Source organism: Mycobacterium sp. 1165196.3 (assembly GCF_001673415.1).
GTDB lineage: Bacteria > Actinomycetota > Actinomycetes > Mycobacteriales > Mycobacteriaceae > Mycobacterium > Mycobacterium europaeum_A.
In genome coordinates, this window is the sequence record NZ_LZLU01000014.1 from 1 (window position 1) to 56,629 (window position 56,629).

At 69.5% G+C, this 56,629-nt stretch carries 53 protein-coding genes, 1 other RNA gene and 1 pseudogene (1 of these 55 cut by a window edge); 25 read left to right on the forward strand and 30 right to left on the reverse strand.

Going from position 1 to position 56,629, the window contains the following annotated elements:
* The 3 genes and pseudogenes from A5659_RS01285 to A5659_RS01295 all read right to left on the reverse strand — a co-directional run.
* Positions 1-346: pseudogene (locus tag A5659_RS01285) on the reverse strand (hypothetical protein); the annotation flags it as partial.
* 188 nt (positions 347-534) lie between these two features.
* Positions 535-954 (reverse strand): cytochrome c oxidase subunit 4, encoded by a 420-nt coding sequence (locus A5659_RS01290; protein WP_066861481.1) that lies wholly within the window; start codon positions 952-954, stop codon positions 535-537.
* Between the two features lie 13 nt (positions 955-967).
* Entirely contained in the window at positions 968-2,035 is a 1,068-nt protein-coding gene (locus tag A5659_RS01295) for a cytochrome c oxidase subunit II (protein WP_066861478.1), read from the reverse strand.
* A 156-nt stretch (positions 2,036-2,191) separates the two neighbouring features.
* Here A5659_RS01295 and asnB point away from each other — a divergent pair, with 156 nt between their 5' ends.
* The gene (gene asnB / locus A5659_RS01300; protein ID WP_067178921.1) at positions 2,192-4,159 is read left to right on the forward strand and encodes an asparagine synthase (glutamine-hydrolyzing); all 1,968 of its coding nucleotides are present in this window, start codon (positions 2,192-2,194) and stop codon (positions 4,157-4,159) included.
* A gap of 153 nt (positions 4,160-4,312) precedes the next feature.
* Here the strand turns inward: asnB and A5659_RS01305 are convergent, their stop codons facing one another.
* Positions 4,313-5,287, reverse strand: coding sequence for a carbohydrate kinase family protein (locus A5659_RS01305; protein WP_066861472.1), 975 nt, complete (start codon positions 5,285-5,287; stop codon positions 4,313-4,315).
* Positions 5,288-5,469: 182 nt separating this feature from the next.
* Here A5659_RS01305 and A5659_RS01310 point away from each other — a divergent pair, with 182 nt between their 5' ends.
* On the forward strand, positions 5,470-6,147 hold the full coding sequence (locus tag A5659_RS01310) for a hypothetical protein (protein ID WP_067178923.1): 678 nt from the start codon (positions 5,470-5,472) through the stop codon (positions 6,145-6,147).
* A gap of 57 nt (positions 6,148-6,204) precedes the next feature.
* Here A5659_RS01310 and A5659_RS01315 read toward each other — a convergent pair whose 3' ends face one another.
* Positions 6,205-6,564 (reverse strand): iron-sulfur cluster assembly accessory protein, encoded by a 360-nt coding sequence (locus tag A5659_RS01315; protein WP_066871643.1) that lies wholly within the window; start codon positions 6,562-6,564, stop codon positions 6,205-6,207.
* A gap of 96 nt (positions 6,565-6,660) precedes the next feature.
* The gene (locus A5659_RS01320; RefSeq protein ID WP_066871677.1) at positions 6,661-7,737 is read right to left on the reverse strand and encodes a glycerate kinase; all 1,077 of its coding nucleotides are present in this window, start codon (positions 7,735-7,737) and stop codon (positions 6,661-6,663) included.
* Positions 7,738-7,928: 191 nt separating this feature from the next.
* Here A5659_RS01320 and A5659_RS01325 point away from each other — a divergent pair, with 191 nt between their 5' ends.
* From A5659_RS01325 to A5659_RS01340, 4 genes are read left to right on the forward strand one after another with little or no spacing between them, the layout of a single operon-like run.
* On the forward strand, positions 7,929-8,621 hold the full coding sequence (locus A5659_RS01325) for a DUF3043 domain-containing protein (RefSeq protein ID WP_067021235.1): 693 nt from the start codon (positions 7,929-7,931) through the stop codon (positions 8,619-8,621).
* Positions 8,622-8,648: 27 nt separating this feature from the next.
* A complete protein-coding gene (locus tag A5659_RS01330) occupies positions 8,649-9,185 on the forward strand; it encodes a bifunctional adenosylcobinamide kinase/adenosylcobinamide-phosphate guanylyltransferase (RefSeq protein ID WP_067178924.1) in 537 nt (178 codons plus the stop codon).
* Positions 9,182-10,255 carry a nicotinate-nucleotide--dimethylbenzimidazole phosphoribosyltransferase gene (cobT, locus tag A5659_RS01335; RefSeq protein WP_369806921.1) on the forward strand — a complete coding sequence of 358 codons (1,074 nt, stop codon included), beginning with the start codon at positions 9,182-9,184 and terminating at the stop codon, positions 10,253-10,255. The genes A5659_RS01330 and cobT overlap by 4 nt, the downstream gene beginning before the upstream one ends.
* Positions 10,252-11,016: an adenosylcobinamide-GDP ribazoletransferase gene (locus A5659_RS01340; protein WP_067178925.1), complete on the forward strand. Its 765-nt coding sequence runs from the start codon at positions 10,252-10,254 to the stop codon at positions 11,014-11,016. Before cobT ends, A5659_RS01340 begins: the two co-directional genes overlap by 4 nt.
* Positions 11,017-11,083: 67 nt before the next feature.
* On the opposite strand, the gene A5659_RS01345 is transcribed toward A5659_RS01340, so the two are convergent.
* Together A5659_RS01345 and gcvT are read right to left on the reverse strand one after the other, a co-directional pair.
* Entirely contained in the window at positions 11,084-12,193 is a 1,110-nt protein-coding gene (locus tag A5659_RS01345) for a branched-chain amino acid aminotransferase (RefSeq protein WP_066871658.1), read from the reverse strand.
* A gap of 55 nt (positions 12,194-12,248) precedes the next feature.
* On the reverse strand, positions 12,249-13,352 hold the full coding sequence (gene gcvT / locus A5659_RS01350; RefSeq protein WP_067178926.1) for a glycine cleavage system aminomethyltransferase GcvT: 1,104 nt from the start codon (positions 13,350-13,352) through the stop codon (positions 12,249-12,251).
* Between the two features lie 50 nt (positions 13,353-13,402).
* On the opposite strand from gcvT, the gene A5659_RS01355 reads away from it, so the two are divergent.
* Positions 13,403-14,962 (forward strand): leucyl aminopeptidase, encoded by a 1,560-nt coding sequence (locus A5659_RS01355; protein WP_067178928.1) that lies wholly within the window; start codon positions 13,403-13,405, stop codon positions 14,960-14,962.
* Here A5659_RS01355 and A5659_RS01360 read toward each other — a convergent pair.
* Together A5659_RS01360 and A5659_RS01365 are read right to left on the reverse strand one after the other, a co-directional pair.
* Positions 14,959-16,554, reverse strand: coding sequence for an NAD(P)/FAD-dependent oxidoreductase (locus tag A5659_RS01360; protein WP_067143042.1), 1,596 nt, complete (start codon positions 16,552-16,554; stop codon positions 14,959-14,961). The genes A5659_RS01355 and A5659_RS01360 overlap by 4 nt on opposite strands.
* Positions 16,551-17,000 carry a hypothetical protein gene (locus tag A5659_RS01365; RefSeq protein ID WP_067021241.1) on the reverse strand — a complete coding sequence of 150 codons (450 nt, stop codon included), beginning with the start codon at positions 16,998-17,000 and terminating at the stop codon, positions 16,551-16,553. The genes A5659_RS01360 and A5659_RS01365 overlap by 4 nt, the downstream gene beginning before the upstream one ends.
* A 143-nt stretch (positions 17,001-17,143) precedes the next feature.
* On the opposite strand from A5659_RS01365, the gene A5659_RS01370 reads away from it, so the two are divergent.
* Complete coding sequence (locus A5659_RS01370; protein WP_066877703.1) at positions 17,144-17,485, forward strand: aminopeptidase; 342 nt, start codon at positions 17,144-17,146, stop codon at positions 17,483-17,485.
* Between the two features lie 6 nt (positions 17,486-17,491).
* Here the strand turns inward: A5659_RS01370 and A5659_RS01375 are convergent, their stop codons facing one another.
* A complete protein-coding gene (locus tag A5659_RS01375) occupies positions 17,492-19,270 on the reverse strand; it encodes an SDR family oxidoreductase (RefSeq protein ID WP_067178930.1) in 1,779 nt (592 codons plus the stop codon).
* A 198-nt stretch (positions 19,271-19,468) separates the two neighbouring features.
* On the opposite strand from A5659_RS01375, the gene sucB reads away from it, so the two are divergent.
* Genes sucB through A5659_RS01400 form a run of 5 tightly spaced genes read left to right on the forward strand, consistent with a single transcriptional unit; the run spans position 19,469 to position 24,668 of the window.
* Positions 19,469-21,247, forward strand: coding sequence for a 2-oxoglutarate dehydrogenase, E2 component, dihydrolipoamide succinyltransferase (gene sucB, locus A5659_RS01380; protein WP_067178932.1), 1,779 nt, complete (start codon positions 19,469-19,471; stop codon positions 21,245-21,247).
* Between the two features lie 16 nt (positions 21,248-21,263).
* Positions 21,264-22,187, forward strand: a complete 924-nt coding sequence (locus A5659_RS01385; RefSeq protein ID WP_066877697.1) for a TIGR01777 family oxidoreductase — start codon at positions 21,264-21,266, stop codon at positions 22,185-22,187.
* 48 nt (positions 22,188-22,235) lie between these two features.
* The gene (gene lipB, locus A5659_RS01390; RefSeq protein WP_066862658.1) at positions 22,236-22,937 is read left to right on the forward strand and encodes a lipoyl(octanoyl) transferase LipB; all 702 of its coding nucleotides are present in this window, start codon (positions 22,236-22,238) and stop codon (positions 22,935-22,937) included.
* Positions 22,934-23,857, forward strand: coding sequence for a lipoyl synthase (lipA, locus tag A5659_RS01395; RefSeq protein WP_066862653.1), 924 nt, complete (start codon positions 22,934-22,936; stop codon positions 23,855-23,857). The genes lipB and lipA overlap by 4 nt, the downstream gene beginning before the upstream one ends.
* 58 nt (positions 23,858-23,915) lie before the next feature.
* Positions 23,916-24,668 carry a DUF4191 domain-containing protein gene (locus A5659_RS01400; RefSeq protein WP_066877696.1) on the forward strand — a complete coding sequence of 251 codons (753 nt, stop codon included), beginning with the start codon at positions 23,916-23,918 and terminating at the stop codon, positions 24,666-24,668.
* Positions 24,669-24,804: 136 nt separating this feature from the next.
* Here the strand turns inward: A5659_RS01400 and A5659_RS01405 are convergent, their stop codons facing one another.
* Positions 24,805-25,227: an RDD family protein gene (locus A5659_RS01405; protein WP_066877695.1), complete on the reverse strand. Its 423-nt coding sequence runs from the start codon at positions 25,225-25,227 to the stop codon at positions 24,805-24,807.
* A gap of 244 nt (positions 25,228-25,471) precedes the next feature.
* Here A5659_RS01405 and glnA (A5659_RS01410) point away from each other — a divergent pair, with 244 nt between their 5' ends.
* Positions 25,472-26,908, forward strand: coding sequence for a type I glutamate--ammonia ligase (gene glnA / locus A5659_RS01410; protein WP_066877693.1), 1,437 nt, complete (start codon positions 25,472-25,474; stop codon positions 26,906-26,908).
* Between the two features lie 65 nt (positions 26,909-26,973).
* On the opposite strand, the gene A5659_RS01415 is transcribed toward glnA (A5659_RS01410), so the two are convergent.
* The 11 genes from A5659_RS01415 to A5659_RS01465 form a co-directional block, all read right to left on the reverse strand.
* Complete coding sequence (locus A5659_RS01415) at positions 26,974-27,585, reverse strand: TetR/AcrR family transcriptional regulator (RefSeq protein WP_067178934.1); 612 nt, start codon at positions 27,583-27,585, stop codon at positions 26,974-26,976.
* 62 nt (positions 27,586-27,647) lie between these two features.
* Positions 27,648-29,054, reverse strand: a complete 1,407-nt coding sequence (locus A5659_RS01420) for an FAD-binding oxidoreductase (RefSeq protein WP_197497873.1) — start codon at positions 29,052-29,054, stop codon at positions 27,648-27,650.
* A gap of 615 nt (positions 29,055-29,669) precedes the next feature.
* Positions 29,670-30,149, reverse strand: coding sequence for a hypothetical protein (locus A5659_RS01425; RefSeq protein ID WP_067178938.1), 480 nt, complete (start codon positions 30,147-30,149; stop codon positions 29,670-29,672).
* Between the two features lie 110 nt (positions 30,150-30,259).
* Positions 30,260-31,120: a TIGR03619 family F420-dependent LLM class oxidoreductase gene (locus A5659_RS01430; protein WP_067178940.1), complete on the reverse strand. Its 861-nt coding sequence runs from the start codon at positions 31,118-31,120 to the stop codon at positions 30,260-30,262.
* Positions 31,117-31,761, reverse strand: a complete 645-nt coding sequence (locus A5659_RS01435; RefSeq protein WP_067178942.1) for a PaaI family thioesterase — start codon at positions 31,759-31,761, stop codon at positions 31,117-31,119. The genes A5659_RS01430 and A5659_RS01435 overlap by 4 nt, the downstream gene beginning before the upstream one ends.
* On the reverse strand, positions 31,758-34,742 hold the full coding sequence (locus tag A5659_RS01440) for a bifunctional [glutamine synthetase] adenylyltransferase/[glutamine synthetase]-adenylyl-L-tyrosine phosphorylase (protein ID WP_067178944.1): 2,985 nt from the start codon (positions 34,740-34,742) through the stop codon (positions 31,758-31,760). The genes A5659_RS01435 and A5659_RS01440 overlap by 4 nt, the downstream gene beginning before the upstream one ends.
* 72 nt (positions 34,743-34,814) lie before the next feature.
* On the reverse strand, positions 34,815-36,155 hold the full coding sequence (gene glnA, locus A5659_RS01445) for a type I glutamate--ammonia ligase (RefSeq protein WP_066862795.1): 1,341 nt from the start codon (positions 36,153-36,155) through the stop codon (positions 34,815-34,817).
* Between the two features lie 123 nt (positions 36,156-36,278).
* Complete coding sequence (locus A5659_RS01450; RefSeq protein WP_066862792.1) at positions 36,279-36,650, reverse strand: DUF732 domain-containing protein; 372 nt, start codon at positions 36,648-36,650, stop codon at positions 36,279-36,281.
* A 618-nt stretch (positions 36,651-37,268) separates the two neighbouring features.
* The gene (locus A5659_RS01455; RefSeq protein WP_156748750.1) at positions 37,269-38,837 is read right to left on the reverse strand and encodes an alpha/beta hydrolase; all 1,569 of its coding nucleotides are present in this window, start codon (positions 38,835-38,837) and stop codon (positions 37,269-37,271) included.
* Between the two features lie 154 nt (positions 38,838-38,991).
* Positions 38,992-40,554 carry an alpha/beta hydrolase gene (locus A5659_RS01460; protein WP_156748752.1) on the reverse strand — a complete coding sequence of 521 codons (1,563 nt, stop codon included), beginning with the start codon at positions 40,552-40,554 and terminating at the stop codon, positions 38,992-38,994.
* Between the two features lie 52 nt (positions 40,555-40,606).
* Positions 40,607-41,998: a wax ester/triacylglycerol synthase family O-acyltransferase gene (locus tag A5659_RS01465; RefSeq protein ID WP_067178973.1), complete on the reverse strand. Its 1,392-nt coding sequence runs from the start codon at positions 41,996-41,998 to the stop codon at positions 40,607-40,609.
* Positions 41,999-42,143: 145 nt separating this feature from the next.
* Between A5659_RS01465 and panB the strand changes: the two genes are divergently transcribed.
* Together panB and A5659_RS01475 are read left to right on the forward strand one after the other, a co-directional pair.
* Entirely contained in the window at positions 42,144-42,992 is an 849-nt protein-coding gene (panB, locus tag A5659_RS01470) for a 3-methyl-2-oxobutanoate hydroxymethyltransferase (RefSeq protein ID WP_066862859.1), read from the forward strand.
* 177 nt (positions 42,993-43,169) lie between these two features.
* Positions 43,170-44,360 carry a 1,4-beta-xylanase gene (locus A5659_RS01475; protein ID WP_082972530.1) on the forward strand — a complete coding sequence of 397 codons (1,191 nt, stop codon included), beginning with the start codon at positions 43,170-43,172 and terminating at the stop codon, positions 44,358-44,360.
* A gap of 10 nt (positions 44,361-44,370) precedes the next feature.
* Here A5659_RS01475 and A5659_RS01480 read toward each other — a convergent pair whose 3' ends face one another.
* A complete protein-coding gene (locus tag A5659_RS01480; RefSeq protein WP_067178949.1) occupies positions 44,371-44,751 on the reverse strand; it encodes a heme-binding protein in 381 nt (126 codons plus the stop codon).
* 185 nt (positions 44,752-44,936) lie between these two features.
* On the opposite strand from A5659_RS01480, the gene A5659_RS01485 reads away from it, so the two are divergent.
* Both A5659_RS01485 and A5659_RS01490 read left to right on the forward strand, forming a co-directional pair.
* Complete coding sequence (locus A5659_RS01485) at positions 44,937-45,185, forward strand: hypothetical protein (RefSeq protein ID WP_066881426.1); 249 nt, start codon at positions 44,937-44,939, stop codon at positions 45,183-45,185.
* A 99-nt stretch (positions 45,186-45,284) separates the two neighbouring features.
* Positions 45,285-46,829 carry a CYTH and CHAD domain-containing protein gene (locus A5659_RS01490; protein WP_067178951.1) on the forward strand — a complete coding sequence of 515 codons (1,545 nt, stop codon included), beginning with the start codon at positions 45,285-45,287 and terminating at the stop codon, positions 46,827-46,829.
* 74 nt (positions 46,830-46,903) lie between these two features.
* Here A5659_RS01490 and rnpB read toward each other — a convergent pair.
* Positions 46,904-47,304, reverse strand: an RNA gene (gene rnpB / locus A5659_RS01495) — RNase P RNA component class A.
* A 78-nt stretch (positions 47,305-47,382) separates the two neighbouring features.
* Here rnpB and A5659_RS01500 point away from each other — a divergent pair.
* Positions 47,383-48,093, forward strand: a complete 711-nt coding sequence (locus A5659_RS01500) for a 2OG-Fe(II) oxygenase (protein ID WP_067178975.1) — start codon at positions 47,383-47,385, stop codon at positions 48,091-48,093.
* Positions 48,094-48,098: 5 nt separating this feature from the next.
* Here A5659_RS01500 and A5659_RS01505 read toward each other — a convergent pair whose 3' ends face one another.
* Positions 48,099-48,731: a bifunctional 2-polyprenyl-6-hydroxyphenol methylase/3-demethylubiquinol 3-O-methyltransferase UbiG gene (locus tag A5659_RS01505; protein ID WP_067178953.1), complete on the reverse strand. Its 633-nt coding sequence runs from the start codon at positions 48,729-48,731 to the stop codon at positions 48,099-48,101.
* 47 nt (positions 48,732-48,778) lie between these two features.
* Here A5659_RS01505 and A5659_RS01510 point away from each other — a divergent pair, with 47 nt between their 5' ends.
* The 3 genes from A5659_RS01510 (at position 48,779) to A5659_RS01520 (ending at position 50,674) form a co-directional block, all read left to right on the forward strand.
* Positions 48,779-49,354 (forward strand): helix-turn-helix domain-containing protein, encoded by a 576-nt coding sequence (locus A5659_RS01510; protein ID WP_066862771.1) that lies wholly within the window; start codon positions 48,779-48,781, stop codon positions 49,352-49,354.
* Positions 49,355-49,476: 122 nt separating this feature from the next.
* The gene (locus tag A5659_RS01515) at positions 49,477-50,319 is read left to right on the forward strand and encodes an AraC family transcriptional regulator (RefSeq protein ID WP_067178977.1); all 843 of its coding nucleotides are present in this window, start codon (positions 49,477-49,479) and stop codon (positions 50,317-50,319) included.
* Positions 50,273-50,674, forward strand: coding sequence for a VOC family protein (locus A5659_RS01520; RefSeq protein ID WP_067142872.1), 402 nt, complete (start codon positions 50,273-50,275; stop codon positions 50,672-50,674). The genes A5659_RS01515 and A5659_RS01520 overlap by 47 nt, the downstream gene beginning before the upstream one ends.
* 3 nt (positions 50,675-50,677) lie before the next feature.
* On the opposite strand, the gene A5659_RS01525 is transcribed toward A5659_RS01520, so the two are convergent.
* Genes A5659_RS01525 through cobC form a run of 4 tightly spaced genes read right to left on the reverse strand, consistent with a single transcriptional unit; the run spans position 50,678 to position 54,697 of the window.
* The gene (locus tag A5659_RS01525; protein WP_067178955.1) at positions 50,678-51,808 is read right to left on the reverse strand and encodes a bifunctional RNase H/acid phosphatase; all 1,131 of its coding nucleotides are present in this window, start codon (positions 51,806-51,808) and stop codon (positions 50,678-50,680) included.
* The gene (locus A5659_RS01530; RefSeq protein WP_067178957.1) at positions 51,805-52,542 is read right to left on the reverse strand and encodes a zinc ribbon domain-containing protein; all 738 of its coding nucleotides are present in this window, start codon (positions 52,540-52,542) and stop codon (positions 51,805-51,807) included. Before A5659_RS01530 ends, A5659_RS01525 begins: the two co-directional genes overlap by 4 nt.
* Positions 52,539-53,672: a Nif3-like dinuclear metal center hexameric protein gene (locus tag A5659_RS01535; protein WP_067178959.1), complete on the reverse strand. Its 1,134-nt coding sequence runs from the start codon at positions 53,670-53,672 to the stop codon at positions 52,539-52,541. Before A5659_RS01535 ends, A5659_RS01530 begins: the two co-directional genes overlap by 4 nt.
* Positions 53,669-54,697, reverse strand: coding sequence for an Rv2231c family pyridoxal phosphate-dependent protein CobC (cobC, locus tag A5659_RS01540; protein ID WP_067178961.1), 1,029 nt, complete (start codon positions 54,695-54,697; stop codon positions 53,669-53,671). Before cobC ends, A5659_RS01535 begins: the two co-directional genes overlap by 4 nt.
* 90 nt (positions 54,698-54,787) lie before the next feature.
* Here cobC and A5659_RS01545 point away from each other — a divergent pair, with 90 nt between their 5' ends.
* The 3 genes in view from A5659_RS01545 to A5659_RS01555 are tightly spaced (each overlapping or abutting the next) and all read left to right on the forward strand, a layout consistent with a single transcriptional unit that may run on beyond the window.
* Positions 54,788-55,468 carry an HAD-IA family hydrolase gene (locus tag A5659_RS01545; RefSeq protein ID WP_197497874.1) on the forward strand — a complete coding sequence of 227 codons (681 nt, stop codon included), beginning with the start codon at positions 54,788-54,790 and terminating at the stop codon, positions 55,466-55,468.
* Entirely contained in the window at positions 55,461-55,958 is a 498-nt protein-coding gene (locus A5659_RS01550; RefSeq protein WP_067142860.1) for a low molecular weight protein-tyrosine-phosphatase, read from the forward strand. Before A5659_RS01545 ends, A5659_RS01550 begins: the two co-directional genes overlap by 8 nt.
* Positions 55,958-56,629: the 5' portion of an SURF1 family protein gene (locus A5659_RS01555; protein ID WP_067178963.1), read on the forward strand. The gene runs 168 nt beyond the window's last position; only the first 672 of its 840 coding nucleotides appear in the window; the start codon lies at positions 55,958-55,960; the stop codon falls past the right edge of the window. Before A5659_RS01550 ends, A5659_RS01555 begins: the two co-directional genes overlap by 1 nt.

A 56,629-nucleotide genomic window follows, 5' to 3' on the forward strand; every position in this document is an offset into this window, starting at 1 on the left:
CGACCACCCACGGCCAGCGCGCGGTGCTGCGTTCGTCGTCGGCGGCGGCCTCGTCGAACTCGTCGTAGTCGTAGAGCCGCAGATCCGCCGGCAGGTAGGGGCCGCTGGTGAAATGCTCGGACTCCGGAGCCGAATAGGCCCGTGAGTAGGCATCCGTCTCGTCGTTGTGGTCCGCCGCGGCCAGTTCGGCGCTGTCCTCGAAGGGTTCCGGCTCGTCCCCGACGTCGCCGTGCGACACGGATTCGAGATCGTCGGCCGGCTCGTCGCCGAGCTCCGGTTCGTGGCTGATCTCCTCGGCAGGGTCGGGTGCGTCAGGATCCCATTCCGGGGGTCTTGACCCGCTCATCTCTGCCTTTGCCTACCCTGTTCGACTGCCTCACCTGCGCACCAGACTCCGCGATCACAATCGATGCGGGCGCGCTGGGAAACTCCTCGTTTGCCTGGGCAGAACACTACCGAACCCCCAAGGGGCAAAGCCGTCGTGGCGAACGGCCCACCAATCACGTGATCGGATTGTGACCTTTATGCCGCGAATCAGTGCTTCTCGGGACCGATGTAGTACTCGAAGACCAAGCCGGCCACCGACGTCAGGATGAACATCACCCCGGCGGTGATCAGCCACGGCAGCCACAGCGCGATGCCGACCGCGGTCACCGAGCCCGACAGCGCGATCAGAATCGGCCACCAGCTGTGCGGGCTGAAGAAGCCCAATTCGCCTGCTCCATCGCTGATCTCAGCACCCTCGTAGTCCTCGGGCCGGGTGTCCAGCCGCCGCGCAACGAACCGGAAGAACGTCGCCGTGATCAACGCCAGGCCGCCGGTCAGCACCAGCGCGGTGGTGCCCGCCCACTCCACGCCCCCGGTGGCGAAGATCGCGGTCAGCACCCCGTAGAGCACCGCAACCACAATGAAAAACCCGGCGATGAACTCGAATAGCCTGGCTTCGATATGCATTTGGTGTCCTAACCTACTGGCTTCCGGCCAATTGACCGCGCTTGGTGTCGAACGGATGGGTGGTCACCGCGAGCGGCGGCTGCCCGATCGCCTGCAACGCCTCGGCGTTGCTCTTTCCGTCCATCCGCTGCTGCAGGTAGGCCTTGAAGTCGTTGGGCGCCACCACCCGAACCTCGAAGTTCATCATCGAGTGATACGTGCCACAGAACTCCGCGCAGTGGCCGACGAACGCGCCCGGCTTCTGGATCTCCTCGGTCTGGAACACGTGCACCGAGTTGTTCGCGTCGGCGTTGGGAATCACGTCGCGCTTGAACAGGAACTCCGGCACCCAGAACGTGTGCACCACGTCCGCGGACGCCAGGTCGAACTCGATGCGCTTGCCGGTGGGCAACACCAGCACCGGGATCTCCTCGCTGGATCCCAGCGTCTCAACCTTGTCGAAGTTCAGGTACTGCCGGTCGGAGGTGTTGAAGCCGCGGACGGCGCCGACGCGCTCCTCGCCGTGGGCGTCCTTGCCCTCCGGCTTGGACAGCATCGCCTTCTTGCGTTCCTGGTCCGTGCCGTCGTAGTTCAGCGTGCCGTCCTTGAAGGCCACGCGCTGATAGCCGAACTTCCAGTTCCATTGAAAGGCCGTGACATCGACCACTACCTCGGGGTCCTTGGCCAGGTGCAGCATCTTCTCCTGCACCACGACGGTGAAGTAGAACAGCACCGAGATGATGAGGAACGGGGTCACCGTGAGCACCAGCTCCAGCGGCATGTTGTAGCCGAACTGCCGGGGCAGGTCGGTGTCGGTGGCCTTCTTGCGGTGGAAGGCCGACGCCCAGAAGATGAGCCCGAACACGATGCCGCCGACCACCAGCGAGGCGATCACGGCGCCGATCCACAGTTCCCGGTTCAGGTGGGCCTCCGGGGTGATGCCCCGCGGCCAGCCCAGGGCCAGCGCGTCCGCCCAGCCGCTGCACCCGCTCAGGACCAGCGCCAGCACGCCCAGCGTAATCGCCAGCGCGAACGGCCGAAGACGGCGCCGAAACCTGCCCTGCGACAAACGTTGCGAACGGTCCTGCTCGCGAGGGGTCACGTTAGCGCCTCCTGCTCGGATATCGAATACTACGCAGCGTAGACCACGCGCCTGAGGCGGGCGACGAAACCCCGGCCCACCGGCTTGTCCGGCCATGGACGACGTGCCGGGTGCGACGGCCACGCACGCCCGCCAAGTGCGGCATACTGGGGCGCCGTGTGTGGTCTGCTGGCGTTCGTCGCCGCCCCGGGGAGCGCGGGCAAGGACTTGGACAAGGAGGCCGCCGCCCGAGCCGACGGCGCGGTCGCCCGCGCGTCGCACTCGATGCGCCACCGCGGGCCCGACGAGCCGGGCACCTGGGTGGACCCGGACACCGACGGCTCCGTCGTATTCGGCTTCAACCGGCTCTCGATCATCGACATCGCGCATTCACATCAGCCGCTGCGCTGGGGGCCGCCCGAGGAGCCCGGCCGCTACGTGCTGGTGTTCAACGGCGAGATCTACAACTACCTCGAGCTGCGCGACGAACTGGCCAGCCGGCACGGCGTCGCCTTCGCCACCGACGGAGACGGCGAGCCCATCGTCGCGGGCTACCACTACTGGGGCACCGACGTCTTGACCCGGCTGCGCGGCATGTTCGCGTTCGCGCTGTGGGACACCGCGACCCGCGAATTGCTCTGCGCCCGAGACCCTTTCGGCATCAAGCCACTGTTCATGGCGACCGGTACGGGCGGCACCGCGGTGGCCAGCGAAAAGAAGTGCCTGCTGGATCTGGCCGAGCTGGTGGGGTTCGACACCGCGATCGACGAGCGGGCCGTGCAGCACTACACCGTCCTGCAGTACGTGCCCGAGCCCGAGACGCTGCACCGCGGGGTGCGCCGGCTGGAATCGGGCTGCTACGCCCGCATCCGTCCGGACCGCCTGCAGCCGGAGGTCACCCGGTACTTCGTGCCGCGGTTCGCCGCGGTGCCGATCACCCGGGACACCGAACAGGCCCGCTACGACGAGATCACCGCGGTGCTCGAGGACTCGGTGGCCAAGCACATGCGCGCCGACGTCACTGTCGGGGCGTTCCTGTCCGGGGGAATCGACTCCACCGCCATCGCGGCGCTGGCCATCCGGCACAACCCGCGGCTGATCACGTTCACCACCGGCTTCGAGCGCGAGGGATTCTCCGAGATCGACGTCGCAGTGGCCTCGGCGGAGGCGATCGGTGCCCGGCACATCGCCAAGGTGGTCACGCCCGACGAGTTCGTCGCCGCCCTGCCCGAGATCGTCTGGTACCTCGACGAGCCGGTGGCCGACCCGGCGCTGGTGCCGCTGTTCTTCGTCGCGCGGGAGGCCCGCAAGCACGTGAAGGTGGTGCTGTCCGGCGAAGGCGCAGACGAGTTGTTCGGCGGTTACACGATTTACCGGGAACCCTTGTCGCTGAAGCCTTTTGACTATCTGCCGAGGCCGCTGCGGCGGTCGATGGGCAAGGTGTCCAAACCCCTGCCGGAGGGGATGCGGGGCAAGAGCCTGCTGCACCGCGGCTCCCTGACCCTCGAGGAGCGCTACTACGGCAACGCCCGCAGCTTCTCCGACGCGCAGCTGCGCGACGTGTTGCCCGGCTTCCGCGCGGAATGGACCCACACCGACGTCACCGCGGCGGTGTACGCCGAATCGGCGGGCTGGGATCCGGTGGCTCGCATGCAGCACATCGACCTGTTCACCTGGCTGCGCGGCGACATCCTGGTCAAGGCCGACAAGATGACCATGGCCAACTCGCTGGAGCTGCGGGTGCCGTTCCTGGATCCCGAGGTGTTCGCCGTCGCCTCCCGGCTGCCCGTCGAGGCCAAGATCACCCGCACGACGACGAAGTATGCGCTGCGGCGTGCGCTGGAGCCGATCGTGCCGGCGCATGTGCTGCACCGGCCCAAGCTGGGTTTCCCGGTGCCCATCCGGCACTGGCTGCGCGCCGGCGAACTGCTGGAGTGGGCGTACGCGATGGTGGACTCGTCGCAGGCCGGCCACCTGGTCGACCTAGCCGCCGTGCGACGGATGCTCGACGAGCACCGCAACGGCGTCAGCGATCACAGCCGCCGGCTCTGGACGCTGTTGATCTTCATGCTTTGGCACGCGATCTTCGTCGAGCGCACGGTGGTGCCCCAGATCAGCGAGCCGGTGTACCCGGTGCAGCTCTAGTACCGGCCCGTCTAGTACCGGCCCGCGCATCCGCGGTTGGGTGTGAAGCCAGGGCGTTGCGGGTGAATCCCTGGCGTTGATTGTCGGCGTGTCGCCGCCCTCAGCTCACGCTGGACGCCGTGGGTTCACACCCGAGGCGCCAGCGCGCCAGCTCTACGCGAGCACCGCGGCGATCTCGGTGGCCGCCTCGTCGCCGTAAGCGTCGGCCAGCCGGGTCTTGGCGACGGCCGGGTCCCACGTCCACTCCTGGGTGCCGGTCGACTCCAGCACCAGCACGGCGACCAGCGAGCCCAGCTGGGCCGAACGCTCGAGGTTGAGCCCGGCGGTGCGACCGGTGAGGAAACCGGCCCGGAACGCGTCGCCCACGCCGGTGGGATCGGTCTGGCTGGTCTCGGGCACCACACCGACGTGGGTGGTGGTCCCGTCGCGCTCGACGATGTCGACGCCCTTGGCGCCCAGCGTGGTCACCCGCAGGTCGACCTTCTTCTGCACGTCGGCCTCGGACCAGCCGGTCTTGGAGAGCAGCAGCTCCCACTCGTAGTCGTTGGTGAACAGGTAGGCGGCCCCGTCGACGAGCTTGTCGATCTCCGCGCCGGACAGCCGGGGCAGCTGCTGGGAGGGGTCGGCGGCGAACGGCAGGCCGAGCTTGCGGCACTCCTCGGTGTGCACCACCATCGCGTCGGGGTCGTTGGCGCCGACGATGACCAAGTCCGGCTGACCCACCGACGACACGACGTCGGCGAGCTTGATGTTGCGGGCCTCCGACATGGCGCCCGGGTAGAACGACGCGATCTGGGCCATGTCCTCGTCGGTGGTGCAGGTGAACCGGGCGGTCTTGGCGGTCTGCGAGATCAGCACGTTGTCGCAGTTGACGCCGTGGGACTGCAGCCACTGGCGGTAGTCGTCGAAGTCGTCGCCGGCCGCGCCGACCAGCGCCACGTCGCCGCCCAGCACGCCGATGGCGAACGCGATGTTGCCGGCCACGCCGCCGCGGTGAATCACCAGGTCGTCAACCAGAAAACTCAGGGAAACCTTCTGCAGGTGCTCGGCAAGCAGGTGCTCGGAAAACTTGCCGGGGAAACGCATCAGGTTGTCGGTCGCAATCGAACCTGTCACCGCGATCGTCACGAAAACTCCATCCTTCGTTAGTAAGGTTATCTAGCTTACTCACGGGCCTCGACCGTCGCTGGGTGCGCGGTCGGCGTGAGGTCGTGCGCTAGCCTCCCTAGGGAACTCACTCAAGTCGCCGGGATCACATGCTCGGGCCGCAACCCGATTGCAGTCCCGTCTACCACCGTAGGAGAACCACGATGGCAGGTCCGCACTCGCCGAACCACACCGGCGGCAGCGGCGGACCGAGCGGACCTGAGCCCCCACGCGAATCCGAGCCCCTCGAGTTCCCCGACGACCCCAACACCGACCCGGGTTTCGGCGCAGCCCCGCAGGCGGGAGCCGCTCCCGCCAATTATGCCGGGCAGCCCGGCGCGCCGGTGCCCTACCCGCGGTCCAAGCGGCGGCTCGTCGTCGCCATCGCGCTGGCCATCGCACTCGTCGCGGTGTTGACGGTGGCCATCGTGTACGGGGTCCGCACCAACGGGGCCAACACCGGCACCACCTTCTCCGAGGGCGCGGCGAAGACGGCCATCCAGGGCTACCTAGATGCGCTAGAACACCGCGACATCGACGAGATCGCCCGCAACGCGCTGTGCGGCCTGTACGACGGGGTCCAGGACAAGCGGTCCGACCAGGCGCTGGCCAAGCTCAGCAGCGACGCGTTTCGCAAGCAGTTCTCCGAGGTCGAGCTGACCTCGATCGACAAGATCGTCTACCTGTCGCAGTACCAGGCTCAGGCGTTGTTCACCATGAAGGTGTCGCCGGTGAGCGGGGCCCCGATGCACGGGCAGGTGCAGGGCATCGCGCAGCTGCTGTTCCAGCGCGGCCAGATCATGGTCTGCTCGTACGTGCTGCGCACCGGCGGCTCGTACTGAGTGCGAAACCGTCAGCCGGGCTACAACCCGGTTGACGGATTTGGCGGGATCAACCGATCAGTTGAACGAGTCGCCGCAGGCGCACGAGCCGGTGGCGTTGGGGTTGTCGATGGTGAAGCCCTGCTTCTCGATGGTGTCCACGAAGTCGATGGACGCGCCTTCGACGTAGGGCGCGCTCATCCGGTCCACGGTCAGCGTCACGCCCCCGAACTCCGCGGTCAGGTCGCCGTCCAGCGTCCGGTCGTCGAAGAAGAGGTTGTAGCGCAGGCCGGCGCACCCGCCCGGCTGCACGGCGATGCGCAGCGCGAGGTCGTCGCGGCCCTCCTGGTCCAACAGGGACTTTGCCTTGGTGGCGGCGGCCTCGGTCAGGATCACGCCGTGGGTTGTCGTGGCGTTCGACTCGTTTTGCACCGTCATTGCTTCTCCTACATGCCTCATCGTTGGGTGGGTCCGATCAAGCCCGATACCGCCGGCTTGCGCCGGGCGATCCGGATCGCGCGAAAGTCCACTGCTTCAACGGTACCTTGACGGACCGCTATTCCCGAGTCGCGCCGCCACAACGGAGGCCAGGCCCATGAGCTGGTTGGCGGCGTCGGCCTGCGCCAACCGCACCGATCCGGCGTGCTCGGCGATGGACAACGCGGCCATGATGCCCGACGAACGCACCGTCGCGTTGTCGAGGTCGACCTGGCCGGCCAGCACGACCACCGGAATCCCCCGCGGCCGGGCCGCGTCGGCGAGAAATCCCACCACCTTGCCGTGCAGGGATTGCTCGTCGAACCGGCCCTCGCCGGTGACGATCAGCTCCGCGGTGTCCAGGTCGTCGGACAGCCGGGTGTGTTCGGCGATGATGGCCGCCCCGGACTGACAGCGGCCGCCGAGCGCCAGCAGCCCGGCACCGATCCCGCCGGCGGCCCCCGCGCCGGGCTCGGCGCTCACGTCGCGCCCCGCCACCGCTTCCAGGATCAGCGCCCACGCCTGCAGGCGAACCTCCAGCGCGGCGACGGTGGCCGTGTCCGCGCCCTTCTGCGGCCCGAACACCCGGGCCGCCCCCCACGGGCCCAGCAGCGGGTATTCGGTGTCGGAGGCCGCGATCAGCTCCACGTTGCCCAGCTGCCGGCGGGCGGTGTCCAGGCCGCCGAGCTCGGCGATCATGCCCTGCCCCCCGTCGGTGCAGGCGCTGCCGCCCAAACCCACCACGATGCGCGTCGCCCCGACCCGCAGCGCCTCGGCGATCAGCTGGCCCACGCCTTTGCTGTGCGCCGCCATGGCGGTCTCCGGGGTGGGTGGTCCACCGATCAGCGCCAGGCCGCACGCTTGGGCGCACTCCAGGTAGGCGGTGGCCGACCCGGGGTCGAACACCCAATCGGCTTCGACCATGGCTTTCAGCGGTCCCGAGACCCTTAGCCGACGCGTCTCCCCCAGCCGGCTGGCCAGCACCTCGACGAAGCCGGGGCCGCCGTCGGATTGCGGGGCGACGATGAACCGGTCGCCGGGACGCGACCGGGTCCAGCCGGTCGCGATGGCGGCGGAAGCCTCCAGCGCCGACATGCTGTCGGCGTAGCAGTCCGGGGCGACCAGAACTTGCATGGCGGGCAATTGCAGGCGGCCGGGGGCCAGGCCGGGACCATCATCATCCGAGGCCATCGACCCGTCGTCCATCAAAGGCAGCCGTTCATCACGTGTAAGAGTAGGGCCAAGGGAGGCACTAACGCAGGTCTAATAGCAAGGCATTCCAGGCGAATTCCGGCCCGGGTCGCGCGCGAAGTAACCTGGCCACTGTGAAGCTGTTGGGCCGTAAGAAAGGCCAGGACCCCGACCTCGACGAAAACGCGGCCACCGCGGCCGTCGCCGGCGTTGCTGGCGCCTCGGGCGACGCAACCCGCGAGGCGCAGCGGACGGGCCCCAAGGGCCGCCCCACGCCCAAGCGCAACGAGGCGCGGCGCAACGCGCGCAAGGGACCGGTCGCGCCGGCCCCCATGACCGCCGCCGAGGCGCGGGCGCGGCGCAAATCGCTGGCCGGCCCCAAGCTCAGCCGCGAGGAGCGCCGCGCCGCCAAGGCCGCCGGCCGCGCCGGCATGTCGGAACGCCGGGCGAAGATGATGGCCGGCGAAGAGGGTTACCTGTTGCCGCGCGACCAGGGGCCCATCCGCCGCTACGTGCGCGACGTGGTGGATTCGCGGCGCAACCTGCTGGGCCTGTTCATGCCGTCGACCCTGTTTTTGATGTTCGTCATGTTCGGCGTCCCGCAGCTGCAGCTGTGGGTATCGCCGGCGATGCTGGTGCTGATGGCCGTGATGAGCGTCGACGGGTTGATCCTGGGCCGCAAGGTCAGCAGGTTGGTCGACGCGAAGTTCCCGGACAACACCGAAAGCCGTTGGAAGCTTGGCCTTTACGCCGCCGGCCGGGCGTCCCAGATGCGCCGGCTGCGGGCGCCGCGGCCCCAGGTCAAGCACGGCAGCCGTGTCGAGTAGAGCTCGCCGGAAGGCCGGCTGACATCGGTGCGCACCCTGGTGCTCGGCGGGATCAGGTCGGGCAAGTCGCAGTGGGCGGAGCAAGCCATCGCCGACGGATTGCCGGCGGGGCAGGCGGTTCAATACCTGGCGCCCGGGCCGGCCGGCAACGACGATGCGGCCTGGGCGCAGCGGATCGCCCGCCACCGCGCCCGCCGGCCCGCGCACTGGTCGACGATCGAAACCGACGACTTCGCAACGCAATTGCGCCAATGCCCGGACACCCCGACGCTCGTCGACGATCTCGGCACCTGGCTGACCGCCGCGCTGGACCGCAACGGCGCCTGGGACGGCGGCTCGGTGGCGGCCGCCGTCGATGACGTGCTGGCCGCGGTCGGCGACTTCGCTTCCCCGCTGGTGCTGGTCAGCCCGGAGGTCGGCTTGACGGTGGTGCCCGCCACCGCCTCCGGACGCCGGTTCGCCGACGAGCTGGGCGGCCTCAACCAGCGCCTCGCCGGGTTGTGCGACCGGGTGGTGCTGGTGGTGGCCGGCCAGCCGGTCCCAATCAAACCGTCGGGGGCCTGATGCAGTTCGCCGCCATCTCACCGCCCGATGTGGACGTCGCCGCCGCCGCGCGCGCCCGCCAGGACGCCCTGACCAAGCCCCGCGGCGCGCTGGGCCGGCTCGAGGATCTGTCGGTGTGGGTCGCGTCGTGTCAGGGGCATTGCCCGCCAAGGCAATTCGAGCGTGCCCGGGTGGTGGTGTTCGCCGGTGATCACGGCGTCGCCCGCTCGGGTGTGTCGGCCTACCCGCCGGAGGTGACGGCGCAGATGGTCGCCAACTTCGACGCCGGCGGGGCCGCGATCAACGCCCTGGCCGACATCGCCGGCGCGACGGTGCGGGTCGCCGACCTGGCCGTCGACGCCGAGGCGCTGACCGAACGGATCGGCGCCCACAAGGTGCGCCGCTCCAGCGGCGACATCCGGGTGCAGGACGCGTTGAGCGACGACGAGACCGCGCAAGCGCTCGCGGCCGGTGCGGCAATCGCCGACGAGGAGGTCGACGCGGGCGCCGACCTGCTGATCGCCGGGGACATGGGCATCGGAAACACCACGCCCGCAACCGTGTTGGTGGCGGCCCTGACGAACGCCGAGCCGGTCGCGGCGGTGGGCTTCGGCACCGGGATCGACGACGCCGGGTGGGCGCGCAAGACGGCCGCGGTGCGCGACGCCCTGTTTCGCGCGCGGCAGGTGCTGCCCGATCCGGTCGCGCTGCTGCGCTGCGCCGGTGGCGCCGACCTGGCCGCGCTGGCGGGCTTCTGCGCGCAGGCCGCGGTCCGGCGCACGCCGTTGCTGCTCGACGGCATGGCGGTGACGGCGGCCGCGCTGGTCGCCGAGCACCTGGCGCCGGGCGCCCGGCTGTGGTGGCAGGCCGGTCACCGGTCCACCGAGCCCGCGCATGCGCTCGCGCTGACGGCGCTGGATCTCGAGCCGATCCTCGACCTGCGGATGCGGCTGGGCGAGGGAACCGGCGCCGCCCTCGCGGTGCCGGTGCTGCGCGCCGCGGTGGCCGCCCTGTCGTCGATGGCGACCTTCGCCCAGGCCGGTGTGTCCGACCGCCTCGACGGCCCCGCACCAGCCGCTCCCCCGCCGTGATCCGTTCGCTGGCAACGGCTTTCGCGTTCGGTACGGTGCTGCCCGTTCCGGGCGGCGGCCATGCGCCGATGGACCGCGCCGCCATGGCCGCGCTGCCGGTGGTGGGCGCCGTGCTGGGGGCCCTGGCCGCCGCCGTGACCTGGGGCGGGGTGCACGTGTTCGGGCCGTCGGGCCCGCTGCCCGGCCTGCTGGCGGTCGCGGTGCTGCTGTTGGTGACGCGCGGCCTGCACGTCGACGGTGTCGCCGACACGGCCGACGGCCTGGGCTGCTACGGCCCGCCGCAGCGGGCGCTGGCGGTGATGCGCGAGGGATCGACCGGGCCGTTCGGCGTCGCCGCCGTCGTCGTCGTGATCATGCTGCAGGCACTGGCGTTTTCTGCGTTGGGGGCCACCGGCCGGGTGTGGCCCGGCGTGGCCGGGATCGCCGTGGCGGTGTTCGCGGGCCGGGTGGCCGCGGTGCTGGCCGGCCACCGGTCGGTGCCCGCGGCCGAGGGCAGCGCCCTGGGGGTGCGGGTCGCGGGCAGCCAGCCGACCTCGGTGGTGGCGGCCTGGGTCGCGGTGCTGCTCGCCGGCTCGCTGCTGGCCGGGCCGCGGCCGTGGCAGGGCCCGGTGGCGGTGGCGGTGGGCCTGGGCTGCAGCGCGATCCTGGTGCGGCACTGCGTGCGCCGATTCGGCGGCATCACCGGCGACGTGCTGGGCGCGGCGATCGAACTGGCCGCGACGGCGAGCGCCGTGGCGCTCGCGGGCCTGGTGCGGTTCTGAGCTCGAGCGTGAAATTAATTTCACGCTCACGCCCGAATGTGAAGCTAACTTCACACTCGAGAGCCAACTAGCCCAGCCGGGCCATCCAGCCGTGGGTGTCGGCGAAGGTGCCGCGCTGAATCCCGGTCAGCGTGTCGCGCAGCGCCATGGTCACCTCGCCGGGTTGACCGTCGGCGACAGTGAACTCGGCATCGCCGTACTTCACGTGCGAGACCGGGGTGATCACCGCGGCGGTGCCGCAGGCGAACACCTCGGTGATCTCCCCGGCGGCGGCCTTCTTCTGCCACTCGTCGATATCGATCTTGCGTTCCTCGACGGAGAATCCGGCATCAATGGCCAACTGCAGCAAGGAGTTTCGCGTTATGCCGGGCAGCAGTGAGCCCGACAGCTCGGGGGTGACCAGCCGCGCCGACCCGCCGCTGCCGAACACGAAGAAGATGTTCATCCCGCCCATCTCTTCGACGAAGCGCCGCTCGACGGCGTCCAGCCACACCACCTGGTCGCAGCCGTTGGCCGCGGCCTCGGCCTGAGCCGACAGCGAGGCCGCGTAGTTGCCGCCGAACTTGGCGGCGCCGGTGCCGCCGGGGCTGGCCCGCACGAACTCCGTCGACACCCAGACGGTGACCGGGCTGATGCCGCCCTTGAAATAGGCGCCGGCCGGCGACGCGATCAGCAGGTAGCGGTAGCGCTTGGACGGCCGCACCCCCAGCCCGGGCTCGGTGGCGATGACGAACGGGCGCAGGTACAACGCCTCCTCGCCCCCGGCCGCCGGAACCCAGGCGCGATCGACTGCGATCAGCTGGCGCAGCGATTCCATGAACAGCTCTTCGGGCAGTTCCGGGATGGCCAGCCGCCGCGCCGACGACCGCAACCGGGCGGCGTTGGCCTCGGCGCGAAACGACACGATCGAGCCGTCCGCCCACCGGTACGCCTTGAGCCCCTCGAAGATCTCCTGCGCGTAGTGCAGCACGATCGCGGATGGATCCAGCTCGATGGGGCCGTACGGGATGACGCGCGCGTTGTGCCAACCGTCGCCGGTCTCGTCGTAGTCGATGGACACCATGTGATCGGTGAAGTACTTGCCGAAACCCGGCTCGGCCAGGATGGTTTCGCGTTCGGCATCGGTTGCCGGAGTTGCCGAGCGCGAAACCGTGAACTCGAGGGAGCCACTGGTCATCCGCCGATTGTATATCCGCCTACCGAATCGGATTTCGCCCGCGCACGCGGCGCCGCTAGCGCGTTTTCACCGCGACGAAGGGCGGGCGCACGACCTCGCACGCGGCGGGACGACCCCGGACGTCGACGGTGACCTGTTGACCGTCCTCGACGCCGGCGTCGGTGTCAATGAGCGCCAGCGCGATGCCGGCCTGCAGCGTCGGGGAGAACGTGCCCGACGTGGTGACCCCCACCGGGGTGTCGCCCGCGAGCACCGTCAGCCCGGCACGCAGCACGCCGCGGCCCACCATCCGCAGCCCGCGCAGCAGCCGGCGCGGGCCCGCCTCCTTCTCGGCCAGCAGGGCCTCGCGGCCGAAGAACGCGTCCTTCTTCCAGCCGATCGCCCACCCGCAGCGGGCCTGCAGCGGGGAGATGTCCAGGGCCAGTTCGTGGCCGTGCAGCGGGTAGCCCATCTCGGTGCGCAGGGTGTCGCGGGCGCCTAGACCGGCCGGCTCACCGCCGTCGGCGCCGACCGCCTCGGCCAGGGCGTCGAACACCACACCCGCGGATTCCCACGGCGGCAGCAGCTCGTAGCCGTGCTCGCCGGTGTAGCCGGTGCGGCACACCCGGACCGGCACGCCGGAGAACGACGTGTCGGCGTAGGCCATGTAATCCATGTCGGTGGGCAGGCCCAGCCGGCCGAGCACCTCGGCCGAGCGGGGCCCCTGCACGGCCAGCACCGCGAAGGACCGGTGCTCGTTGGTGATGGTCAGCCCGCTCGGTGCGGCGGCTTGGAGCGCCTCGACCACGCCGGCGGTGTTGGCGGCGTTGGGCACCAGGAAGATCTCGTCGTCGTCGACGTAGTAGGCGATCAGGTCGTCGATGACGCCGCCGGATTCGGTGCAGCACAACGTGTATTGCGCCTTGCCCGGACCGATGCGGCCCAGGTCGTTGGTCAGCGCGGAGTTGACGAACTGCGCGGCCCCCGGCCCGCGGATCAGCGCCTTGCCCAGGTGGCTGACGTCGAAGAGGCCGACCGCGTTGCGCGTCGCGTTGTGCTCGCTGACGGTGCCGGCATACGACACCGGCATCAGCCAGCCGCCGAACTCGGCGAAACTGGCGCCCAAGCTCCGGTGACGCTCTTCCAACGGTCCGTGCAAAACCTCGGCTGCATCGCTCACGACTCTTCACCCTAATCAGCGGTGACGGCCGGACCGTTAGGGTGATGCGGATGAGCACAGAACCCGGTTACGCCTCCCCCGCTATAAGTGTCGCCTCCTCGCTGCCACGGCGCGCCGCCGCGTCGACCGTGCTGATCGTGCCCGTCGTGTCGACCGGTGAGGACGACAAGCCGGGCGCGGCCGTCGCGGCCGCCGAGCCGTTCCTGTCCTCCGACGCGGTGGCCGAGATCGAATCGGGTCTGCGGGCGCTGGAGGCCACCGGCGGCGCCGAACAGGTGCACCGGTTGGTGGTGGGATCGCTGCCGGTGTCCAGCGTGCTGACCGTCGGCCTGGGCAAACCGCGGTCCGAATGGCCCGCCGACACCATCCGTCGCGCCGCGGGCGTGGCCGCGCGTTCGCTGGGCAAGACCGAGTCGGTGCTCACCACGCTGGGCGAGCTGCCCGGCGAGGGCATCGCTGCGGCCGCCGTCGAGGGCCTGATCCTGGGCAGCTACCGGTTCACCGAGTTTCGCAGCGAGAAGACCGCACCCAAAGACCAAGGGCTGCGCAAGATCACGGTGCTCGCCTCGGAAACTAAAGGGGCGAAGGACGCCAAGAACGACGCCGCGCACGGCGCCGCCGTCGCCACCGCCGTCGCCACCGCCCGCGACTTCGTCAACACCCCGCCCAGCCACCTCTTTCCCGCCGAATTCGCCAAGCGCGCAAGGGCTTTGGGTGAATCCGTCGGTCTCGAGGTGGAGGTGCTGGACGACAAGGCGCTGCAAAAGGGCGGCTACGGCGGGATCATTGGTGTCGGGCAGGGCTCGTCGCGCCCGCCGCGGCTGGTGCGCCTGATCCACCGCGGTTCGAAGCTGGCCAAGCGGTCCAAGCAAGCCAAGAAGGTGGCGCTGGTCGGCAAAGGCGTCACGTTCGACACCGGCGGCATCTCGATCAAGCCCGCGGCGGGGATGCACCACATGACCTCGGACATGGGCGGTGCCGCCGCGGTGGTCGCGACCGTCGCGCTGGCCGCGCAGTTGCGACTGCCGATCGACGTGATCGCCACCGTGCCGATGGCCGAGAACATGCCGTCGGCCACCGCGCAGCGCCCGGGCGACGTGCTGACGCAGTACGGCGGCATCACCGTCGAGGTGCAGAACACCGACGCCGAGGGCCGGCTCATCCTGGCCGACGCCATCGTGCGGGCATGCGAGGACAACCCCGACTATCTGATCGAGACGTCGACGCTGACCGGTGCGCAGACGGTGGCGCTGGGCGCCCGGATCCCCGGGGTGATGGGCAGCGACGAGTTCCGCGACCGCGTCGCTGCGATCTCGCAGCGGGTGGGCGAGAACGGCTGGCCGATGCCGCTGCCCGACGAACTCAAGGAAGACCTGAAGTCCACCGTGGCCGACCTTTCCAACATCAGCGGGCAGCGCTTCGCCGGGATGCTGGTGGCGGGGGTGTTCCTGCGCGAGTTCGTCGCCGACGGCGTGAGTTGGGCGCACATCGATGTGGCCGGCCCGGCCTACAACACCGGCAGTCCGTGGGGCTACTCGCCGAAGGGTTCCACCGGCGTGCCGACGCGGACCATGTTCGCGGTACTGGAGGACATCGCCGAAAACGGCTAGGGAATAAGCCTTTTGAGCACGGCGCGCCCGAGTTTGCGGCGCGGCCAGCCGGTCGCGCCGTCGGCGGCCAGCGCGGCGTTGGCGGCGTTGCGCCCGCATGCCCCGTGCACCGAGCCGCCCGGTGTCGCCGACGCGCTGCCCAGATACAGCCGCTCGACCGGTGTTTCGGCCCGGCCCATGCCGGGCGCCGGCCGGAAGATCAGCATCTGCTGCAGTTGCGACGTGCCCCCATTGACCGCGCCGTGGTGCAGATTAGCGTCGTGAGCCTCCAGGTCCGACGGGCGTTGCAGAAAGCGTCCGACGACATGGTCACCGAACCCGGGCGCGTGTTCTTCGATCACGCGATCCATCGACGCGGCAACCCGCTCCGCCGAAGCATCGTCATGCACGCCGCGCGGCAGATGCGTGTAGGCCCAGACACTTTCGGTGCCATCCGGCGATCGGGTCGGGTCGGCAGTGGTGGTCTGGCCCAGCAGCATGAACGGATGTTCGGGCACTGTGCGCGTGTTCACGTCGGCCATCCAACGAATCAGGCCACGCCCGTCGGCGCCCAGATGAACGGTGCCGACGTCGCGCAGGTTCTTGGCATGCCACGGGATCGGGGCATCGAGCGCATAGTTGACCTTGACTACCGGCGGATCCCAGACGAAGTGTTTGAGATCCCGCAGCAACCCCGACGGCACCGCATCCGGCGGCAGCATGTGGCAGAACAGCCGCGGGGCGGTGACATCCGCGATCACCGCGCGACGCGCGCGAACGGTTCGCCCGTCGGTGGTGCAGACACCGGTCGCCCGCCCGCCCTGCACCTGAATGCGGGCGACGTCCTGGTTGCACTCGATCTGCGCCCCCGCCGAGTGGGCGCGCTTGACCAGCGCCGCCGTCAACTGGCCCGAACCTCCGACGGGAACCGGCCAACCGCAGTCCTGGGCGAGCATGGTCATCAGCAGCCCCATGACACCGCTACCCGGCGCATCCAGCGGGATGTCAGCGTGTAAAGCGTTGCCCAGCAACATAACTCGCGGCGCATCACCGTCGAACAACTGGTCGGCCATGGCGTTGGCGGGCTGCACCAACAGGTTGGCCAGTCGCAGCGCATCCGACGTCCCGAGTTTGCGCAACAGGGTCAGCAGCGGGCGCATCGGGGGGAACGGCGACAGGATCGCTTCGAGCAGCGGCCTTTTCACCTCGTCCCACAACGCAACGATGCGTAGCCAATTGTCGCCGTCGCCCGGCGTGCGACGCTCGAACTCCTCCGCGGTCTGGGCGGGATCGTGATACACGATGGGCGGGTCGTCGTCGGCGGCGTTGCGCGGGTGGCCAACCACCGTCGGCGCGTGCGACCACCGCAGCCCGTGGTCCTCCAGCTGCAGCGCCGCCATCGCCGGAGACGCCACCGTCATCGGGTAGTAGGAGCTGAACAAGTCGGTGATGTAGCCCGGTGTCAGCTCGGCGCTGCGCACCGCGCCGCCGGGCTCGGGCTGGGCTTCCAGCACCAGCACGTCCCAACCCGCGTCGGCCAGCATCGACGCCGCCACCAGCCCGTGGTGTCCCGCCCCGATCACGACGGCGTCGGCGGTGTCGCGCACGGTCACTTCACCTGGCTCGGCTCCAGGCGCTCGGCCAGTGCCGCCAGCCGCCACAGGCACTCCTTGTTGCGCGGGTACGCCGCGGCCAACGCGACGGAATCGGGAACGGCCGCCATTGGGCCCTGCACGGGAACCTCGATCATCTCGATCCGGCACCCGCCCGGAATCTCGTGCAGCAGCATGGTGATTCGCGCGGCGCCCAGCGGGCCCAGGCGAGCGCACAGCACCAGCTTGTGCGGGGGTTCACACTCCTCCACGATGGTGGCGTCGTTGATCACCAACGGCCAGATCCCGATCGAGTGCTTGATCGAGGAGCCGGGTTCCGGCCAATTCGGATCGACGGCGCGCATCCGGCTGTTGCCCACCACCCACTGGGTGTAGGTCCAGCCCTGGGCGAGCACCTCCCATATCCGCTCACACGACTCCGGCACCTCGCGCGTTGCAGTGATCACGTGCACACCCCTTCATGTCTTGCGTTACCGCGGCCGGATACCCGGCAATCGCCGGGTTATTCGGCGTCAACGCCGGGTTTACCGGCGCATGCCTGCGGCTAATCTCCCTAGCGGTCGAAATCCCCGCGACGAAAGGCGAGACCATGACGGTGCGACGGTTGATCATCGGCGTGGGCGCCGTGCTGTTGTTGGCCGGAATCATCGGCCTGCTGGCGCCGGTGTCGGTTTCCGACAGCAACGGCCACTCGGTCGGCTGCGGAAACGCCGTGGCGACGGACCTTTCCGCGGCCCGCAGCGCGAACAACAGCAGTGGGGCGAACATCCCGATCCTGAACCAGATCGTCCCGCACACCGACTACGTCGCGCAGTGCCAGTCGTCGGTGGGCAGCCGGCGCGCATGGGCGATACCGCTGGCCGTGCTGGGGGTCATCGCAATCGGAGCGACGTTGCTGACCGGACGCCGCGGGGCGGCGACGGGCGCTTAGCGCGGCTCAGATCACCCGGATGCGCGCGGCGTTGCGCAGCCCTTGCGGCGCGACCCGCGAAAGCCCGTACAGCGCATAGGCTTCCGGCGCCACCGGGCGAATCGGTTTCTTCTTCTGGACCGACGACAGGATCGCGTTGGCGACCTTGTCGGGGCCGTAACGCCGCAGCGCGAACATCTCGCCCAGCTGGCCGCGGCGACCGTCGACGGCGTCGGCCTGCTTGCCGGCGGGCGCGTCGAACCGCGTGGTGTTGATGATGTTGGTGTCGATGACGCCGGGGCAGATGGTGGTCAGGCCCACCCCGGCGGCGTCGAGTTCGGCGCGCAGGCAGTCGGAGAACATGAAGGTCGCCGCCTTCGACGTGCAGTAGGCGCTCAGCGACTGCAGCGGCGCGTAGGCCGCCATCGACGACACGTTGACGATGTAGCCGCCGGTGCCGCGCTCCACCATCCGCCGCGCGAACGCCCGGCACCCGTTGACCACACCGCCCAGGTTGACGTCGAGCACCCGGTCGAACTGCTCGGGCGGGGTGTCCAGGAAGCCGCCCGCCTGTCCGATGCCGGCGTTGTTGACGACGATGTCCGGGACGCCGTGCTCGCCGCTGACCCGCTCGGCGAACGACTCCACCGCCTGCGCATCGGACACGTCGAGCACGTAGGCGTGCGCGACGCCGCCGCGAGAGGCGATCTCGGCCGCGGTGGCCTTGACGGCCGCCTCGTCGATGTCGCTGATGACCAGCTCGGCGCCTTCGCGCGCGAAGGCGAACGCGGTCTCGCGGCCGATGCCGCTGCCGGCGCCGGTGACCGACACGAGGGTGTCGCCGAACGCCCCGCGGGGCCGCCCCACCTGCGCGCGCAGCAGCGCGCGGCTGGGCTGCTTGCCCTCGGCCTGGTCGGCGAACTCGTGCACCGCCGCAGCCATCACCTGCGGGTGCGACATCGGCGAGAAGTGACCGGCCTGGATGTCGCGGCGCCACAGCCGCGGCACGAAGCGCGGGGTGTGGTCGTAGCCGTAGGGCCGCACATACTTGTCTTTGGTGTTGACGATGAGCTGCACCGGCACGTCGATGACCGCGACGCCCTGCTTGCGACCGGAGAAGGAGCGAAAGTAGTTGGCGGGATAGGTTTTCACCGACCGGGCGGCATCGGCGGCCAGTTTGTCGGAATGGTGGATCCGCTCGACGGGGATGTTGTCGACGGCGTTGCGGCGCAGCGCCGGGACCGACAGGGTCAGCCGCAGGAACAACGGCGCGAGCACCGGGATCGAGAACAAGATCATGTAGCTCAGCCGCAGCGCCTGGCTGATCGCCCGGATAAAGGTGCGCGGCTTCCAGGGCGCCCGCAGCCCGCTGAAGATGTAATCGACCAGTTGGTCCTGAGCGGGTCCGGACACCGACGTGAACGTGGCAACCCGGTCACTGGCGCCGGGGCGCTTCAGGTAGTGCCAGATGCCCACCGAGCCCCAGTCGTGGGCGAGCACGTGCACGGGCCGGCCGGGGCTCAGCTCGCCGGTCACCGCGGCGAAGTCGTCGGCGAAGCGGTCCATGCTGTAGGCGGACACCGGCTTGGGCGCCGAGGACATCCCGACGCCGCGGTTGTCGTAGCGGATGATGCGGAACCGCTCGGCCAGCAGTGGGACGACCCCGTCCCACAGCACGTGCGAGTCGGGGAAGCCGTGCACCAGCACGACGGTGGGGCCCTCGGGGTTGCCCTCTTCGTAGACCGCGATGCGGGCGCCGTCGGCGCTGTCGACGAAGTGTTGGGGTAGTTGTGGTGTTGGCGGCATTTCCGACCTCCCCGCTCTGGCTGGACTGGCCACACCGTAGCAAGCGTGATCGGTGTCACCCGCCCGGCGCGGGGTATCTGCCCTGGATGTGTGCCGACAACGGCGCAGTGACAGGATAGTTTTGGATTGCGACTTCGCCTTCCGCAAGCGAGCTGATCGACCCGCCCCGACCCACGAGCGATCGAGGAGTCAGAAACGATGGCCTTCTCCGTCCAGATGCCGGCACTCGGTGAGAGCGTCACCGAGGGGACGGTCACCCGCTGGCTCAAGCAGGAGGGCGACACGGTCGAGCTCGACGAACCGCTCGTCGAGGTGTCGACGGACAAGGTCGACACCGAGATCCCCTCGCCGGCCGCGGGTGTGCTGACCAAGATCGTCGCCCAGGAGGACGACACCGTTGAGGTGGGCGGTGAGCTGGCCGTCATCGGCGACGCCGCCGAAGGCGGCGGGGCGGGCGGCGACTCGCAGGCGCCGAGCCAGCCGGAGCCCCAAGCGCAGCCTGAGCCGGAGCCCGAGCCGGAGCCCCAACCGGAGCCCCAGGCTCAGGCCCAGCCGGAGCCCGCGCCCGCCCAGCAGAGTTCCGGCGGCGGCGACGCGACCCCGGTGCTGATGCCCGAGCTCGGCGAGTCGGTGACCGAGGGCACCGTGACCCGCTGGCTCAAGCGCGTCGGCGACTCGGTCCAGGTCGACGACGCGTTGGTGGAAGTGTCCACCGACAAGGTCGACACCGAGATCCCCTCGCCGGTCGCCGGTGTCCTGATCAGCATCACCGCCGAGGAAGACGCCACGGTGCCCGTCGGTGGCGAGCTCGCCCGCGTCGGCGCCGGTGCCGAGGCCGCCGCGCCGGCGGCACCCGCCGCTCCACAGCCGCCGCCCGCGCCCAAGCCCGAGCCCGAACCGGCGCCCCAGCCCCAGGCGCAGCCCAAGCCGCAACCCAAGCCTGAACCCGCGCCGCAGCCCAAACCTCAACCGGCACAGGCCCAACCGGCAACTCAGCCAGCAAGCCCGGGTGGTGACGGCGCGCCGTATGTGACGCCGCTGGTGCGAAAGCTGGCCGCCGAGAACAACATCGACCTGAACTCGATCACCGGCACCGGGGTCGGCGGGCGCATCCGCAAGCAGGACGTGCTGGCCGCCGCCGAGGCGAAGAAGGCGCCGCCCCCGGCCGCGGCGGCTCCCGCCGCGCAGGCCCCCGCCGCCCCCGCGGCGCCCAAGGCCGCTGCGGCGCCGAGCCCGGCTCCGGCGTTGGCGCACCTGCGGGGCACCACCCAGAAGGCCAGCCGGATCCGTCAGATCACCGCGAACAAAACACGCGAATCCCTGCAGGCCACAGCGCAACTCACCCAGACCCACGAGGTCGACATGACCAAGCTGGTGGGGTTGCGGGCCAGGGCCAAGGCGGCGTTCGCCGAGCGCGAGGGCGTGAACCTGACCTTCCTGCCGTTCATCGCCCGGGCGGTGATCGACGCGCTGAAGATCCACCCCAACGTCAACGCGAGCTACAACGAGGACACCAAGGAGATCACCTACTACGACGCCGAGCACCTCGGCTTCGCGGTCGACACCGAGCAGGGTCTGCTCTCCCCCGTCGTGCACAACGCCGGCGACCTGTCGCTGGCCGGGCTGGCCCGGGCGATCGCCGACATCGCCGCGCGCGCCCGCTCGGGCAATCTCAAACCCGACGAGCTGTCCGGCGGCACCTTCACGATCACCAACATCGGCAGCCAGGGCGCGCTGTTCGACACCCCCATCCTGGTTCCGCCGCAGGCCGCCATGCTGGGCACCGGCGCCATCGTCAAGCGGCCGCGGGTGATCGTCGACGAGTTCGGCAACGAATCCATCGGTGTCCGCTCGATCTGCTATCTGCCACTGACCTATGACCACCGGCTGATCGACGGCGCAGACGCCGGCCGCTTCCTCACCACCATCAAGCACCGTCTCGAAGAGGGCGCGTTCGAGGCCGACCTCGGCCTGTAACGAAGGACAACCGAACGTGGCTCGCGCCGGCCAGCAGGCCCTCATCGCTATTGCGGGTTCGTCCGGCCTGATCGGTTCGGCCCTGGCCGCGGCCCTGCGCGCGGCCGATCACCGGGTGTTGCGCATTGTGCGCCGCGCACCGGCGAATGCCGATGAGCTGCACTGGAATCCCGAGAGCGGCGACCTGGATCCCGACACGCTGACCGGCGTCGACGCCGTCGTCAACCTGTGCGGCGTCAATATCGGCAAGCGGCGATGGTCGGGGGCCTTTAAGCAGAGCCTGCGCGACAGCCGCATCGCCCCCACCGAGGTGCTGGCCCACGCCGTCGCCGACGCGGGGGTGGCGACCCTGGTCAACGCCAGCGCGGTCGGCTTCTACGGCAACACCAAGGACCGCGTGGTCGACGAAAACGACCGTGCGGGAACGGGTTTCCTGGCGCGGCTGTGTGAGGACTGGGAGGCCGCCACGCTGCCGGCCCAGTACGGCGGCGCCCGGGTGGTGCTGGCCCGCACCGGGCTGGTGTTCTCCCCCGCGGGCGGCGTGCTGGGCCGGCTGCGGCCGTTGTTCCGCGCCGGGCTCGGCGCCCGGCTGGGCGGCGGACGGCAATACATGTCATGGATCACCCTGGAAGACGAAGTGCGCGCGCTGTTGTTCGCGATCTTCAACCCCGACCTGTCGGGCCCGGTGAACATGACCGGTCCCGCGCCGGTCACCAACGCCGAATTCACCACCGCGTTCGGGCGGGCCGTCAATCGCCCAACGCCGTTGATGGTGCCCGGTTTTGCCATCCGGGCCGCGCTGGGCGAGTTCGCCGACGAGGGGCTGCTGACCGGGCAGCGGGCCATCCCGTCCGCGCTGGAGCGCGCCGGTTTCGTCTTCCACCACAACACCGTGGGCGAGGCCCTCGCCTACGCCACCGCCAGCCGCGACCACGACTAGCGCCACCGGACTCGGTCCGTCCGGCCCGAGCCGAGTACCGTCGCGAACGTGATCGATTCCATCCGGTCCAGCCAGGCCCTGATCGACGTCCGCCCGCTCGGCATCGTCGACTACCGCGTGGCCTGGCAGCAGCAACGCGATCTGGCCGACGCCCGGGTGGCCGGCGGCAACGACACGCTGCTGCTGCTCGAGCACCCCGCGGTCTATACGGCGGGCCGGCGCACCGAACCGCACGAACGGCCGGTAGATGGCACTCCCGTCGTCGACACCGACCGCGGCGGCAAGATCACCTGGCACGGCCCGGGCCAGCTGGTCGGGTATCCGATCATCGGCCTGGCCGAACCGCTCGACGTGGTGAACTACGTGCGGCGGCTGGAAGAGGCGCTGCTCAAGGTCTGCGCCGACCTGGGCGTGGACGCGGTCCGGGTGCCGGGCCGGTCCGGGGTGTGGGTGCCGGGCACCGACGGCCGCCCTGACCGCAAGGTTGCCGCCATCGGCGTGCGGGTGTCGCGCGCGACCACCCTGCACGGGTTCGCGCTCAACTGCGACTGCGACCTGGACGCGTTCGGCGCCATCGTGCCGTGCGGCATCAGCGACGCCGGTGTGACGTCGTTGTCGGCCGAGCTGCGCCGCCCGGTGTCGGTCGAGGACGTGCAGACCGCGGTCGCCGACGCGGTGTGCGACGCCCTAGACGGGGTGCTGCCGGTGCAGGACCACGCGGCGGCCGCGCGCGTAGCATCGGCGCTGTGACTGTCGCACCGGAAGGACGCAAACTGCTGCGCCTGGAAGTGCGCAACGCCGAGACCCCGATCGAGCGCAAACCGCCGTGGATCCGGGTGCGGGCCAAGATGGGCCCGGAGTACACCCAGCTCAAGAGCCTGGTCCGGCGCGAGGGTCTGCACACGGTCTGCGAAGAGGCGGGTTGCCCCAACATCTTCGAGTGCTGGGAGGACCGCGAGGCCACCTTCCTGATCGGCGGCGACCAGTGCACCCGCCGCTGCGACTTCTGCCAGATCGACACCGGTAAGCCCGCCGCCCTGGACCGCGACGAGCCGAGGCGGGTCGCCGACAGCGTACGCACCATGGGGCTGCGCTACGCCACGGTCACCGGGGTGGCCCGCGATGACCTGCCCGACGGCGGAGCCTGGCTGTACGCCGAGACGGTGCGCGCCATCAAGGAACTCAACCCCTCGACCGGCGTGGAGCTGTTGATCCCCGACTTCAACGGCGAGCCCACCCGGCTTGCGGAGGTGTTCGAATCACGCCCGGAAGTGTTGGCGCACAACGTGGAAACGGTGCCGCGCATCTTCAAGCGGATCCGACCCGCCTTCACCTACCAGCGCAGCCTCGGCGTGCTGACCGCGGCGCGCGAGGCCGGGCTGGTCACCAAGAGCAACCTCATCCTCGGCATGGGCGAGACCCCCGACGAGGTGCGCACTGCCCTGGCCGACCTGCACGACGCGGGCTGCGACATCATCACCATCACCCAGTACCTGCGCCCGTCGGCGCGCCACCACCCCGTCGAGCGCTGGGTGAAGCCGGAGGAATTCGTCGAGTTCGCCCGGCACGCCGAGGAGCTGGGCTTCGCCGGGGTGCTGGCCGGACCGCTGGTGCGCTCGTCGTATCGCGCGGGTCGGCTCTACGAGCAGGCGGCCCGCAGCCGCGCCTGACGCCGCCGGCGCCCGGTGGCGGCGTCTGCCCCATAGCGGCCCTACGTATTCTTTGACTATGGCTAAATCCCGCAACGCCGCGCAGAACAAGGCCGCCCGAGCGCAGGCGCAGGCCGCCCGCAAGGCCGCCGCGCGGGAGCGCCGCACCCAGTTGTGGCAGGCGTTCAACCTTCAGCGCCAGGAGGACAAGCGCCTCCTGCCGTACATGATCGGCGCCTTCGTGCTGATCGTGGGCATCTCGGTGGCGGTCGGTCTGTGGGCCGGCGGGCTGACGATGATCACCCTCATCCCGCTGGGCGTGGTGCTGGGCGGGCTGGTCGCCTTCATCGTGTTCGGCCGCCGCGCCCAGAAGTCGGTCTACCGCAAGGCCGAGGGTCAAACCGGGGCCGCCGCATGGGCTTTGGACAACCTGCGCGGCAAGTGGCGGGTGACCCCCGGGGTGGCCGCGACCGGGCATTTCGACGCCGTGCACCGCGTCATCGGCCGGCCCGGCGTCATCCTGGTCGGCGAGGGGACGTCGACGCGGGTGCGACCGCTGCTGGCGCAGGAGAAGAAGCGCACCGCCCGCCTGATCGGTGACGTGCCGATCTACGACATCATCGTCGGCAACGGCGAGGACGAGGTGCCCCTGGCCAAGCTCGAGCGCCATCTCACCCGGCTACCGGCCAACATCACCGTCAAGCAGATGGACACGCTGGAGTCGCGGCTGGCCGCGTTGGGGTCGCGCGCCGGCGCGGCCGTCATGCCCAAGGGGCCGCTGCCCAACGCGGGCAAGATGCGCGGGGTGCAGCGCACCGTCCGCCGCCGGTAGCGGCGATCGCAAGCGCGGCGAAGCCGGGCGCGGCGGGTCGCCGCGTCAGCTCAGCGGCGATCGCAAGCGCGGCGAAGCCGGGCGCGGCGCGTCGCCGCCATCAGGTCAGCCCGGTCAGCCCGGTCGGCTCCTCAGGTCAGCGTCGCACCACGGCCGTCGCGGTCAGCCGATCCTGCATGCCCCGGCCGTCGAAGTCGGTGAACAGCGCCGGGACGACCGTCCCGACCAGCACTCCCCGCACCACCGCCCGGCCAAGGCCGACCAGGTCGCGTCCGTCCAACGTGACCACCTGCAGGCGAAGCGCGAGCTGGCCTGGGGTGAACCCGAACAACCGCACGAAGAGCACGCCGAGCACGAACCAGATCACCAACACCGCGGTGGCCAGCACCGGTTGGGAGAACAAGTTGAAGCGCATGGCCAGCCCGGCCAGCCCGTAGGCGATCAACCAGTCGATCATCAGCGCGCCCAGGCGGCGGCCCATCGGCGCCAGCGATCCCGGGCCACTTTCCGGCAGGCCCAGCTTTTCGCCCGGATATGCGGATCGCGATTCGGCCATCATCGGCGCGGACCGCGGTCCGAATAACCCGACGGGACGGCCTGGTAAGGAGGGCAGACGGTGCGCCCGGTCACCAGAAAAGATACGATCTTGCGATCCATGGCCCCACAATAGAACCCGCCGCCCAAGTGGCCACTTTTAGCGTGTGGCATGGTCACGTAACGTGCGCGCAACATCGGGTTGACTGACGGGCAACATCTGCTCCATAGCGTCAGGCCGCGGATCTCACCAAGTAAAGGAGCACTCTGTGACGGATAAGACGCCCGACGACGTCTTCAAACTCGCCAAGGACGAGAACGTCGAATTTGTCGACGTCCGGTTTTGTGACCTGCCCGGCATCATGCAGCACTTCACAATTCCGATTTCATTCTTCGACGAGAGCGTTTTTGAGGATGGTTTAGCCTTCGACGGTTCGTCGATTCGCGGATTCCAATCCATTCACGAATCCGACATGCTGCTCCTCCCCGACCCGGCGACCGCGCAGATCGACCTGTTCCGTGAAGCCAAGACGCTGAACCTCAACTTCTTCGTGCACGACCCCTTCACCCTCGAGCCGTACTCGCGCGACCCGCGCAACATCGCCCGCAAGGCCGAGAACTACCTGATCAGCACGGGCGTGGCCGACACCGCCTACTTCGGCGCCGAGGCGGAGTTCTACATCTTCGACTCGGTGAGCTTCGACTCGCGCACCAACGGCTCGTTCTACGAGATCGACGCGATCTCGGGCTGGTGGAACACCGGTTCGCCCAACGAGCTCGACGGCAGCCCCAACCGCGGATACAAGGTGCGCCCCAAGGGTGGCTACTTCCCCGTGGCCCCGGTCGACCACTACGTCGACCTGCGCGACAAGATGCTGACCAACCTGATCACCGCCGGCTTCAGCCTGGAGAAGGGCCACCACGAGGTGGGCACCGGCGGCCAGGCCGAGATCAACTACAAGTTCAACACGCTGCTGCACGCGGCCGACGACATGATGCTCTACAAGTACATCGTCAAGAACACGGCGTGGCAGAACGGCAAGACCGTGACGTTCATGCCCAAGCCGCTGTTCGGTGACAACGGCTCCGGCATGCACACCCACCAGTCGCTGTGGAAGGACGGCAGCCCGCTGATGTACGACGAGACCGGTTACGCCGGCCTGTCGGACACCGCCCGCCACTACATCGGCGGCCTGCTGCACCACGCACCGTCGCTGCTGGCGTTCACCAACCCCACGGTGAACTCCTACAAGCGCCTGGTACCCGGCTACGAGGCCCCGATCAACCTGGTCTACAGCCAGCGCAACCGGTCGGCGTGTGTCCGCATCCCGATCACCGGCACCAACCCGAAGGCCAAGCGTCTCGAGTTCCGCTGCCCCGACTCGTCGGGCAACCCGTACCTGGCGTTCTCGGCCATGTTGATGGCCGGCCTGGACGGCATCAAGAACAAGATCGAGCCGCAGGCCCCGGTCGACAAGGACCTCTACGAGCTGCCGCCTGAGGAGGCCGCCAACATCCCGCAGGCGCCCACCCAGCTGTCCGCGGTGATCGACCGGCTCGAAGAAGACCACGAATACCTCACCGAGGGCGGCGTGTTCACGCCCGACCTCATCGAGACGTGGATCAACTTCAAGCGCGAAAACGAGATCCTGCCGGTCCAAATCCGGCCGCACCCTTACGAATTCGCGCTGTACTACGACGTCTAAAGACGTCGACAACCAACGACGGCCACCCGGTCGGCGATCGGCTCCACGATCGCAGGCCGGGTGGCCTACTGGTATCCGGTTCTGCCCAGCATCGCGGCGAGCTGCCGAAGCAACGAGGTCCGAAAGCGATCCGCCGACGGGTTCGGAAAACGCAGCACGCGGGGAATCATTGCTCCGACGAGCGTGGCGAACAACAAATCGACGACGTCTTCGGGCGAGATCACCGGCGCGAACACACCTGCGTCGCGCCCCTCGATGACGGTGCGCACGAACGGCGCGCGGTAGCGCGACCAGCCTTCTTCGCCGTAGTCGCGCAATTCCGCGTCGCGAATGCCGGAGCGCCAGAATTCGATGAGCAGCTGATGGTTGCGCAACGGAGTGTTCAGGTTGCGATCTATCATCGCCACCAGGCGATTCCAGGGATCGGTTTCGGCGTCGGCCACCGCCTCGAACGCGGCGACCTCCATCTCCGTGGCGTGCCGCATCGCCTCGATGAGCATGTCCTCGCGTGAGCCGAAATAGTTCTGCAGCGTGCTGATGGCGACGCCACTGGCCGCCGCGACGTCGGCGAAGCGGGTATTTTCATGGCCCCGCTCCGCCAGCACTGCGGCGGCGGCTTCGACGGCCGCGACTCGGCGCGCGCCGCCGACTCGTCGGGCGCGGCGTTCAACGGGCATTGATGTATGGTACGAGAATACCAGATTTTGACAACCCCGGCGGACGTTGTCGATGCGCGGTCTCAGACAGCGACGCGCGGTGGGATGTTGTGGTTGAGGCGGAAGGTGTTGCGCGGGTCGTACTTCGCCTTGACCGTCCGCAGCTCTTCGTAGACGTCGGGCGCATAGGCCCGGCGGGTGCGGTCCTCAGGCGTGTCCGCCGGGCCGACGAAGCTCGGATTCGCCATGTCGTGCAGCCAAGGATCAAGCGCCGCAACAAGTTCGCGGCCCGAGTTACGATAGCCCGCCACTTCGTCGCCTGGGGGCACGACGGTCAGGGCGAACATGGCATAGGCGGCATCTCGCGCACCCACCGCGTTGGGGAAAGCCGCGGGTTTGCTGAAAGCCCCTTGCAGATGCCGGATGTCGACGATATTGATCGCGCTACCGGATCCGGGGCCGGCCACGTCGACGATGGCGTCAACGGTGTCTTGGCCCAGTTCCCGAAGCAGCGCGAAATGCTCAACCGCCGGCGCGGGATCGGTTGGATCGTTACTGATGGTGGCGAACTGCGCGTAGGGGATGCTGGCGACACCGTCCGCCAGCACCGGAGCCGCCCGACGCAGCGGGTCGATCAGCCGGGCACCGATGGACGGGTCGCCGACATAGGAGACCCGTACCGATACGGTCAAGCGACCCTGCATGAAGGGCGGAAGGCCGGGCAAGGGAGGTAGATTGAGCAGCGCCAATCCCGTCGTCAACTCATCGGGTGCTGATGCGGTGAGCTCGCGGAAGGCCTTCAGCACGCGCCGGCTGTGTTCGCCCGAGTAGAACAGTGCACCGGCGTACAACGATGTCACTGGGAACAGCGCGAACTTCATCGCGACCACCACGCCGAAATTGCTTTTCCCGCCCAGCAGCGCACCGAAAAGATCGGGTTCGGATACTGCTGATACGCAGCGCAATTGGGCATCCGCGGTGACCACGTCGATGTCAGTGACGTGGTCGGCCGCCCAGCCGTACTTGCGCCCCATCGTCGCGCTCGCCCCGCCGCCAAGGGTGTAGCCGACCACACCCACTCCCGGCGATGACCCCGGCAGTGGAGCCAGCCCGTACTTCGCGGCGGCGTCGACCAGCTGTCCGAACTGAACTCCGGCTTCGACCCGCGCGCAACGGTTTTCGACGTCGATGAATAGGCCCGACATTCGGCTGGTTGTGATCATCAGAGTATCCGCGTCGGCGGGCACCGTCGGTCCATGGCCGGTATTGAGGACGGCAACATACAGACCGTGCTCGACCGCGAACCTCACCGCCTCGGAGACGTCTGCCGCATCGGCGGCGCCCACCACGACCGCGGGCCGGTGTCGGACCGCCGTGTTGAACACCGCCACTTCGCTGCCGTAAGCCGTGTCATCTTCCGTGAAGACCGGCCCTCGAACAACATCCCGAAGCTTTGAAAGTTCGTCTCGCCACGATTCCACGGCCGCCATCCTCATCTCACTAGAACCAATCTGGTAGGAGAATATGGTATGGCGATACCGATAAAACTAGGTCACGGTGTGTCCGAGGTCACACAGACATGGCGAGGGACCGCTCCGTCCCCATTCTTACGGCGACCTCGAAGTGCTGATGCCGTTATTGGAGATCAACCAGTTGGGCTCTTGGCGAGGCGCCCGGCCTCGGCGGCAACCTTCGCTGGGATGGACGACCGGCTTGTCGACCGAGATACTTCTGGTCCAGCGAAGCGATGAGGGCTTCAGCCTCCCTGACATGTCGGCGCAGCGTCGTTGCTTCCATCCGCAATGCGCCTGCGCGGGCGTTACTGGCCCTTGCACTCTGCCGCTCGATCCAGGCGATTTTGCTGTTCATCTCGGCCAGCTGGGCGCGCAAAGCTCGGGTGAACTCCACGGCCTGAGCTGTCTGCCATCGATTCATCCGGTGATCTCCCCCCACGCGAGCTATCTACCCGATCGGTTCCGCCGTTAAAACCGAGCTGCTCCAGAGGGAGCCGATCGACTATCAGCTACGTCGCCTAAGTCGGCGTGACGAAACCACCCGCGTGGAGATTGCCGCGCGGGTGGTTTCGCATTTTGCCGCCTCGGCTGTTATCCGCGGCGCGCGCAGTCCTTATCGGCGGGCGCCGACGGCCACGCGCAGGCGTCGATGTCCGTCGCGCCGCCGAAACTTCCGGCGGTGAAGACCCCGAATGTGTTGCCGTTCCTGGCGGTATACGTCGTCCTGCCATCGCTCGAACTGTCGACGATCAGCGTCCAGTGCCCGTCGAGAAGCGCGGTCTTGTAGGCGCTCAGCACCTCGGCCGGGGCTCCGTTGACGAAGAAGTGCAGACGGATGCCGCCGTCATGAATGGGATCGGGGCCGTCGGTCCTCTTCGCGGTCGCCGGCGTCGGGACCAGCGACCGCAAGTAGGCGTCGGCGGCGGCCGCGCTCGCGTGCGAGACCGGGCTCGTGACCGTCGTGGCGTGGGGCCCGGACGTGACCGTCGAGAGGCCCACATACGGTGAACCACCGCACGCCGCCGTCACCACCGCGACGGCCACGGCCGCAGCGCAGACAGTGGCGCGCATCTCCGACTCCGTTCGGGGCAACTATTCCCCGGAAAGATAAGCGATGCCGAGCCGCGCGAGCCCGCCCGCGCCACCGTTTAGGTGGCCCCGGGCGCCGAATTAGGTGTGATTCAGCCGTCGAGCGCGAGGTCCTTGCGGAAGCGTTGCATGCCGTCGATCTTGTCGTCCAGGCTGGCGTCGGGCCCGGCATAGAACATCCACGGCATCGTGATGATGCCGGTGATGCCGGCATCCTCGACCCGCCGGTAGTCCGCGGTGGTGAACGCGTCGGTCAGCGGTGTCAGGATGGTGAAATCGTCCATGGTCAAACCGTTTTCGGCGCGCAATTCCCGCAGCCGCCCGACCGCCTCGATGGCCCGCTCGGTCTTGATCAAATCGCCGATCCAGCCGTCGTTGCGGGCGGCGCGGCGCAGCGCGACATCGGACAGGCCGCCGACATACACCGGGATCGGCGGCGGGGTGGGTTGCATCTCGAGGCGGGGCGCGGAAAAGAACGCGCCGTCGAACTCCGTCCAGCCCGGCGACCACAGCGCCCGCATCAGCTCGATGATCTCGTCGGTGCGCTTGCCGCGGGCCTCGAATGGCTCACCCATCAGAGCGAATTCCTCGCGGCACCAGCCCACCCCGATGCCCAGCTCCACCCGACCGGACGCCAGAACCGCCGCGGTGCCAATGGCTTTGGCCGCCGAGAAGGGGTTGCGCATGGCGGGAATGTAGACGGTGTTGACGAACCGCAACCGCGTGGTGACCTGAGCCAGCGCACCCACCAGCACCCAGGGATCGGGCCAGTCCGTGAAGGGTTGCCAGCGCCGCTGGCCGTCTTTGGTGTACGGGTACGGCGTGTCCAGCGTCTCGAGGTTGACGACGTGGTCGGGTATGCCGATCCCGTGGTAGCCGAGCTCGTCGGCCGCCTTGGCCAGCTCGATGATCTCGCGGGTGTTCAAAAACGCGCTGCTGATGTAGAACTTCACTGCAGCTCCTGCGCCCAGGCCGGCTCGATGAAGACGCCGTCGGCCTCGACGGTGACACCGGCGGCATCCGAAATGGTGCCGCGCGCAAAGACTTTACGGCCCTCTTTGCCGTCGACCCACGCGTCACAGCGCAGCGGACCGAGCGGGGTGCCGCGCAGATATTTCACGGTGATGGTTCCGGTGAACCGCGCCTTGGACAGCCCCTCGCTGGCCGCCTCGCCGAGCATGTGGTCGAGCACCAGGGCGCTGACGCCGCCGTGCACCAGTTTGGGCGGACCCTCGTAGGCCGAGCCGAGGGTGAACTCGCTCCAGCAGCGCCCCTCGCCCTCGTGGTGCACGACGATCGGCGGGGCGATGGGATTGCACACGCCGATCGCGGCGTTGCCCAACGGCAGCGGGCGACCGTTGACGCGGTAGCTCACCCCCATCGGCCGGGTGCGTTGCCGCAGCGACGCGGTGACGGCCTGGATCGTGCGCCGGGCCTCGGCGACGACGTCGTCGTCGGCCTCGGTGCGGATGGTCGCGTCGACGAGCTCACGGACCGCATCGGCCAGCGGAGCGTACAGGGCGGTCACGCGATCGGCCTCCGCCGCGCTGAGCACCTCGAATATGGCGTCCAACGCGCCGGACTCCTGACTCAACTTCCGAACACCTTGCGCACCACCGCTTTTGCCCTTCGCGTCACCCGTAGATAGTTGTCCAGGAACTCCCCGCCATCGTCGGTGGGCCAGCCCGCGGCCACGGCCACGGTGTTGAGCTGGCGTCCGGGCCCGGGCAGCTGGTCGGTGGGCTTGCCGCGGACCAGCACCAGCGCGTTGCGGGCCCGGGTGGCGGTCAGCCAGGCCTGCCGCAACAGGTCGACCTCGTCTGCGGGCACCAGCTCGGCCGCGGCGATCGCGTCCAGGCACTGCAGCGTCGACGTGTTGTGCAGCGCGGGGATCTCGTGCGCGTGCCGCAGTTGCAGCAGCTGCACGGTCCATTCGATGTCGGCCAGTCCCCCGCGGCCCAGCTTGGTGTGGGTGTTGGGGTCCGCGCCGCGCGGCAGCCGCTCGGAATCGACGCGGGCCTTGATGCGCCGGATCTCCTGCATCGCCTCGGTGGACACCCCGTTGGGCGGATAACGGGTCTTGTCGGCCATCAGCAGGAACCGCTGCCCCAGCTCCGCGTCGCCGGCGACCGCGTGCGCCCGCAGCAACGCCTGGATCTCCCACGGCTGCGCCCACTGCTCGTAGTAGGCGGCGTAGGAGGCCAGGGTGCGCACCAGCGGGCCCTGGCGGCCCTCGGGCCGCAGGTTGGCGTCGACCTCCAGCGGCGGGTCGACGCTGGGCGTGCCCAGCAACGCGCGAACCTGCTCGGCGACGCCGGTCGCCCAGCGCACCGCCGCGGAATCCTCGACTCCGGGCGTCGGCTCGCAGACGAACATCACGTCGGCGTCGGAGCCGTAACCCAACTCGGCGCCTCCGAGCCGGCCCATGCCGATGACCGCGATGGCCGCCGGCGCCCTGCCGCTCACCGGCAGGTTGGCCCGGATCATCGCCTCCAGCGCGGCCTGCAGCACCGCCACCCACACCGAGGTCAGCGCCGCGCAGACGTCGGTGACCTCGAGCATGCCGAGCAGGTCGGCCGAGGCGATGCGGGCCAGCTCGCGGCGCCGCAGGGTGCGCGCGCCGGCGATGGCCCGGACCGGGTCGGAGTAGCGACTGGCCGAGGCGACCAGCGCGCGGGCCACCGCGGCGGGCTCGGCGTCGAGCAGCCTGGGGCCCGACGGCCCGTCGCCGTAGTCCTGAATCACCCGCGGGGCGCGCATCAGCAGGTCCGGCACGTACGCGGAGGTGCCCAGCACGTGCATGAGCCGGCGGGCCACCGCGGGCTTGTCACGCAGCGTGGCCAGGTACCAGCTCTCGCCGGACAGCGCCTCGGACAGCCGCCGGTAGGCCAACAGCCCGCCGTCGGGGTCGGGCGCGTACGACATCCAGTTCAGCAGCCGGGGCAGCAGCACCGACTGCACCCGCCCGCGCCGGCCGCTGAGGTTGACCAGGGCCGACATGTGCTTCAGCGCGGTCTGCGGTCCCTCGTAGCCCAGCGCGGCCAGCTGGCGCTCGGCGGCTTCGGAGGTCATGCCGTGCGCGATCTCCAGCCCGGCCGGGCCGATGGATTCCAGCAGCGGCTGATAGAAGAGCTTGGCGTGCAGCTGGGAGACCCGCAGGTTCTGGTGTCGCAGCTCCTCGCGCAGCACCCCGGCGGCGTCGTGGCGTCCGTCCGGCCGGATGTGGGCGGCCCGCGCCAGCCAACGCACCGCTTCCTCGTCGTCGGCCTCGGGCAGCAGGTGGGTGCGCTTGAGCCGCTGCAGCTGCAACCGGTGCTCGAGCAGCCGGAGGAACTCGTAGGAGGCGGTCAGGTTGGCCGCGTCCTCGCGTCCGATGTAGCCGCCCTGACCCAGCGCGGCCAGCGCGTCCACCGTCGACGCCACGTGCAGCGAGTCGTCGCCGCGGCCGTGCACCAGCTGCAGCAGCTGCACGGCGAATTCCACATCGCGCAGCCCGCCGCTGCCCAGCTTGATCTCGCGGCCGCGGACCTCGGCGGGCACCAGCTGCTCGACCCGGCGCCGCATGGCCTGCACCTCGACCACGAAGTCCTCACGCTCGCAGGCGACCCACACCATCGGCATCAACGCGTCCAGGTAGCGCCGCCCCAGCTCCGCGTCGCCTACGGCCGCACGGGCTTTCAGCAGCGCCTGGAACTCCCAGGTCTTGGCCCAGCGCTGGTAGTAGGCGATGTGCGACTCGACGGTGCGGACCAGTTCCCCGCTGCGCCCCTCGGGCCGCAGACCGGCGTCGACCTGGAAAAACGCCTCGGAGGCCAGCCGCATCATCTCGCTGGCCACCCGGGTGGTGACGGTGTCGGCCTGCTCGCCGACGAAGATGACGTCGACGTCGCTGACGTAGTTCAGTTCGCGGGCACCGCATTTGCCCATCGCGATGACCGCCAGCCGCGGCGGCGTCCGGTCGCCGCACACGCTGTTCTCGGCCACCCGCAGCGCGGCGGCCAGCGCGGCGTCGGCCAGGTCCGAGAGGTGGGCCGCCACCACGGTGAACGGGACCACCGGCTCGTCCTCGACGGTGGCGGCCAGGTCCAGCGCGGCCAGCACCAGCAGCTGGTCGCGGTAGCGGGTGCGCAGGCGCACCATCGCCGAACCCGGCGCGGCCAGCGCCTCATCCACGCAGCCGGTGAACACCGCGCGCAGCTCGTCGCGGGTGGGCAGTTTGACGTTGCCGCGCAACAATTTCCAGGATTGCGGCTGGGCGATCAGGTGATCGCCCAGGGCCAGCGACGCGCCGAGCACGCCGAACAGCCGGCCGCGCAGCGGGCGTTCGGCGAGCAGGGCGGCGTTGAGTTCGTCCCACCCGGCGTCGGGGTTCTCCGAGAGCCGGACCAGGGCCAACAGCGCGGAGTCAGGGTCGGCCGCGCGCGACAGCGACCACAGCAGGTCGACGTGCGCCTGGTCGTCGTGCTCGTACCACCCCAGTTGCGCCATGCGTTCGGCCGCTTGCGGATCGACCAACCCGAGCCGGCCGACGCTGGGCAGCCTGGGGCGCTGCGTCGCGGGTTTGGTCACGACCACGACCGTAGCGCAAGCCGCCCGTCTTCAGGCACGAGCGGCGCTAGTGCACAACGGGATATGCCCGATCCGGACCTACAGGGACAGGTAGGTGCTCAGCTCGTATGGGGTGACGTGGCTGCGGTAGTTGGCCCACTCCGTGCGCTTATTGCGCAGGAAGAAGTCAAACACGTGCTCCCCCAAGGTTTCCGCGACCAGCTCGGAGGACTCCATGGCGCGCAGCGCGCTGTCCAGGCTCGTCGGCAGCTCGCGGTATCCCATCGCGATGCGTTCCTCGGCGGTCAGGTCCCACACGTTGTCCTCGGCCTGTGGCCCCAGCACGTAGCCCTTCTCCACCCCGCGCAGCCCGGCGGCCAGCAGCACGGCGAAGGCCAGGTACGGGTTGCAGGCCGAGTCGGGGCTGCGCACCTCGACGCGCCGCGACGACGTCTTGTGCGGCGTGTACATGGGCACCCGCACCAGCGCGGACCGGTTGGCCGCACCCCAGGACGCGGCGGTGGGCGCCTCGCCGCCGCCGACCAGTCGCTTGTAGGAGTTGACCCATTGATTGGTGACGGCGCTGATCTCCGAGGCGTGCTCGAGAATTCCGGCGATGAAGGACTTGCCCACGTCGGACAGCTGCAGCGGGTCGTCGGGGCTGTGGAACGCGTTGACGTCGCCCTCGAACAGGCTCATGTGGGTGTGCATCGCGGACCCGGGATGCTGCCCGAACGGCTTGGGCATGAAGGTCGCGCGGGCGCCGTTCTCGATCGCCACCTCCTTGATGACGTAACGGAACGTCATCACGTTGTCGGCCATCGACAGGGCGTCGGCGAAGCGCAGGTCGATCTCCTGCTGGCCGGGCGCGCCCTCGTGGTGGCTGAACTCCACCGAGATGCCCATGAATTCCAGGGCTTCGATGGCGTGGCGGCGGAAGTTCGAGGCGGAGTCGTGGACCGCCTGGTCGAAGTAGCCGGCGTTGTCGACGGGAACGGGCGGCGTCCCGTCGTCGGGGCCCGGCTTGAGCAGGAAGAACTCGATCTCGGGGTGCACGTAGCAGGAGAAGCCCAGGTCGTTGGCCTTCTGCAGCTGGCGGCGCAGCACGTGGCGGGGGTCGGCCCACGACGGCGAGCCGTCCGGCATGGTGATGTCGCAGAACATCCGCGCCGAGTGGTGGTGGCCGTTGGCCGAGGCCCACGGCAGCACCTGGAAGGTGGACGGGTCGGGGTTGGCCACGGTGTCGGATTCGGAGACCCGCGAGAAGCCCTCGATCGAGGATCCGTCGAAGCCGATGCCCTCCTCGAAGGCGCCTTCGAGCTCGGCCGGGGCGATGGCGACCGACTTGAGGAAACCGAGCACATCGGTAAACCACAGCCGAACGAAGCGGATGTCCCGTTCCTCGAGGGTGCGGAGGACGAATTCCTTCTGTCGATCCATAACCCGAACAGTATGCAACTGCTGTTAATTCTGTGTTACCGATGCCCGCTCAGAACCATTGCCCACATTGCGGCGCGACGCCACGCGCCGGGGAGCCGTGCGTGCAAAGGCACGCGGTCGCCGCTAGGGCAGCTCGCCTTGATGGCCTGGGCAGTAGACGTCCACCGACGCCGACACGAATTTGACCGCGGTGCGGGTAACGCGGTCGGCGACTATCCGCAGGGACGGGTTTTCCCGGTACGCCGTGTTCACCTCCTCGTCCACGGCGGCCTGGACCGAGGAGCCGTGATCGAGTTCTCCGCAGATCTCACGGGCCCGGTACACCAGGCCCGGCACGTTGTCGGTGGCCGGGATCTGCTTTTGTGCAAGCAACGCCACGAACTGCGCGTCCTGATCCGGGTCGGCCGCCGCGCCGCCCGCGCAGATGACCGCGGCGGCAAGCAGCGCCGAGGTGTTGACCAGAGTCTCGGCGGATCGGGCGATTCGGATGCGCACGGCAGAATCTTCGCTTCTTTGTGTCACCTGCCCGGCCGCTCTCACCTAATGGATACCGAGTGGTAACAGTGGAGGCGGCCGGCACCTGGAATGATCGACATCGTAACCGGTTGTCATCGTGAATCACCACAGCGCTTTCGCGCGAACCCGCAGTTGAGCGGCGCGGCGCGACGGCGGCGTCGGCGCATGACCGCGCTCGCTGCGTATGCGGCGATCGCCGCCTTGATAAGCGCGGCCCCGATGGTGGCCGGGGCTGCGCAGCTGCCGGCGCCTCGGGCATCCGGCGCCCAGGACAGCGGGCCCGCCGCGCTGATCGAGCCCGCTCCGGTAGGAGAGCTCACACCCGATCCGCCCCAGATCCCGCCACCGCCAACGGTCGCGCCGCTCGAGCCACCCGTTGTGGCGCCGCCGCCACCTCGTGCGCAACAACCGCTCTCCCCGCCGCGGCAACAAGGACCCACCCCACAACAGGACGGGCCGCCGCCGGCACCGCCGCCTCCGCCCGAGCCTCCACCGCCGCCTCCGCCGCGGGGCCATGTCCAGCTCTCGCCGTGAGCCAAAAGCCGTGCGGAAGAACCTCTGACATGCGGACCGGACGGCGGGCGGGTGACCCCGCAGTCAGGACTGGCAGTGGTACGAGGCCGGCGGCGGCGTACCGGCGACGAGATACCGGACGACGGCGGTGTCCACGCACTGGTGGCCGTTGAACACCGCGGTGTGCTGGGTCCCGTCGTAGGTGATCAGCGGGCCGCCGAGCTGGCGGGCCAGGTTCACCCCCGCCTGGTACGGCGTGGCCGGGTCGTGCGTGGTGGAGACGACGACGACCTTGCCCGGCGCCATGGGCGGCGCGGCGTGCGGCGCCGACGTCGCCGGCACCGGCCACAGCGCGCACAAATCACGCGGAGCATTTCCGGTGAACTGCCCGTAGCTCAGGAACGGCGCGGCCTGCCGGATCCGCTGATCGGCGCTCACCCAGCTGGCTTGATCCGTCGGGTTGGGCGCGTCGACGCAGCGGATCGCGTTGAACGCGTCCTGGTCGTTGGCATAGTGCCCGTTCTTGTCGCGCCCGTCGTAGTCGTCGGCGAGCAACAACAGGTCGCCGGCGTCGGTGCCGCGGGCCAGGCCGAGCAGCCCGCTGGTCAGGTATTTCCAGTGCGCCGGGGTGTAGAGCGCGTTGATGGTGCCGGTGGTCGCGTCGGCGTAGCTCAGGCCGCGCGGGTCCGCGGTTTTGCCGGGCCTGGTGGCCAGCGGGTTGACCAGCGCGTGGTAGCGGTTGACGAATTGGCTCGGGTCGGTGCCCAGCGGACAGCCCGGTGAGCGCGCGCAGTCGGTGGCGTAGTCGTTGAAAGCCGTTTGGAATCCGGCCATTTGGTTGACGTTCTCGTCGATCGGCCCGACGGTCGGGTCGATGGCGCCGTCGAGCACCATCGCGCGCACGTGGTTGCTGAACTTCTCCAGGTAGGCGGTGCCCAACTCGGTGCCGTAGCTGTAGCCCAGGTAGTTGATCTGGTCGTCGCCCAGCGTCTGGCGCACCAGGTCCATGTCGCGCGCGACCGAGGCGGTGCCGGTGTTGGCCAGAAACGCCGCGCCCATCCGGTTGACGCACTGCTGGGCCAGTTGCCGGTAGAGCTGCTCGATATGCGCGACCCCGCCGGGGCTGTAGTCGACCATCGGCTCGCGCCGGTAGGCGTCGAACTCGGCGTCGGTGCGGCAGCGCAGCGCGGGCGTCGAGTGGCCGACACCCCTGGGGTCGAAGCCGACCAGATCGAAGTTGCGCCTGATCGGAGAGTTCGCCAAATCCGGGGCCATCGCGGCCACCATGTCGACCGCCGAGCCGCCGGGACCGCCGGGGTTGACCAGCAGCGAGCCGACCCGCTGCCCCGACGCCGGGACCCGGATCACCGCCAGCTTGGCCTGCGCCCCCGCGGGATTGTTGTAGTCGATCGGCACCGACACGGTGGTGCACTGCGCGGTCGGGATTTCGCTTGTGTCACTGACGAATTGGCCACAGCTCCCCCACCCCTGCGGCACCGCGGCCGAGGGCGGGTTCGGGCCCGGCGTCTGCCCGGCACCGGGTTCGGGGGTGGCCGCGGCCACCGGCAGCGCGACGACGAAGGGGCCACCGAGCAGCAGCCCGAATGAAAACAGCGCCGAGCTCAAGGATCTCAGGCGCGACATGGCTGTCATCGTTGCAGCCGCGGGTACCCGTCACAGCGCGAAACGATTACGCCTTGGTCTCGGCTCTCAGGTGGCTCGCGCCCTCGCCGAGCGTGCACTCACGGCGCAGAATCGACGAAAACCTCGCCGTGAGTGCACGTTCGGCGGCGGCGTCGCCGGGTGGCTAGCACTTGGCGCCGCTGGGCGGGATGGAACCACCGACCAGATACGCCGTCACGTAGTTGTCGATGCAGCCGTCGCCCTGGAACACCACCGTGTGCTGGGTGCCGTCGTAGGTGAGCAGCGAGCTGCGCAGCTCGTTGGCGAGGTCGACGCCGGCCTTGTACGGGGTGGCCGGGTCATGGGTTGTCGACACCACCACCGTGGGCGCCAGGCCGGGCGCGGAAATGGTGTGCGGCTTGCTGGTCGGCGGCACCGGCCAGAACGCGCAGGTGCCCAGCGGCGCGTTGCCGGTGAACTGCCCGTAGCTCATGAACGGGGCGACCTCACGGGAGCGGCGGTCTTCGTCAATCACCTTGGCGCGGTCGGTGATTGGCGGCTGGTCCACGCAGTTGACCGCCACCCGCGCGTCGGTGGCATTGCTGTAGTGGCCGTGCGAGTCGCGGCGCATGTACATGTCGGCCAGGGCGAGCAGGGTGTCGCCGTGGTGGTCGACGAGCTCGGCCAGCCCGTCGGTCAGGTGATGCCACAGGTTCGGCGAATACAGCGCCATGATCGTCCCGATGATCGCGTCGCTGTAGCTCAGGCCGCGCGGGTCGTTGGTCAGGACGGGGCGGCCCACCATCGGGTTGTTCGGATCGACCATCGGGTCGACCAGGCTGTGGTAGACGTCAACGGCTTTGGCCGGATCGGTGCCCAGCGGGCAGGTCGGCTGCTTGGCGCATTCGGCGGCGTAGTCGTTGAACGCGTCCTGGAATCCCTTGGCCTGGCGCAGGTCCGCCTCGATCTGGTCGGCGTTGGGGTCGACGGCACCGTCGAGGATCATCGCCCGCACGTTGTGCGGGAAGGCCTCGGCGTACGCCGAGCCGATCCGGGTGCCGTAGGAGTAGCCGAGATAGGTCAGCTTCTCGTCACCGAGCGCCGCGCGGATGGCATCGAGATCGCGTGCGACGTTGACGGTCCCGATGTTGGCCAGGAAACCCTTGCCCATCTTGTCGATGCAGCGGCCGACGAACTGCTTGGTCTCGTCTTCCATGTGGGCCACACCCGCCGGGCTGTAGTCGACGTTGGGCTCGGTGCGCAGCCGGTCGTTGTCGGCGTCGGAGTTGCACCAGACCGCCGGGCGCGACGCCCCCACCCCGCGGGGGTCGAAGCCGACCAGGTCGAAGCGTTCGCGAACCTTCTTGGGCAACGACTGCACGACACCCAGCGCCGCCTCGATACCGGACTCCCCCGGTCCGCCGGGGTTGATCACCAGCGAGCCGATCTTGTCCCCGGTCGCGGGGAAACGAATCATCGCCAGCGTCGCCACGTCGCCGTCGAGGTGGTCGTAGTCGACCGGCACGGCCAGTTTGCCGCACAGCGCGCCGGCCGGAAGTTTGACCTTCGGGTTCGCCGCCCGGCACGGCGTCCACTCCACGGCCTGACCCAGCTTCGGCCCGGACATGACGGCGCGTCCCACCACCACACGGACACAGCCGGCCAGCAGCAGCGCGACGGCAGCCATCGACGTCCAGATCAGCAGCGTGCGCGCGATCTTGGCGCGGCGAGACAGGCCCATGCCCACCTATGCTGCCAGAGGAAACCTGAGATCCGGATGAGCGGCACCGCCGCCGGAGCTACCGCGCGAGCGCAAGCAGCTCTTCGAGCCCCACCGCGAACTCGTCGGCAATCTCCCACAGGTCCGGCACCAGATCCGGGCAGGCGACCAGCCCGACGTCGAGTTTGCCCTGCAGCGACATCGCGGTGATGTTGAGTCCCGAGCCGTGAAAAATCGGCCCCAACGGATACATCGACTTGACCTCGCAGCCCAGCAGGTACAGCGGAACCTGCGGCCCGGGCACGTTGGAGACGACCAAATTGTGCACCGGCATGCTGTCGGTGAACCGGGTTCTGGCATACAACCGCATCGCAATACCGAAAACCGCCGGCGCGGCGAATTGCGACCAATCCTGCAGCAGTGACGCGCCGATAGCTGAACTGTGTTCTTTGGCAATCGAATTCGCCTCGGCGATGGCTTTCAGGCGTTCCACGGGATCGTCGATCTGGGTATGCAAACAGGAAAACATCGCCGATACCTGATTGCGGCCGGGCCGGTCGGATTTGCCGTGCACCGAAACCGGGACCGAAGCCACCAGCGACGACTTCGGCAATTCGTTTCGGTCGGTCAGGTATTGGCGCAGCACACCGGAAACCAAGGCCATCACGACGTCGTTGACTTTGACGTCGAAATGGTTCTTCACCGTTTTGATGTCGCCGAGATCCAATTCGGCATAAGCGACGTTGCGGCGGTCGCTGATTCTGGCGTTGAAGACGGTCCGCGGCGCCGCGAAGGGACGGGCCATGGTCAGACCGTCGCGCGCCCGTCGCACGGTGGCGAGCACCGACGAGACGGTGTCGGGCACCACGTTGGCCAGGTGCAGCGGCCGGGTCGCGAAGCGGACCAGCCCGCCCGCCGCGATCTGCCAACCATGGGCTCCGCCGACGCCCTCGGCCGGCTCCGGCGGCGGGGCGTCGGGCTCGGTCGCGCACAACTGCGACATCAGGCTCGCGCCGGTCACCCCGTCGACTCCGGCGTGGTGCACCTTGGTCATCACCGCCAACCGCCCGTCCCGGTGGCAGTCCGTGCCGGCCACGCCCTCGATGACCCACATCTCCCACAGCGGCCGGCCACGATCCAACGGTGTCTCGGCGATGTGGCCGCAGATCTCGGAAAGCTCGGTCCGCCCGCCCGGTGCCGGCACCGCGATGCGGTGCAGGTGACGGTTGATATCGAATTTCTCGTCGTCCACCCAGACCGGGTGGTCGAGGTTCAGCGGACTGTTGGCCAGCTTCTCGCGGAAAGCCGGGATCGCCTTGATGCGCAGCGCCAGGGCGTCGCGCAGCCGGTCAAAGGCGTAACCGCCCGGCACCGTCGACGTGTCCAGTTCGATGATCGAGCACACATGCAGGGGCTGCGACGACGTCTCGAGATACAGGAAGCTGGCGTCCAGTCCACTCAGCCGCTGCATGCGCAGCATGGTATGTCTCACACTGCCGCGGCGGTGCAACTGCGCAAAAGAAATGGCAGAATCAAGTAGTCAAACGAACCCGGGGACCAGTCAGGATTGACCCTGCAGGCCACGAGGATCGAACCGACCACCACTAGGGACAATGATGTCTGAGCACAACGTTTACGGTGCCAACTCGCCTGCGCAGCCCGAAAAGCCGCGGCCCAAGATTCGCACCCATCACCTGCAGAAGATGAAGGCCGAGGGCCACAAGTGGGCCATGTTGACGGCCTACGACTATTCGACAGCCCGCGTTTTCGACGAGGCCGGCATCCCGGTCCTGCTGGTCGGCGACTCGGCGGCCAACGTGGTGTACGGCTACGACACCACCGTGCCCGTCTCGATCGACGAATTGATTCCGCTGGTGCGCGGCGTGGTGCGGGGTGCCCCGCACGCGCTGGTCGTCGCCGACCTGCCGTTTGGGAGCTACGAGGCCGGACCGGCCGCCGCGCTGGCCGCCGCCACCCGCTTCATGAAGGAGGGCGGCGCGCACGCGGTCAAGCTCGAGGGCGGCGAGCGGGTCGCCGAGCAGATCGCCTGCCTGACCGCCGCCGGCATCCCGGTGATGGCGCACATCGGGTTCACCCCGCAAAGCGTGAACGGCCTGGGCGGATTTCGGGTGCAGGGCCGCGGTGACGCGGCGGAGCAGACCGTGCACGACGCGATCGCCGTCGCCGAGGCCGGTGCGTTCGCCGTCGTGATGGAGATGGTGCCCGCCGAGCTGGCCACCCAGATCACCGGCAAGCTGACCATCCCCACGGTCGGGATCGGGGCCGGACCGAACTGCGACGGCCAGGTCCTGGTCTGGCAGGACATGGCCGGCATGAGCAGCGGCAAGGCCGCCCGCTTCGTCAAGCGGTTCGCCGACATCGGCGGGGAATTGCGCCGGGCCGCAACGCAATATGCGCAAGAGGTGGCCGGCGGGACCTTCCCCGCCGAAGAGCACTGCTTCTAGATCCACCCCGGCGAATTCCTCACCGCACGCTGCACGCCTGGTCGGCGGCGTTACCGCTGTCACCGCCCAACCGCTGAAAAGCGTTGCGCTACAGCGCTGTACGATTGCCCGCAGAGACCAACCGAACTCTGACGAGCAGGGGTGGACCACATCGACCGGGGGAATCGCGGTGACTCCGTGCACCGTCGAGCGGTGTTGACGTTGCCGCTGCTGGTGGCAGGAGGCATGGCTTTGGCCCAGACGCCGCGCGCGTCCGCCCAACCGCCCCGCACCTCGCCGCAGGCGGCCCGGTGGTCACCCGAGCGCGCCAACCGCTGGTATCAGGCGCAGGGCTGGCCGGTCGGTGCCAACTACATCACCTCCAGCGCCATCAACCAGCTGGAGATGTTCCAGCGCGAAACCTTCGACCCGCGGCGCATCGACACCGAACTGGGCTGGGCGCGGACCAACGGGTTCAACGCGATACGGGTGTTCCTGCACGATCAGCTATGGGCGCAGGATTACCGCGGGTTTCAGGTGCGCCTCGCCCAATTCGTCGACATCGCGGCACGGCACGGCATCAAGCCGCTGTTCGTCCTGTTCGATTCGTGCTGGGATCCCTTCCCCCGGGCGGGCCCGCAGCGCGCGCCCCGGCCGGGCATCCACAACTCCGGCTGGGTGCAGAGCCCGGGGGCGGCGCGCCTCGACGATCCCGGCTACCTGCACACCATGCGCGGCTATGTCACCGGGGTGCTGACGCAGTTCCGCAGCGACGACCGCGTCCTGGGTTGGGACCTGTGGAACGAGCCGGACAACCCGGCCGATGCCTACGCCAAGGTCGAGCGGAAAGACAAGGTGGATCTGGTCGCCCGGCTACTTCCGCAGGTGTTCGAGTGGGCGCGGCTGGTCGATCCCTGCCAGCCGTTGACCAGCGGCGTCTGGCACGGCGAGTGGGCCGACCCGGGTCGCCGCAGCGTCATCAGCGGCATCCAGCTCGACAACTCCGACGTCATCACCTTTCACTCCTACGCCGCGCCGGCGGAGTTCGAGAGCCGCATCGCCGAACTCGTACCGCAGGGCCGGCCCATCCTGTGCACCGAGTACATGGCCCGGCCGTTGGGCAGCACGGTCCAAGACATCCTGCCCATCGCCAAGCGCGCAGGCGTCGGCGCGTTCAACTGGGGACTGGTCGCCGGCAAGACGCAGACCTACTTCCCCTGGGATTCCTGGGACCAGCCGAACCCGGACCCGGCGATGCCGCAGGAGTGGTTTCACGACCTGCTCGGCCCGGACGGGCGGCCATTCCGCGACACCGAGATCCAGACGATCCTCGAGTGCGGCGACCTGGCGATGCACCTGCAGCCGCCGCCACCACCGCCGGCGGGCTGACGGCGCTCGGTCAGCGGCACCGATTCTGAAAGTCGGTCAGCGGCTGGCGGATGCCCTCGAGGTCGGCGTGGGTCTGCGGGTTGGCGTCCATGTACTGCTTCAGCTGCGCCCGCATGTCGTCGCGGGGCTGCCCCTTCAAACTGGTGAAGTACGCGTTGACGTCCGGGTGGGCGAACAGATACGCCGACGTCGCCGCGGCGACGCCCGACGACACCTGGGCAAGGTCGGCCGCCGTGCAATTCGGTTGCGACGAGGGCGCCGGTTCGGGATCGTCCGCCGGCCAATCCGCGGCGGCCGAACCGGCCGTCGCGAAAAGCATCGCCACGCTCACCGCGCCGGCCGCTATTGCGCCGGACGCGACCCGGGCCGCCGGGCAAACAAAAGACACCATGGAAACGCTCCTTCGTCTTCGCGTCCGCAGGCGCGGCCGTTCGTACCGCAAACCATAAGGGGTTTTCTCGCCGCGCATGCGCGAATTCGGGCCGCATGGAAATGCGGATCCATTCTCCGATCTCGGCCCGCCCGCCGCGCTACGACGGCACAATGCTTCCAGGGTGGCTGGAAAGGAGACCGCAGATGAATCGGCGCCGCTGGTTTGCCGCGTTGCTGGCGTTCTCGGGCTTGGCCGGGATTCCCACCATTGTTGGTCCGGCCCATTCCGCCGATCGGGTGCAGGCGACGGTGTGCGTGGGCGCGGGCCGGCGCATTTCGGTGAGCGGGTGCACCAACATCGCCGACAACATTCAACGCTATGTCCCGCCGCCGGCGGTGTATGCGCCGCTGCCCGAAGACGACACGACGGCCCCTCCTCCGCCGCCGCCGTAAGCCGCGGCCGCCGCCGGCCTATCCGCGGCGGCCTCGTCTTTTCGGTATGGCAGGCTATGGGTGCCCTACGCGCCCGCCCCGCCTTCAGTGGAGCCGAAGATGCCTGCAAAAGCGCCGCAGACCTCGCGTCATCTCGAGGTCGAGCGCAAGTTCGACGTGGTCGAGTCCACCGTGTCGCCCTCGTTCGAAGGGATCGCCGCGGTGGCGCACGTCGAGAAGTCGCCGATGCAAACCCTCGATGCGACGTACTTCGACACGCCCCTACACGACTTGGCGCGCAACAAGATAACGCTGCGCCGCCGCACCGGCGGCACCGATGCCGGGTGGCACCTGAAGCTGCCTTCCGGGCCCGACGCCCGCACCGAGGTGCGCACACCGCTGGACGCCTCCGGCGCAAACGACAGCGTGCCCGACGAGCTGACCGACGTGGTGTTGGCGATCGTCCGCGACCGGCCGCTGCAGCCCGTCGCGCGCATCACCACCCGCCGCGAGAGCCAGGTGCTGTACGACGCGGCGGGCACCGCGCTGGCCGAGTTCAGCAACGACCATGTCGTCGCGTGGTCGACGCGGGACTCCGACGACGCCGACGCACCGACCGAGCAGGAATGGCGCGAGTGGGAGCTGGAGCTGCTGGAGGCCGGCGGGCTGTCCAGCGGCACGGCCGGCGTCGAGTTGTTGAACCGGTTGAGCAATCGGCTGCTGGACGCCGGCGCCGCACCGGCGGGTCACGGCTCCAAGCTGGCGCGGGTGCTGGGCACCACGCCGGCGGCCGACGGCGCTGCGCCGCCGGAAGATCCGCTGCAGCGCGCGATCGCCGAGCAGGTGCGCGAGCTCCTGGTGTGGGACCGCGCGGTGCGCGCCGACGCCTACGACTCCATCCACCAGATGCGGGTGACGACCCGCAAGTTGCGCAGCCTGCTGCGGGACTACCAGGAGTCATTCGGGCTGCCCGACGACGGCTGGGTGCTCGACGAGTTGCGTGAGCTCGCCGGGATCCTGGGGGTGGCGCGCGACGCCGAGGTGCTCGCCGAGCGATACGAACGCGACTTGGACTCGCTCGCACCGGAATTGGTGCGCGGGCCGGTGCGCGAACGTCTGGTCGGGGGTGCGCAGCGGCGCTACCAGACCGGGCTGCGCCGGTCCCTGATCGCGATGCGCTCGCAGCGATACTTCCGCCTGCTCGACTCCCTCGACCTGATAGCGGCCGAGATCCCCGGCGCGGCCACCGCCGAGGCACCGGCGCCGGTGACCATCGACGCCGCCTACAAGAAGGTCCGCAAGGCCCAGAAGGCCGCCGCCCAGGTGGACCGCGAGCACCCGGACGACCAACACCAACGCGACGAGGCGATACATCGGATCCGCAAGCGCGCCAAGCGACTTCGCTACACCGCCTCGGCGACCGGCGCGGCCGGGGTGTCCGAACAGGCCAAGGCGGTCCAGTCGCTGCTGGGCGATCATCAAGACAGCGTCGTCAGCCGCGAGCACCTGCGTCAGGAAGCCGAAGCCGCGCACGCCGCCGGCGAGGACACCTTCACCTACGGCCTGTTGTACCAGCGGGAGGCCTACCTGGCCGATCGGTGCCGCGACAAGCTCGACGACACGCTGCGCAAACTCGCCAAAGCGGTGCGCAAAGCGGGGCATTAGCTGCCGAGCAGACGTAAAAGCACCCATTTTGACGCCAAAATGGGTGCTTTTACGTCTGGTCACCAATGGGCGGGCGGACGAGTTGGCCTGTAAGCCGGATTCTGTTCCGCGCGGCCGCGCATAGGCAACGGCGGCGCGGCGGCGACCATCCATCTGGACACACCGTCACCGGGTGCCTCGAGCGGCCTACCCGCAGGCTCGGGCGAGCAGCCCTCGAACGCCTGCGCGGCCACACCTTAGGTGCGGCCTTCTTGGCCTTGCTTCGGGTGGGGTTTGCCGAGCCACCCCGGTCACCCGGGATGCTGGTGCGCTCTTACCGCACCGTTTCACCCTTACCACCCGTGGGTGGCGGTCTGTTTTCTGTGGCACTTTCCCGCGAGTCACCTCGGATTGCCGTTAGCAATCACCCTGCTCTGTGAAGTCCGGACTTTCCTCGAACCGCCTTGCGACGGTCCGCGGCCGCCCGGCCAACTCGTCCGCGACGAACCACGGTACTACCTGCACCCATGCCGGGGCCAGCAACCACGGCTCGCGCGGCTCTATCGTGGACCTGATGGGCCGATGGAACAAGCGCGTGGACTCCGGCGATTGGGATGGGATCGCCGCGGAGGTCGACGAGTACGGCGGGGCGCTGCTGCCGCGGTTGATCACGCCCACCGAAGCGGCCCGCCTGCGCAAGCTCTACGCCGACGACGACCTGTTCCGGTCGACCATCGACATGGCGCCCAAACGCTATGGCGCCGGGCAGTACCGCTATTTTCATGCGCCCTACCCCGAACCCATCGAGGCGCTCAAGCAGGCCCTCTACCCCCGGCTGCTGCCGATCGCGCGCGAGTGGTGGGCCAAGCTCGGCCGGGACGCGCCGTGGCCGGACAGCCTCGACGATTGGCTGGCGGCCTGCCACGCCGCCGGCCAGCGCAGGTCCACCGCCCTGATGCTGAAATACGGTGCGGGTGACTGGAATGCGCTGCATCGAGACCTGTACGGTGACTTGGTTTTTCCGCTCCAGGTCGTCATCAACCTGAGCAACCCGGGCACCGACTACACCGGCGGCGAATTCCTGCTCGTCGAGCAACGGCTGCGGGCCCAATCCCGTGGCATGGCAACACAATTGCCGCAGGGGCACGGGTATGTCTTCACCACCCGGGAACGGCCGGTGCCCTCGGCGCGGGGTTGGTCCGCGGCGCCGGTGCGCCACGGGGTCTCGGTGGTTCGCTCCGGTGAGCGCTATGCGATGGGACTGATCTTTCACGACGCGGCGTAACAGGCCTACCCGGTTCGTCGCAGGACCATCACGTTGTCGGCCATCGTTCCGAGTTCCCCGTTCGGGCCGACCATTTCGCGCTCGACGGCCTCGGTCCGCAGCCGCGTCCAGCGCGGCGCGTCCAGGCGCAGCGACGCCAGGACCTCCTCGATGCCGGCAAACTGGTGATCGTGATGTTCCGCCCATGGCGGGGGCGCACCGTGGTCGACGATCAACAGCACGCCACCGCGATTCACCCGCTCGGCGGCCCGCTGCAACACCCCGTCGCGTTCCAGCCGGGCCGGCGAGTGCAGATATTGCGCGGACACCAGGTCGAAGGTCCCGTCCGGGAAGCTCTCATTGAGATCATGGCGTTGAAAGTCGATGCGCGCGAGCAGATTCCGGGCCGACGCGGCCTCGGTCGCCCGGCGCAGCGCGGTGGCCGAGACGTCCACGGCCACCACCTGCCAGCCGCGCTCGGCCAGCCACAGGGCGTCGGCCCCTTCCCCGCAGCCCAGGTCGAGGGCCCGGCCCACCGGCAGGTCGGCGGCCACCTCGGCCAGGCGGGGGTTGACCCGTCCGCTCCATACCCGCTCCGCCGAGCGGTAGCGCTCCTCCCAAAACTGCACGGCATCATCAGGTTTGCACGAATTCTCCATACCGCGAGCTTGCCTACCCCGTGCCTCATTTGCCAAGCTGAATTGCCATGCAGGCAAAAACCACCCCCGACATCGACCTCCTGGTGCGCCAGCGGCTCCGGGAACTGCGCGCGCAACGCGGCCTGACGCTGCAGGAGGTCGGCGAGCGGGCCGGGATCGACGTCTCGACGCTGAGCCGCCTCGAATCCGGGAAACGTCGGCTGGCTTTGGATCACCTGCCCCGGCTGGCCCGGGCCCTGTCGGTCAGCACCGACGAACTGTTGCAGGCGCCGCCGGCTCCCGACCCGCGGGTGCGCGGCGCCGCGCGCACTCACCACGGCGTCACCTATTGGCCGCTGACCCGGCAGGGCCCCGCCGGCGGCCTGCACGCGTTCAAGGTCCGGGTCAGCGCGCGGCGCCGCACCCCGCCCGCCGAGCTGCCGGTGCACGAGGGCCAGGACTGGATGTATGTGCTTTCCGGGCGGATGCGGCTCATTTTGGGCGAGCGCGACTTCACCATCGACCCCGGCCAGGCCGTCGAGTTCTCGACGTGGACGCCGCACTGGTTCGGCGTGGTGGACGGCCCGGTGGAGGCCATCGTCATCTTCGGCCCGCACGGCGAGCGCCTCCACCTGCACAGCTGAATGGCACCCGCGCGAACGGCCTGACCGTCGCGTTCACCCGGGCGCGGCGTTAGCGTGGCGTAATGGACCGGGCTTGGGAATACGCCGTCGCGCCGCCGCGCAGCGCGCCCGGCGTCGTCTCGATGGTCGGCTACCGGGGCCTCGACGTTCCCGACGGCGTGCACCGTGGCATGCCGTCGGCGACGTTGACCTTCATCGTCAGCCTGGACGACGGGGTGGAGGCCGGTGACACCGCCGGCGCCCTCGCGGTGGCCCGCCCCAACCCGTTGCTGCTCGGCGGCCTGCACTTGCGGGCCAGTCACGTGCGGCAACGGCGCGGGCAGGCCGGCGTGCAGCTGGCCGTGCATCCGCTCGCGGCGCGTGCGCTGTTCGGCGTGCCGAGCGCCGAGCTTCTCCTCGCCGAATACGACGCGACCGCCGTGCTGGATCGCGGCGCCGTCGAACTGCACCATCGGGTGACCGAAGCGCACGGCTGGCCGGACGCGTTCGCGCTGGTGGCCGGCTATCTCATCGACGCACGGCAATGCCGGGACGCCGCGACGGTGCGGCCCGAGGTCGCACAAGCCTGGCATCTGCTGCAGCGCAGCCGGGGCCGGGCCCCGGTCGCCGGCCTGGCCGACGCGGTCGGCGTCACGCCGCGACACCTCACGACGCTGTTTCGCCAGGAGGTCGGGCACTCGCCGAAGACGGTGGCGATGCTCATGCGGTTCCAGCATGCGACGGCGCGGATCGCCGAGTCGGCACGCCGCTACGGACGCGTCGACCTCGCACGAGTCGCGACCGCCACGGGGTACAGCGACCAGGCGCACATGACCCGCGAGTTCGTCCGGTTCGCCGGTGTGCCGCCGCGACAGTGGCTGGCCGAGGAGTTCCGAAACATTCAAGACGGCGGCCACTCCTGCACCGCACAGTTCGAGGATGACCACTTCGAATCCGACCGTCTGGTTGACACTGCAAGCCCATAACGCGCCCAAGCTGATCGACTACTACGTCGACACATTCGGCTTCGTCCTCGCGGCGCGCTACGGCCAGGGTGAAACCGTCGATCACGCCCAACTGAACTGGCCGCAGGGTTGCGGCGGGATCATGCTCGGCAGCCACAAGCCCGGGGCGCAGTGGTGCCGCGAACCGGGCACCGCCGGCGGTTACATCGTCACCGCCGATCCCCAGGCGCTCTACGAGCGCGTCCTGCAGCGCAAGGCCGACGTCGTGCGGCCGCTGGGCGAAACGGATTACGGCGCACGCGAATTCACGGTGCGCGATCCGGAAGGCAACCTGTGGTCCTTCGGCGACTACCGCGGCGAGACACCGCCGGCGTGACGCTTACAGATACGCGGTCTGGTTCACCAGGCGCACCGAAGACGCTCCGTCGGAATAGAATTCGGCAATGCTCAGCGACGCGAGGTCGAGGTGCAACCGGTACAGGATGCCGGGCCCGGCGTCCAGTGCCTCGCGCAGCAACATCTTGATGGGGGTCACGTGCGAGACCACCAGCACCGTCGTACCCTGCTGGGCGGCGACGATCCGGTCACGGGCCGTCGATACCCGATCGGCCACCGCGTCGAAGCTCTCCCCGCCCGGCGGGGCGGTGCTGGTGTCGCGCAGCCAGCGGCCGTGCAGTTCGGGGTCGCGCTCGGCCGCCTCGGCGAACGTCAGCCCCTCCCAGGCGCCGAAGTCGGTCTCGATCAAGTCGTCGTCGACGGTGACGTCCAGCCCCAGCGCCTTGGCGGCGGCCGCCGCGGTGTCATAGGCCCGTTGCAGCGGCGAGGCGAAGACCGCCGAAATGCCGCCGCGCTGCGCCAGATAACGCGCCGCCGCGTCGGCCTGCCGGCGCCCCAGCTCGGTCAGCGCCGGGTTACCGCGCCCCGAATAGCGGCGGTGCACCGACAGCTCGGTCTGGCCATGCCGCAGCAACAGCAGCCGGGTCGGGGTGCCGCGCGCGCCGGTCCAGCCCGGCGCGGACGGGGACGGCGTCGCCGCGGGCTCGACCGGTTCGGGTTTCGGCGCCGGCTCAGGCTTTGGGGCCGGTTCGGGCGTTTCCGTCACAGCCTCGGCCGCGGCGTCCATCGCCTCGTTGGCCAACCGATCGGCGTGCGTGTTGCGCTCCCGGGGGATCCACGAGTAGCTGATCCGCGCGAACCGCGCCGCGCGGCTTCGGGCCTGGTTGTGCAGCTCGATCAGGTCGGGGTGCTTGACCTTCCACCGCCCGGACATCTGTTCCACCAGCAGTTTGGAATCCAGGTACACCGCGGCCTCGGTGGCGCCCAAATTCAGGGCGTCGTCCAAACCGGCTATCAGACCCCGGTATTCGGCGACATTGTTGGTCGCTCGGCCGATGGCCTGCTTGGCCTCGGCGAGCACGGTCGTGCGGTCCTGGTTCCACACCACCGCGCCGTATCCGGCCGGTCCGGGGTTGCCCCGCGATCCACCGTCGGCCTCGATCACGACCTTCACTGATCGAAACCCTTGACCCGCAGCAGGATCGCGCCGCATTCCGGGCAGCGCACCACCTCGTCCTCGGCGGCGGCCGAGATGCGGGACAGCTCGCCGCGGTCGATCTCGAGCCGGCAGGCCCCGCACCGACGGCCCAGCAGCTGCCCGGCGCCCGGGCCTCCCCCGGCACGCTGGCGTTCGTACAGGGCGGACAGCGCCGGATCCAGTGCGGCGCTCAGCGAGTCACGCCGCGACGACTGAAGCTCACGGGCCTCGCTGAGCTCGGCGACCGCGGCATCGAGAGCCTCACGCGCGCTCGCCATTTCGGCCTCCAGTGACACCAGCGTCTGCTGCTCACCGTCGAGCTGGGATTGCAGCTCCTCGCGACGTTCCATCACCTCCAGCAGCGAGTCCTCCAGGCTGGTTTGACGACGCTGCAGGGTCTCCAGCTCGTGCTGGAGGTCCGACAGTTGTTTGGCGTCGATCGTTCCCGACTGCAGCAGCGAGCGGTCGCGGTCTTCGCGCTGGCGCACCGCGTCGATCTCCGCCTCGAGCCGCGACACGTGGGCGTCGATGTCTTCCACGGCGATGCGCACGGCGCCCAGCCGGTCACCGGCGGCCTCGTATTCGGCCTGCAACCGCTCGCAGGCCTGTTGCTCCGGCAGATGCGTGGCCCGGTGTGCGATGCGGGACAGCTCGGCATCGAGTTTCGACAACTCGAGTAGGGAACGCTGCTGCGCCACTTCGGCTTTCATGAACTCTCATCCTGGTGCTCGACGTTCCAAGGGTCGGTGCGAATCGAGCTCACCCGCACGGGAAGCTCCGCACCGAAACGCGACCGCAGCAGGCCGGCGGCCTGTTCACACCAGGGGAATTCACTTGCCCAATGTGCCACATCGATCAAAGCCACCTCGGAGGCCCGTCGGTGCTCGTCGGCCGGGTGGTGCCGCAGATCGGCCGTCACGAAAGCCTGCACGCCCGCACCGGCCGCGGCGGCCAGCAACGAATCCCCGGCGCCGCCGCAGACGGCGACCCGCGACACCGGCATGGCGGGGTCCCCCGCCGCCCGCACCCCCCACGAGGTGCGCGGCAGCGCCGCGCTGACGCGAGAGACGAAGTCGCGCAACGGTTCCGGACGCGCCAGGGTCGCGACGCGGCCCAGCCCGGTGTCGCCGGGCGGGGGTACCAGCGCGAAGATGTCGAAGGCGGGTTCCTCGTAGGGATGGGCGGCGCGCAGCGCCGTCAGCACCGCGGCCCGGGAACGGGCGGGCGCGACCACCTCGAACCGGTCTTCGGCCACCCGCTCGACGTTGCCCACGCTGCCCACCGCCGGTGAGGCGCCTTCGTGCGGCAGGAACTGCCCGATGCCGCTGACGCTCCAGCTGCAGTGCGAATAGTCACCGATATGTCCGGCGCCGGCCGCGAACACCGCCGCCCGCACCGCGTCGGCGTTCTCGGCGGGCACGTAGACCACCCACTTGTCCAGGTCGGGTGCGTCCGTCGCCGGCTCGAGCACGGCCTCGACGTGAAGGCCCAGGACCGCGGCCAGCGCGTCGGACACCCCCGGGCAGGCGGAGTCGGCGTTGGTGTGTGCGGTGAACAGCGAGCGTCCGGTCCGGATCAACCGGTGCACCAGCGCGCCCTTGGGGGTGCTGGCCGCCACGGTGTCCACGCCGCGCAACAGCAACGGGTGATGGGCCAGCAGCAGGCCGGCATCGGGAACTTCGTCGACCACCTCCGGCGTGGCGTCGACCGCGACGGTCACCGACCGCAGCTCGTCGTCGGGGTCCCCGCAGACCAGCCCCACCGAATCCCAGGACTCGGCGAGCCGCGGCGGGTAGGCCTCGTCGAGCACCGCGATGACGTCGGCCAGCTTGATGCTCACCGGTCGGCCTCCGCGATCGCCCGCACCAGCAACGGCCACTCGCGGCGCACCGCGGCGCGCAGGTACCGCTCGTCCAGGCCGACGAAGGTGTCACAGCGACGGATGGCAATCCCCCTGTCATGCAGTCGTTTTCGTAATTGAACGGCCTCCGGCGTGCGGAACAGCACGAACGGGGCCCGGCCGTCGACCACGTCGGCGCCCACCGAGGCCAGCCCGGCCACCATCTCGGCGCGCAGCTGCCCCAGTCCGGCCGCCCCGGCCGCCGCGTCGGCGACCGCCTGCGGATCGCAGCACGCCGCGATGGCCGTCAGCTGCAACGTCCCCACCGGCCAGTGCGCCCGCTGGGCGGTCAACCGCGCCAGCACGTCCGGGGAACCCAGCGCGTAGCCCACCCGCAGCCCGGCCAGCGCCCAGGTCTTGGTCAGGCTGCGCAGCACCAGCACGTCGGGCAGCGCGTCGCCGGCCAGCGATTCCGGCTCGCCGGGAATCGAGTCGGCGAACGCCTCGTCGACCACCAGGATCCGCCCGGGCCTGCGCAACGCCAGCAGTTGCTCGCGGGTGTGCAGCACCGAGGTGGGGTTGGTCGGATTCCCCACCACGACGAGGTCGGCGTCGTCGGGAACGATCGCGCCCGCCAGGCCGAACGGCGGCTCCAGCACCACGTGGTGCACCGGCACCCCGGCCGCGGTCAGCGCGACCGCCGGCTCGGTGAACGCCGGGGCGATGATCGCCGCCCGCCGCGGGCGCAGGTTGCCCAGCAGGGCGAACGCCTCGGCCGCCCCGGCAAGCGGCAACACCTCGGCGCGGGTCCGGCCGTGTCGCTGGGCCGCGGCGTCCTGCGCCCGGTGCGCGTCCTCGGGGCTCGGATAGCGCGCCAGGTCGGGCAGCCGCTCGGCCAGCCGGCGCAGCAGCCACTGCGGCGGTTGGCCGTGCCGGACGTTGACGGCGAAATCGAGCATCCCGGGCGCGACGGCCTGATCGCCGTGGTAGCGCGCCGCAGGCGGGCTCAGGTTCAGACTCGCCATCCGTGAAACACTAGTGCGCCGCGCGGGTCGGCCGGACGTACACCGGCATCACCGTCACGACCGGTCGCACCCATCGAGGACAATGGTGAGGTGACAGGCACAACGTCCGCCGATCCCCAGGCCCCGGGGGCGCAGCTGGTGATCTTCGATCTCGACGGCACCCTGACCGATTCCGCGGAGGGGATCGTCACCAGCTTCCTGCATGCGCTCGACCACATCGGCGCGCCCGTGCCGCCCGGCGACCTCGTTGCCCAGATCGTCGGCCCGCCGATGGACGACACCTTCCGGGCCATGGAACTCGGCGACCACACCGAGGAGGCGATCGCGGCCTTTCGCGCCGAGTACGGGTCCCGCGGCTGGGCGATGAACGCGCTCTTCGACGGGATCGAGGCGCTGCTGGCCGATCTGCGTGCCGCCGGTGTCCGGCTGGCCGTGGCCACCTCCAAGCTGGAAACGACGGCGCGGCGCATCCTCGCCCACTTCGGGCTCGACCAGCACTTCGAGGTGATCGCCGGCGCGAGTCCCGACGGGGCGCGCAAGGCCAAGGTCGAGGTGCTGGCGCACGCCCTGTCGCAGCTCGAGCCGCTGCCCGAACGGGTGCTGATGGTCGGTGACCGCAGCCACGACGTGCACGGCGCGGCCGCGCACGGCATCGACACCGTGGTGGTCGGCTGGGGTTACGGCAAGGCCGACTTCGCGGACGCGTCGCCCACGGTCGGCGTGACGCACGCCTCGACCATCGACGAACTACGGAGGGCGCTGGGTGTCTGAGCGTGAACGGCTGCACGTGACGTTCGTGTGCACCGGCAACATCTGCCGTTCGGTGATGGCCGAGAAGATGTTCGCCGACCAGCTGCGCCGCCGCGGCCTGGCCGACGCGGTGCGGGTGAGCAGCGCCGGCACCGGCAACTGGCACGTCGGCGAGTGCGCCGACGAGCGCGCCGCCGACGTGCTGCGCGCCCACGGCTATGCATGCGAGCACCGCGCCGCGCAGGTCGACGCCGAGCACCTGGGTGCCGATCTGGTGGTCGCCCTGGACCGCAACCACGCCCGAATGCTGCGGCACCTCGGCGTCGACGACGACCGCGTCCGGATGCTGCGGTCCTTCGATCCGCGCACCGGCGCCCACACCCCCGACGTCGACGATCCCTACTACGGCGACGCACAAGACTTCGAACGCGTCTACACCGTCATCGAGGCCGCGCTGCCGGGCCTGCATGACTGGGTCGATGAACGGCTCGCGCAGAACGGATCGCCTTGATGCGCCGGTTCGCCTTTCTGCTGCGTCCGGGCTGGATAGCGCTGGCGGTGGTGGTCGTCGCCTTCGCGTACCTGTGCTTCACGGTGCTCGCGCCCTGGCAGTTGGGTAAGCACAGCAGGACCTCGCAGGAGAACCATCAGATCGAATCCTCGCTGAACACCGCGCCCGTCCCATTGAAAACCCTACTGCCGCAGCAGAATTCGGCGGCCCCCGGCGCGCAATGGCGCCAGGTCACCGCCACCGGGCACTACCTGCCCGACGTGCAGGTGCTGGCCCGCCTGCGGGTGATCGACTCGAAGCCGGCGTTCGAGGTGCTGGCGCCGTTCGTCGTCGACGGCGGGCCCACGGTGCTGGTCAATCGCGGCTACGTGCGCCCGCTGGAGGGGTCGCACGTCCCGCCCATCCCCCCGCCCCCGACGCAGACGGTGACCATCACGGCGCGGCTGCGCAACTCCGAGCCCGCCGCGGTGAACAAGGACCCGTTCGTGGGAGACGGTGTGCAGCAGGTCTATTCGATCGACACCGCACAGGTCGCGGTGCTCACCAGGGTCCCGCTGGCCGGGTCCTACCTGCAGTTGGTCGACGGGCAGCCCGGCGGGCTCGGGGTGGTCGGCGTGCCTGCGCTGGACGCCGGCCCGTTCCTGTCCTACGGCATCCAGTGGATCGCGTTC

Coding starts and splice junctions, on each gene's coding strand:
- A5659_RS01290 (WP_066861481.1), bottom strand. CDS start 954: ATGCATATCGAAGCCAGGCTATTCGAGTTCATCGCCGGGTTTTTCATT.
- A5659_RS01310 (WP_067178923.1), top strand. CDS start 5,470: ATGGCAGGTCCGCACTCGCCGAACCACACCGGCGGCAGCGGCGGACCG.
- A5659_RS01315 (WP_066871643.1), bottom strand. CDS start 6,564: ATGACGGTGCAAAACGAGTCGAACGCCACGACAACCCACGGCGTGATC.
- A5659_RS01320 (WP_066871677.1), bottom strand. CDS start 7,737: ATGCAAGTTCTGGTCGCCCCGGACTGCTACGCCGACAGCATGTCGGCG.
- A5659_RS01345 (WP_066871658.1), bottom strand. CDS start 12,193: ATGACCAGTGGCTCCCTCGAGTTCACGGTTTCGCGCTCGGCAACTCCG.
- A5659_RS01355 (WP_067178928.1), top strand. CDS start 13,403: ATGAGCACAGAACCCGGTTACGCCTCCCCCGCTATAAGTGTCGCCTCC.
- A5659_RS01370 (WP_066877703.1), top strand. CDS start 17,144: ATGACGGTGCGACGGTTGATCATCGGCGTGGGCGCCGTGCTGTTGTTG.
- A5659_RS01375 (WP_067178930.1), bottom strand. CDS start 19,270: ATGCCGCCAACACCACAACTACCCCAACACTTCGTCGACAGCGCCGAC.
- sucB (WP_067178932.1), top strand. CDS start 19,469: ATGGCCTTCTCCGTCCAGATGCCGGCACTCGGTGAGAGCGTCACCGAG.
- A5659_RS01400 (WP_066877696.1), top strand. CDS start 23,916: ATGGCTAAATCCCGCAACGCCGCGCAGAACAAGGCCGCCCGAGCGCAG.
- A5659_RS01405 (WP_066877695.1), bottom strand. CDS start 25,227: ATGATGGCCGAATCGCGATCCGCATATCCGGGCGAAAAGCTGGGCCTG.
- A5659_RS01415 (WP_067178934.1), bottom strand. CDS start 27,585: ATGCCCGTTGAACGCCGCGCCCGACGAGTCGGCGGCGCGCGCCGAGTC.
- A5659_RS01420 (WP_197497873.1), bottom strand. CDS start 29,054: ATGGCGGCCGTGGAATCGTGGCGAGACGAACTTTCAAAGCTTCGGGAT.
- A5659_RS01425 (WP_067178938.1), bottom strand. CDS start 30,149: ATGCGCGCCACTGTCTGCGCTGCGGCCGTGGCCGTCGCGGTGGTGACG.
- glnA (WP_066862795.1), bottom strand. CDS start 36,155: ATGGATCGACAGAAGGAATTCGTCCTCCGCACCCTCGAGGAACGGGAC.
- A5659_RS01455 (WP_156748750.1), bottom strand. CDS start 38,837: ATGACAGCCATGTCGCGCCTGAGATCCTTGAGCTCGGCGCTGTTTTCA.
- A5659_RS01465 (WP_067178973.1), bottom strand. CDS start 41,998: ATGCAGCGGCTGAGTGGACTGGACGCCAGCTTCCTGTATCTCGAGACG.
- panB (WP_066862859.1), top strand. CDS start 42,144: ATGTCTGAGCACAACGTTTACGGTGCCAACTCGCCTGCGCAGCCCGAA.
- A5659_RS01480 (WP_067178949.1), bottom strand. CDS start 44,751: ATGGTGTCTTTTGTTTGCCCGGCGGCCCGGGTCGCGTCCGGCGCAATA.
- A5659_RS01485 (WP_066881426.1), top strand. CDS start 44,937: ATGAATCGGCGCCGCTGGTTTGCCGCGTTGCTGGCGTTCTCGGGCTTG.
- A5659_RS01490 (WP_067178951.1), top strand. CDS start 45,285: ATGCCTGCAAAAGCGCCGCAGACCTCGCGTCATCTCGAGGTCGAGCGC.
- A5659_RS01500 (WP_067178975.1), top strand. CDS start 47,383: ATGGGCCGATGGAACAAGCGCGTGGACTCCGGCGATTGGGATGGGATC.
- A5659_RS01505 (WP_067178953.1), bottom strand. CDS start 48,731: ATGGAGAATTCGTGCAAACCTGATGATGCCGTGCAGTTTTGGGAGGAG.
- A5659_RS01510 (WP_066862771.1), top strand. CDS start 48,779: ATGCAGGCAAAAACCACCCCCGACATCGACCTCCTGGTGCGCCAGCGG.
- A5659_RS01515 (WP_067178977.1), top strand. CDS start 49,477: ATGGTCGGCTACCGGGGCCTCGACGTTCCCGACGGCGTGCACCGTGGC.
- A5659_RS01520 (WP_067142872.1), top strand. CDS start 50,273: ATGACCACTTCGAATCCGACCGTCTGGTTGACACTGCAAGCCCATAAC.
- A5659_RS01530 (WP_067178957.1), bottom strand. CDS start 52,542: ATGAAAGCCGAAGTGGCGCAGCAGCGTTCCCTACTCGAGTTGTCGAAA.
- cobC (WP_067178961.1), bottom strand. CDS start 54,697: ATGGCGAGTCTGAACCTGAGCCCGCCTGCGGCGCGCTACCACGGCGAT.